58 protein-coding genes and 1 other RNA gene (1 of these 59 running past the window's edge) are annotated in these 57,671 nt (G+C 40.0%); 20 read left to right on the top strand and 39 right to left on the bottom strand.

Annotation, left to right across the window (positions count from 1 at the left end; genetic code table 11):
• Positions 1-385, top strand: partial view of a sensor histidine kinase gene (locus BFP75_RS02805; RefSeq protein ID WP_099543152.1) — the final stretch only. Its footprint begins 1,196 nt before the window's first position; 385 of the gene's 1,581 nt are visible here — the last part of the coding sequence; its start codon lies beyond the left edge, outside the window; the stop codon is at positions 383-385.
• A 5-nt stretch (positions 386-390) separates the two neighbouring features.
• The gene (locus BFP75_RS02800; RefSeq protein WP_099543151.1) at positions 391-1,104 is read left to right on the top strand and encodes a response regulator transcription factor; all 714 of its coding nucleotides are present in this window, start codon (positions 391-393) and stop codon (positions 1,102-1,104) included.
• Between the two features lie 47 nt (positions 1,105-1,151).
• Here the strand turns inward: BFP75_RS02800 and BFP75_RS02795 are convergent, their stop codons facing one another.
• The 7 genes from BFP75_RS02795 to BFP75_RS02765 are packed head-to-tail and all read right to left on the bottom strand — an operon-like array spanning position 1,152 to position 7,407.
• Complete coding sequence (locus tag BFP75_RS02795; RefSeq protein WP_099543150.1) at positions 1,152-1,646, bottom strand: gluconokinase; 495 nt, start codon at positions 1,644-1,646, stop codon at positions 1,152-1,154.
• Positions 1,639-2,562 carry a tRNA (adenosine(37)-N6)-dimethylallyltransferase MiaA gene (miaA, locus tag BFP75_RS02790; RefSeq protein ID WP_099543149.1) on the bottom strand — a complete coding sequence of 308 codons (924 nt, stop codon included), beginning with the start codon at positions 2,560-2,562 and terminating at the stop codon, positions 1,639-1,641. Before miaA ends, BFP75_RS02795 begins: the two co-directional genes overlap by 8 nt.
• Positions 2,555-3,415 carry an ion transporter gene (locus BFP75_RS02785; protein ID WP_240531675.1) on the bottom strand — a complete coding sequence of 287 codons (861 nt, stop codon included), beginning with the start codon at positions 3,413-3,415 and terminating at the stop codon, positions 2,555-2,557. The genes miaA and BFP75_RS02785 overlap by 8 nt, the downstream gene beginning before the upstream one ends.
• 6 nt (positions 3,416-3,421) lie before the next feature.
• Positions 3,422-4,783, bottom strand: coding sequence for an exonuclease domain-containing protein (locus BFP75_RS02780; protein WP_099543148.1), 1,362 nt, complete (start codon positions 4,781-4,783; stop codon positions 3,422-3,424).
• A gap of 45 nt (positions 4,784-4,828) precedes the next feature.
• Positions 4,829-5,488, bottom strand: a complete 660-nt coding sequence (locus BFP75_RS02775) for a YggS family pyridoxal phosphate-dependent enzyme (protein ID WP_099543147.1) — start codon at positions 5,486-5,488, stop codon at positions 4,829-4,831.
• 5 nt (positions 5,489-5,493) lie between these two features.
• Positions 5,494-6,381 (bottom strand): 3-hydroxyacyl-CoA dehydrogenase family protein, encoded by an 888-nt coding sequence (locus tag BFP75_RS02770; RefSeq protein WP_099543146.1) that lies wholly within the window; start codon positions 6,379-6,381, stop codon positions 5,494-5,496.
• 45 nt (positions 6,382-6,426) lie between these two features.
• The gene (locus tag BFP75_RS02765; RefSeq protein ID WP_099543145.1) at positions 6,427-7,407 is read right to left on the bottom strand and encodes a Gfo/Idh/MocA family protein; all 981 of its coding nucleotides are present in this window, start codon (positions 7,405-7,407) and stop codon (positions 6,427-6,429) included.
• Between the two features lie 140 nt (positions 7,408-7,547).
• On the opposite strand from BFP75_RS02765, the gene BFP75_RS02760 reads away from it, so the two are divergent.
• Entirely contained in the window at positions 7,548-8,189 is a 642-nt protein-coding gene (locus tag BFP75_RS02760) for a protein-L-isoaspartate(D-aspartate) O-methyltransferase (RefSeq protein WP_099543163.1), read from the top strand.
• Between the two features lie 4 nt (positions 8,190-8,193).
• On the opposite strand, the gene smpB is transcribed toward BFP75_RS02760, so the two are convergent.
• Positions 8,194-8,655 carry an SsrA-binding protein SmpB gene (gene smpB / locus BFP75_RS02755; protein ID WP_099543144.1) on the bottom strand — a complete coding sequence of 154 codons (462 nt, stop codon included), beginning with the start codon at positions 8,653-8,655 and terminating at the stop codon, positions 8,194-8,196.
• 98 nt (positions 8,656-8,753) lie between these two features.
• Here smpB and BFP75_RS02750 point away from each other — a divergent pair, with 98 nt between their 5' ends.
• The gene (locus BFP75_RS02750) at positions 8,754-9,503 is read left to right on the top strand and encodes a DUF6503 family protein (RefSeq protein WP_099543162.1); all 750 of its coding nucleotides are present in this window, start codon (positions 8,754-8,756) and stop codon (positions 9,501-9,503) included.
• Here the strand turns inward: BFP75_RS02750 and BFP75_RS02745 are convergent.
• Positions 9,481-10,023, bottom strand: coding sequence for a histidine phosphatase family protein (locus BFP75_RS02745; protein WP_099543143.1), 543 nt, complete (start codon positions 10,021-10,023; stop codon positions 9,481-9,483). The two genes, BFP75_RS02750 and BFP75_RS02745, sit on opposite strands and share 23 nt — an antisense overlap.
• Positions 10,024-10,108: 85 nt before the next feature.
• Between BFP75_RS02745 and BFP75_RS02740 the strand changes: the two genes are divergently transcribed.
• Positions 10,109-11,710 (top strand): PorP/SprF family type IX secretion system membrane protein, encoded by a 1,602-nt coding sequence (locus BFP75_RS02740; RefSeq protein ID WP_099543142.1) that lies wholly within the window; start codon positions 10,109-10,111, stop codon positions 11,708-11,710.
• A gap of 56 nt (positions 11,711-11,766) precedes the next feature.
• Here the strand turns inward: BFP75_RS02740 and BFP75_RS02735 are convergent, their stop codons facing one another.
• Complete coding sequence (locus BFP75_RS02735; protein ID WP_099543141.1) at positions 11,767-12,357, bottom strand: TetR/AcrR family transcriptional regulator; 591 nt, start codon at positions 12,355-12,357, stop codon at positions 11,767-11,769.
• A gap of 109 nt (positions 12,358-12,466) precedes the next feature.
• Complete coding sequence (clpB, locus tag BFP75_RS02730; RefSeq protein ID WP_099543140.1) at positions 12,467-15,067, bottom strand: ATP-dependent chaperone ClpB; 2,601 nt, start codon at positions 15,065-15,067, stop codon at positions 12,467-12,469.
• A 158-nt stretch (positions 15,068-15,225) separates the two neighbouring features.
• Between clpB and ytxJ the strand changes: the two genes are divergently transcribed.
• Positions 15,226-15,615 carry a bacillithiol system redox-active protein YtxJ gene (gene ytxJ, locus BFP75_RS02725; protein WP_099543139.1) on the top strand — a complete coding sequence of 130 codons (390 nt, stop codon included), beginning with the start codon at positions 15,226-15,228 and terminating at the stop codon, positions 15,613-15,615.
• Positions 15,616-15,646: 31 nt separating this feature from the next.
• Here the strand turns inward: ytxJ and BFP75_RS02720 are convergent, their stop codons facing one another.
• Positions 15,647-16,831 (bottom strand): hypothetical protein, encoded by a 1,185-nt coding sequence (locus BFP75_RS02720; RefSeq protein WP_099543161.1) that lies wholly within the window; start codon positions 16,829-16,831, stop codon positions 15,647-15,649.
• 256 nt (positions 16,832-17,087) lie between these two features.
• Here BFP75_RS02720 and glyA point away from each other — a divergent pair, with 256 nt between their 5' ends.
• Positions 17,088-18,377, top strand: a complete 1,290-nt coding sequence (glyA, locus tag BFP75_RS02715) for a serine hydroxymethyltransferase (RefSeq protein ID WP_099543138.1) — start codon at positions 17,088-17,090, stop codon at positions 18,375-18,377.
• Here glyA and BFP75_RS02710 read toward each other — a convergent pair.
• The 8 genes from BFP75_RS02710 to BFP75_RS02680 form a co-directional block, all read right to left on the bottom strand.
• A complete protein-coding gene (locus BFP75_RS02710; protein ID WP_099543137.1) occupies positions 18,374-19,036 on the bottom strand; it encodes a hypothetical protein in 663 nt (220 codons plus the stop codon). The genes glyA and BFP75_RS02710 overlap by 4 nt on opposite strands.
• A gap of 150 nt (positions 19,037-19,186) precedes the next feature.
• Positions 19,187-19,855 carry a response regulator transcription factor gene (locus BFP75_RS02705; protein WP_099543136.1) on the bottom strand — a complete coding sequence of 223 codons (669 nt, stop codon included), beginning with the start codon at positions 19,853-19,855 and terminating at the stop codon, positions 19,187-19,189.
• Positions 19,856-19,963: 108 nt separating this feature from the next.
• The gene (locus tag BFP75_RS02700; protein WP_099543135.1) at positions 19,964-22,042 is read right to left on the bottom strand and encodes a tetratricopeptide repeat-containing sensor histidine kinase; all 2,079 of its coding nucleotides are present in this window, start codon (positions 22,040-22,042) and stop codon (positions 19,964-19,966) included.
• A 94-nt stretch (positions 22,043-22,136) separates the two neighbouring features.
• Positions 22,137-22,307 (bottom strand): hypothetical protein, encoded by a 171-nt coding sequence (locus BFP75_RS21690; protein WP_165776526.1) that lies wholly within the window; start codon positions 22,305-22,307, stop codon positions 22,137-22,139.
• 146 nt (positions 22,308-22,453) lie between these two features.
• Complete coding sequence (locus BFP75_RS02695; protein WP_099543134.1) at positions 22,454-23,185, bottom strand: LytR/AlgR family response regulator transcription factor; 732 nt, start codon at positions 23,183-23,185, stop codon at positions 22,454-22,456.
• Between the two features lie 143 nt (positions 23,186-23,328).
• A complete protein-coding gene (locus BFP75_RS02690) occupies positions 23,329-24,870 on the bottom strand; it encodes a hypothetical protein (protein ID WP_099543133.1) in 1,542 nt (513 codons plus the stop codon).
• A gap of 113 nt (positions 24,871-24,983) precedes the next feature.
• Entirely contained in the window at positions 24,984-25,370 is a 387-nt protein-coding gene (locus BFP75_RS02685; RefSeq protein WP_099543132.1) for an acyl-CoA thioesterase, read from the bottom strand.
• 1 nt (position 25,371) lies between these two features.
• Positions 25,372-26,427: a glutaminyl-peptide cyclotransferase gene (locus BFP75_RS02680; protein ID WP_099543131.1), complete on the bottom strand. Its 1,056-nt coding sequence runs from the start codon at positions 26,425-26,427 to the stop codon at positions 25,372-25,374.
• 113 nt (positions 26,428-26,540) lie between these two features.
• On the opposite strand from BFP75_RS02680, the gene ffs reads away from it, so the two are divergent.
• Together ffs and BFP75_RS02670 are read left to right on the top strand one after the other, a co-directional pair.
• Positions 26,541-26,639, top strand: an RNA gene (gene ffs, locus BFP75_RS02675) — signal recognition particle sRNA small type.
• A gap of 187 nt (positions 26,640-26,826) precedes the next feature.
• Positions 26,827-27,636 carry an SDR family oxidoreductase gene (locus BFP75_RS02670; protein WP_099543130.1) on the top strand — a complete coding sequence of 270 codons (810 nt, stop codon included), beginning with the start codon at positions 26,827-26,829 and terminating at the stop codon, positions 27,634-27,636.
• Positions 27,637-27,662: 26 nt separating this feature from the next.
• Here BFP75_RS02670 and BFP75_RS02665 read toward each other — a convergent pair whose 3' ends face one another.
• Positions 27,663-29,048, bottom strand: a complete 1,386-nt coding sequence (locus BFP75_RS02665) for a DUF4369 domain-containing protein (RefSeq protein ID WP_099543160.1) — start codon at positions 29,046-29,048, stop codon at positions 27,663-27,665.
• A 180-nt stretch (positions 29,049-29,228) separates the two neighbouring features.
• Between BFP75_RS02665 and BFP75_RS02660 the strand changes: the two genes are divergently transcribed.
• The gene (locus tag BFP75_RS02660; RefSeq protein WP_099543129.1) at positions 29,229-30,857 is read left to right on the top strand and encodes an ABC-F family ATP-binding cassette domain-containing protein; all 1,629 of its coding nucleotides are present in this window, start codon (positions 29,229-29,231) and stop codon (positions 30,855-30,857) included.
• 26 nt (positions 30,858-30,883) lie between these two features.
• Positions 30,884-32,017, top strand: a complete 1,134-nt coding sequence (locus BFP75_RS02655; RefSeq protein WP_099543128.1) for a hypothetical protein — start codon at positions 30,884-30,886, stop codon at positions 32,015-32,017.
• On the opposite strand, the gene BFP75_RS02650 is transcribed toward BFP75_RS02655, so the two are convergent.
• The gene (locus tag BFP75_RS02650) at positions 32,014-32,739 is read right to left on the bottom strand and encodes a hypothetical protein (protein ID WP_099543127.1); all 726 of its coding nucleotides are present in this window, start codon (positions 32,737-32,739) and stop codon (positions 32,014-32,016) included. The genes BFP75_RS02655 and BFP75_RS02650 overlap by 4 nt on opposite strands.
• A gap of 208 nt (positions 32,740-32,947) precedes the next feature.
• On the opposite strand from BFP75_RS02650, the gene BFP75_RS02645 reads away from it, so the two are divergent.
• Positions 32,948-33,520, top strand: coding sequence for a fasciclin domain-containing protein (locus BFP75_RS02645; RefSeq protein WP_099543126.1), 573 nt, complete (start codon positions 32,948-32,950; stop codon positions 33,518-33,520).
• Between the two features lie 3 nt (positions 33,521-33,523).
• On the opposite strand, the gene pheT is transcribed toward BFP75_RS02645, so the two are convergent.
• On the bottom strand, positions 33,524-35,956 hold the full coding sequence (gene pheT / locus BFP75_RS02640) for a phenylalanine--tRNA ligase subunit beta (protein ID WP_099543125.1): 2,433 nt from the start codon (positions 35,954-35,956) through the stop codon (positions 33,524-33,526).
• A 125-nt stretch (positions 35,957-36,081) separates the two neighbouring features.
• On the opposite strand from pheT, the gene BFP75_RS02635 reads away from it, so the two are divergent.
• Positions 36,082-37,305: a peroxiredoxin family protein gene (locus tag BFP75_RS02635; protein WP_099543124.1), complete on the top strand. Its 1,224-nt coding sequence runs from the start codon at positions 36,082-36,084 to the stop codon at positions 37,303-37,305.
• 13 nt (positions 37,306-37,318) lie between these two features.
• On the opposite strand, the gene leuB is transcribed toward BFP75_RS02635, so the two are convergent.
• Complete coding sequence (gene leuB / locus BFP75_RS02630) at positions 37,319-38,437, bottom strand: 3-isopropylmalate dehydrogenase (protein ID WP_099543123.1); 1,119 nt, start codon at positions 38,435-38,437, stop codon at positions 37,319-37,321.
• 2 nt (positions 38,438-38,439) lie between these two features.
• Positions 38,440-39,612: a 2-isopropylmalate synthase gene (locus BFP75_RS02625; protein ID WP_099543122.1), complete on the bottom strand. Its 1,173-nt coding sequence runs from the start codon at positions 39,610-39,612 to the stop codon at positions 38,440-38,442.
• Positions 39,613-39,758: 146 nt separating this feature from the next.
• On the opposite strand from BFP75_RS02625, the gene BFP75_RS02620 reads away from it, so the two are divergent.
• Positions 39,759-41,303: a hypothetical protein gene (locus BFP75_RS02620; RefSeq protein ID WP_099543121.1), complete on the top strand. Its 1,545-nt coding sequence runs from the start codon at positions 39,759-39,761 to the stop codon at positions 41,301-41,303.
• 6 nt (positions 41,304-41,309) lie between these two features.
• Positions 41,310-42,188, top strand: a complete 879-nt coding sequence (locus BFP75_RS02615; RefSeq protein ID WP_240531674.1) for a DMT family transporter — start codon at positions 41,310-41,312, stop codon at positions 42,186-42,188.
• On the opposite strand, the gene BFP75_RS02610 is transcribed toward BFP75_RS02615, so the two are convergent.
• Genes BFP75_RS02610 through panB form a run of 4 tightly spaced genes read right to left on the bottom strand, consistent with a single transcriptional unit; the run spans position 42,172 to position 44,765 of the window.
• On the bottom strand, positions 42,172-42,693 hold the full coding sequence (locus tag BFP75_RS02610) for a DUF4252 domain-containing protein (RefSeq protein WP_240531673.1): 522 nt from the start codon (positions 42,691-42,693) through the stop codon (positions 42,172-42,174). The genes BFP75_RS02615 and BFP75_RS02610 overlap by 17 nt on opposite strands.
• A 34-nt stretch (positions 42,694-42,727) precedes the next feature.
• Positions 42,728-43,432, bottom strand: coding sequence for an RluA family pseudouridine synthase (locus BFP75_RS02605; protein WP_099543119.1), 705 nt, complete (start codon positions 43,430-43,432; stop codon positions 42,728-42,730).
• Between the two features lie 5 nt (positions 43,433-43,437).
• Positions 43,438-43,941 (bottom strand): signal peptidase II, encoded by a 504-nt coding sequence (gene lspA, locus BFP75_RS02600; protein ID WP_099543118.1) that lies wholly within the window; start codon positions 43,939-43,941, stop codon positions 43,438-43,440.
• A gap of 5 nt (positions 43,942-43,946) precedes the next feature.
• Positions 43,947-44,765 (bottom strand): 3-methyl-2-oxobutanoate hydroxymethyltransferase, encoded by an 819-nt coding sequence (gene panB / locus BFP75_RS02595; RefSeq protein ID WP_099543117.1) that lies wholly within the window; start codon positions 44,763-44,765, stop codon positions 43,947-43,949.
• Between the two features lie 126 nt (positions 44,766-44,891).
• Between panB and BFP75_RS02590 the strand changes: the two genes are divergently transcribed.
• Positions 44,892-45,359 (top strand): nuclear transport factor 2 family protein, encoded by a 468-nt coding sequence (locus BFP75_RS02590; protein WP_123803306.1) that lies wholly within the window; start codon positions 44,892-44,894, stop codon positions 45,357-45,359.
• 21 nt (positions 45,360-45,380) lie between these two features.
• On the opposite strand, the gene BFP75_RS22255 is transcribed toward BFP75_RS02590, so the two are convergent.
• Positions 45,381-45,911: a ThuA domain-containing protein gene (locus tag BFP75_RS22255; RefSeq protein ID WP_240531672.1), complete on the bottom strand. Its 531-nt coding sequence runs from the start codon at positions 45,909-45,911 to the stop codon at positions 45,381-45,383.
• A gap of 18 nt (positions 45,912-45,929) precedes the next feature.
• Complete coding sequence (locus BFP75_RS22250; RefSeq protein ID WP_240531671.1) at positions 45,930-46,430, bottom strand: ThuA domain-containing protein; 501 nt, start codon at positions 46,428-46,430, stop codon at positions 45,930-45,932.
• A 153-nt stretch (positions 46,431-46,583) separates the two neighbouring features.
• Here BFP75_RS22250 and BFP75_RS02580 point away from each other — a divergent pair, with 153 nt between their 5' ends.
• Positions 46,584-47,111, top strand: coding sequence for a hypothetical protein (locus tag BFP75_RS02580; RefSeq protein ID WP_099543116.1), 528 nt, complete (start codon positions 46,584-46,586; stop codon positions 47,109-47,111).
• A 34-nt stretch (positions 47,112-47,145) separates the two neighbouring features.
• Positions 47,146-48,057, top strand: a complete 912-nt coding sequence (locus BFP75_RS02575) for a nucleoside hydrolase (protein WP_099543115.1) — start codon at positions 47,146-47,148, stop codon at positions 48,055-48,057.
• An 11-nt stretch (positions 48,058-48,068) separates the two neighbouring features.
• Here the strand turns inward: BFP75_RS02575 and BFP75_RS02570 are convergent, their stop codons facing one another.
• On the bottom strand, positions 48,069-48,848 hold the full coding sequence (locus BFP75_RS02570; protein WP_099543114.1) for a TIGR03915 family putative DNA repair protein: 780 nt from the start codon (positions 48,846-48,848) through the stop codon (positions 48,069-48,071).
• Positions 48,849-48,860: 12 nt separating this feature from the next.
• Positions 48,861-50,120, bottom strand: a complete 1,260-nt coding sequence (locus tag BFP75_RS02565; protein WP_099543113.1) for a putative DNA modification/repair radical SAM protein — start codon at positions 50,118-50,120, stop codon at positions 48,861-48,863.
• Positions 50,121-50,220: 100 nt separating this feature from the next.
• Between BFP75_RS02565 and BFP75_RS02560 the strand changes: the two genes are divergently transcribed.
• Positions 50,221-50,985, top strand: coding sequence for an XRE family transcriptional regulator (locus BFP75_RS02560; protein WP_099543112.1), 765 nt, complete (start codon positions 50,221-50,223; stop codon positions 50,983-50,985).
• A gap of 3 nt (positions 50,986-50,988) precedes the next feature.
• On the opposite strand, the gene BFP75_RS02555 is transcribed toward BFP75_RS02560, so the two are convergent.
• From BFP75_RS02555 to BFP75_RS02535, 4 genes are all read right to left on the bottom strand, one after another.
• Positions 50,989-51,417 (bottom strand): GNAT family N-acetyltransferase, encoded by a 429-nt coding sequence (locus BFP75_RS02555; protein WP_099543111.1) that lies wholly within the window; start codon positions 51,415-51,417, stop codon positions 50,989-50,991.
• A gap of 226 nt (positions 51,418-51,643) precedes the next feature.
• Positions 51,644-52,351: a hypothetical protein gene (locus BFP75_RS02545; RefSeq protein ID WP_099543109.1), complete on the bottom strand. Its 708-nt coding sequence runs from the start codon at positions 52,349-52,351 to the stop codon at positions 51,644-51,646.
• Positions 52,352-52,579: 228 nt separating this feature from the next.
• A complete protein-coding gene (gene ggt, locus BFP75_RS02540; protein WP_099543108.1) occupies positions 52,580-54,265 on the bottom strand; it encodes a gamma-glutamyltransferase in 1,686 nt (561 codons plus the stop codon).
• A gap of 10 nt (positions 54,266-54,275) precedes the next feature.
• Positions 54,276-54,881, bottom strand: coding sequence for an ACP phosphodiesterase (locus tag BFP75_RS02535; protein WP_099543107.1), 606 nt, complete (start codon positions 54,879-54,881; stop codon positions 54,276-54,278).
• A 93-nt stretch (positions 54,882-54,974) separates the two neighbouring features.
• Between BFP75_RS02535 and glmM the strand changes: the two genes are divergently transcribed.
• On the top strand, positions 54,975-56,363 hold the full coding sequence (gene glmM, locus BFP75_RS02530) for a phosphoglucosamine mutase (protein ID WP_099543106.1): 1,389 nt from the start codon (positions 54,975-54,977) through the stop codon (positions 56,361-56,363).
• On the opposite strand, the gene BFP75_RS02525 is transcribed toward glmM, so the two are convergent.
• Together BFP75_RS02525 and BFP75_RS02520 are read right to left on the bottom strand one after the other, a co-directional pair.
• Positions 56,360-57,349, bottom strand: coding sequence for a sterol desaturase family protein (locus BFP75_RS02525; RefSeq protein ID WP_099543105.1), 990 nt, complete (start codon positions 57,347-57,349; stop codon positions 56,360-56,362). The genes glmM and BFP75_RS02525 overlap by 4 nt on opposite strands.
• 66 nt (positions 57,350-57,415) lie before the next feature.
• The coding region (locus tag BFP75_RS02520) for a transposase (protein WP_165776525.1) at positions 57,416-57,671 on the bottom strand (256 nt) is incomplete at its 5' end.

Here is a 57,671-nt window from a genome sequence, read left to right as displayed (position 1 = left end):
AGGATATATTGAAACACATTTAGATGCACATCGATCGGAAGTTTTGGCCAATGAAATGCATTTTACCAATGTGATAGTCAATATTTTGGACAACGCAATAAAATACTCGATAGATGCCCCAAAGATAGATGTCTACACGGAAGTAGTTAAAAACAACATTGTTATAAAAGTTCAGGACCAAGGTCCTGGGATGAGCAAAGTTGTATTGAAGAGAGTTTTTGAGAAGTTCTATAGAGAACATACAGGAGATATTCACAACGTAAAGGGCCACGGGTTAGGATTGGCCTACGTAAAAAAAATAGTAGATGATCATCAAGGGGAAGTATACGCGGAAAGTGAAAAAGATAAGGGAAGCACTTTCTTCATTAAACTCCCTTTAATTTAAAAATTATGGAAACAATAAATAAAAAGATACTTTTAGTAGAAGATGACCCAAATTTTGGAATTGTCCTTAAGGACTATCTATCCATGAACGATTTCGATGTAACATTGGCGAAGAATGGTATGGAAGGTTTCGAGAAATTTAAAAAGGACAATTTTGATATCTGTATTCTGGATGTCATGATGCCCTATAAGGACGGATTTACCTTGGCGAAAGAAATACGGGAGAAAAATGAAAATGTTCCCATCGTTTTCTTGACCGCTAAGACCATGAAGGAGGATGTACTAAAAGGATATAAGGCCGGTGCGGATGATTATCTAAACAAACCTTTTGATTCTGAGGTGCTATTGATGAAACTAAAGGCGATACTTCAAAGAAAGGCTTCCAGTAGTTTGGCCGATAGTAAGAAGTTTGAATTTGAAATTGGAGGATTTCACCTAAATTCAAAACTGAGGTTCTTAAAATATAAGGATGAAGAATCCATTAAATTATCACCCAAGGAAAATGAGCTTCTACGACTCTTGGCCCTGCATGAAAACGATTTGATGCCCAGGGAGTTGGCCCTCACAAAAATTTGGAGGGATGACAACTATTTCACTTCCCGAAGTATGGATGTTTACATTGCCAAACTTAGAAAATACCTAAAACGGGACGATAGTGTAGAGATTTTGAACATCCATGGCGAAGGCTTTCGTTTGGTGATCAAAACAGAGGGCGAGTAAAACTAATTCACATTTAACATATAAAGCACCTTGTTCGAGGTGCTTTTTTAGTTTTTTAAAAGGGCTATCGCCCGATCAACGATTTCTTCGGGACTAAGTTCAATGGATACCACGAGGGCATTTTCAGGTTCTTCCAAAGTTTTAAATTGGGATTCGAGCAATTCCTTTGGCATAAAATGCCCTTTTCTTAAACTAAGCCGATGCCCAATAAGTTCCAAGGTACCTTTCAAGAACAGAAAAACGGTCGTTTCCTCCATACCTGCCCTCAAGATTTCCCTATACTTGGATTTTAAGGCAGAACATACAATGACAGCACCCTTTTCCTGGTTCTTCTTTCCTAACGCATTCAAAGTTTCCAGCCAACCTGTACGATCGTTGTCATCCAAAGGAATGCCTTTGCTCATTTTGTCTATGTTGGCTTTTGGATGGTAATGGTCGCCATCGTAAAAGGAATACCCCAATTTTACCGCCAATAATTTCCCGATGGTAGATTTTCCACAACCGGAAACGCCCATCACATATATAATCTTTGCTTTATTCATTTTGTAATTCTGCTACTACTTCTTCAATTTGAGCAATTATTTCCTTTTCATGATAGTTGTATGCTATCCAAAGGGTATTAGGGCTTTTCTTAAACCAAGTGGTTTGTCTTTTTGCGAACCTTCGGGTATTTTTTTTAATCTCCGAAACGGCAAAATCCAAGGTCCAATTTCCATCGCAATATTCAAAAAGCTCTTTATAGCCAACAGTTTGTAAGGCATTCAAATTCCGCTGGTCAAGGAGCGATCGTACTTCGGTCAGTAATCCGTCCTTCATCATAATATCGACCCGTTCGTTTATTCTATCATAAATTACTTTTCTATCGGCTTTCAAACCTATGGATAATACCTTAAAATTTCTTTGGCTTTTTGGTTTGTTTAGAAAGCTGGAATACGATTTACCGGCACCAATACAGATTTCCAAGGCCCGGATCAAGCGATGTGGATTTTGAAGATCTACTTTTTCATAATAATCTGGATCTAATTCCTTGAGGTTCGACTGAAGGAATCCAATACCTTTATCCATCAATTCCTTGTTGAGTGTTTCACGGATACCACTATCCACTTTTGGAAAGGAATCCAGTCCTTTTGTAACGGCGTCCACATAGAGGCCACTTCCTCCGACTATAACGACTGTGTCATGGTTTTGAAACAATGCTTCCAATGTGTTGAGCGCCTCTTTTTCAAAATCGCCCACAGAATAGGGTTCGTGGATACTTTTGTGTTGTATGAAATGATGTACAGCACGTGAAAGTTCCCATGTGGATGGTACTGCCGTACCAATCGCCATTTCTTTGAAAAACTGCCTTGAGTCCGCAGAAATAATTTCCGTCTTGAAATGATTTGCCAAAAGGATGGCCAATTTTGTTTTTCCTATGGCCGTGGGTCCGATTATGGAAATAAGGACTTTACTACTCATTTAGCAAACTTCCACAGTTATAGCAATGACTGGCATCGTCCCTGTGACCTTCCTTTGCACACACCGGACAGGCTTGGGTATTCACATGGACGAATTTTTCCAAATGCTCTTCGCCTGTTTTTAAGGCCCTGGAACGTTTCCCATATTCCACGGTGACCATTCCTGTGGGTACAGCTATAACACCATAACCCAAAAGCATTATTATGGTAGCAATGAATTGACCCTGAGGCGTTATTGGGGCAATGTCACCATATCCAACGGTAGTCAGGGTTACGATGGTCCAGTAAATACTCATGGGAATACTGGTGAAACCTGCCTCATCTCCCTCTACAAGATACATCAAAGTACCCAACATGACGGACAGTATCAGCACTGCAAATAAAAATACGGTTATCTTGGCACTACTTGCCTTCAAAGCACTTTTTAATTGCGAGGCTTCCCCTAAGAACTGAACCAGTTTTAAGATCCTAAAAACCCGTAACAACCTAAAAGCGCGCACCGCAAGCAAAACTTGAGAGCCTGCCAAAATATAGGAGAGATACAATGGAATGGTGGATAAAAAATCTATTATCCCATAAAAACTAAAAATATACTTACTAGGTTTCTGAATACAAATTATCCTCGCAATATATTCAATGGTAAAAAGAATGGTTATGATCCACTCAAGGGACAAAAGTGTCAAATGATATTCTGCATCAATACTTTTCACACTTTCCAACATAATCAGTAGCACACTGAAGAGTATAAGAATAATAAGAACAATATCGAACCACTTACCCATTGGGGTATCTGCTTCATAAATTATCTCATGTAGCTTATGTTTCCAATCTGTATTTTTTTGCTCCTTGCTCAATGCTATTTACAACGCAATAGTTTTAATTATTTTTTTCTTTCTAAGATAGGATTCTATAATAAAGTTGGCATTATGGGTGCCGTTCATAGGGGTAATCAAGCTTTCTAATATATGAATATTATTTATTTGATGGTTTAGGTCATAATAACCTACCCCTACCAGAGATCCATTCCTGATAAGTATTACGGAATTTTCTCCCAAAGCACGGCCTTTATCCACCAATAGGACATTCTTATTTTTTAGGCTATATTTTTGCAAGGCCTCCATGACCCGTTCATTATAATTCCCTATTGCTTCCTTTTTTATGCAAGCCCCATTGCAATTGCCCTCCTTATAGTTGGAACAATTTCCCCTTGCCTCGCTTATGCCGTTGACCTTATCACATAGTTGAAATTCACGGGTAATTTTGTACAAATGGTTTTTTGTACTGAATTCCCCGTTAAAATATCCCCACGGATCGGAACACTTGCTTAGGATAGTCGGTTTTAATTCTAAGTATCCATATTCATTTTTTGAAAGACATAATGAATGGGAAAACATTCTTTTTCTAGGGACGGGACTGTATTTGGGCCTGTTTTTTAAAAGTTCCTGATGCTCCTTTAAAAGCGCCACCAGCTCGCTTCCCGTTTTCTCATAGGTGACCTTCCTTGTCTCTTTGGTCAGTTTTCTGGCGCGGTCCCCGGATTTGGTAAACAATTGGTTTACCTTTTTTTTAATATCCGAACTTTTACTTAGGTAAATGACTTCCCCATCCTTGTTATGCATATAAAAAACCCCGGTTTCGTTGGGCATACTTTGCACGATGTCCAGTTGTTTCTCCGAAAGTTCACCATGTCCTTCCTTCCTTATAACATCCTGGATTATGGTTTTTTCAGTATCCTTTGCCAATAAAAGTTTGAACAGTTTTACCGTAGCCAAAGCATCTCCATTGGCCCTATGGCGGTCACTCACCGGTATCCCCAACGACCGTACCAATTTTCCTAAACTGTAGGATTCCGCATCGGGCAAAAGCGCTTTGGATAAATCTACCGTACAAAGGCTTTTTCTTTCAAAATTATAGCCCAATCTTCTGAATTCCGTGCGCAGGATCCTATAGTCGAACTGCGCGTTATGGGCAACAAGTACGGTATCTTGGGTAATTTCGACGATTCTTTTGGCTACCTCATGAAATTTAGGCGCGGTACGGAGCATTTTGTTGTTTATGCCCGTAAGATTTACGACAAAAGGTTGTATTTCCTTTTCGGGATTTACAAGACTGATAAACGAATCAACTACTTGGTGGCCATCGAACTTATGTATCGCAATTTCCGTAATGCCCTCTTCATTGAATTTTCCTCCCGTCGTTTCTATATCAAGTATAGCGTACATAAATTTTTTCTAGATCTAATTTTAAAATGCGGCAAAATCTCGTTTTTAGTTATAATTCCGCTTTCCAAAGATACTACTTCCTATACGCACCATGGTACTGCCTTCCTCAATGGCAATTGTATAGTCACCGCTCATACCCATGGAAAGAACGGAAAGTTGTGGCAAGCTATTCTTAAGGTCTTGGAATAACCCATTCAAGTTCTTGAATTCCCGTCTTATCTGTTCCTGATTATCCGTAAAAGTGGCCATTCCCATTAGTCCTTCTACGGATACATTATCAAGTTTCTTGAACTCCGGATCGTTGATCAGTTCCTTTAGTTCATGGGCATCAAAACCAAATTTAGTATCCTCCTCAGCTATGTGCACCTGTAAAAGGCATGGAATTGCCCGATTGTGTTTCTTTCCCTGCTTATCAATTTCCTTTAACAATTTAAGACTGTCCACACCGTGGATCAGGGCCACAAATGCAGCCATGTACTTTACCTTGTTGCGTTGCAGGTGTCCGATCATATGCCATTCGATATCCTTGGGCATTTCTTCCCATTTTTCGGTCATTTCCTGCACCTTATTTTCCCCGAATACCCTTTGACCATTGTGATAAGCTTCCATAATATCGGACATGGGCTTGGTTTTTGAAACGGCCACCAAGGTTACGTTTTCAGGAATTTCCTTTTTTATGGTTTTGAGATTTTCCGCTATGGACATAAGATTTATTTAAACTGATTAGAAACGGTTTCGGCTTTTTTGCTATCAGCATAATCATAAAATCCCTCCCCGGACTTTACGCCCAATTTTCCCGCCGTAACCATGTTGACAAGAAGCGGGGAGGGGGCGTATTTCGGATTTTTGAAACCATCGTACATCACTTGCAGTATGGATAGACAAACGTCCAAGCCTATAAAATCTGCTAACTGAAGGGGGCCCATAGGGTGGGCCATTCCCAATTTCATGACCGTATCTATTTCCTGGACACCGGCTACACTATGATGTAAGGTCTCGATTGCTTCGTTGATCATGGGCATCAAAATTCTATTGGCTACAAATCCTGGGTAGTCATTGACCTCCGTTGCCGTCTTACCCAATTTTCCTGCGAGTTCTATAATTTTTTTCGTAGTCTCGTCAGACGTACTATATCCGCGAATGATCTCCATGAGTTTCATGATGGGAACGGGGTTCATAAAATGCATCCCGATAACCTTGGAAGGTCTAGAAGTCACCGAAGCGATCTGTGTAATGGAAATGGAAGAGGTATTGGTGGCCAAGATCACTGAAGGTTTACAGAACGCATCCAAATCCTTAAAGATATTCATCTTTATATTCAGGTTTTCGGATGCAGCTTCCACCACTAAGTCAACCTCGCCAACCCCATTTTTTAAATCGGTAAATGTCGTTATGTTATTCAGGGTGGCCTTCTTGTCCTCCTCCTGAATGGTACCTTTGTAAATCATCCTGTCCAGGTTCTTGGAAATATTGGAAACCCCGTTTTTTAGAGCATCTTCATTTAGGTCTATAAGGTTTACCCAGTAACCGCTTTGGGCAAATACATGGGCAATACCGTTTCCCATGGTTCCCGCTCCTATGACCGCAATATTCTTCATATCTAAGAGTATTGAAAAATTAAAAATTATATTGATGGCACTTGTTTAATTTAAAACCGATTTATTTTCAAAAGCCGCTATAATCTGTAAAGCCACTTTCAATGCCTCGGTTCCTTGTTGTAGCGTAACCATAGGTATGCTATCTTCAAGGATGGCATCCGCGAAGGATTCCAATTCGTCCAAAATGGCATTGTTTTCCGTAATGGCAGGGTTTTCAAAATAAATCTGTTTTTTTACACCTTCCGCATTTTGAAGGATCATATCAAAATCACCGGGTATTTCAGGGGCGTCCTTCATCCTTACGACTTCCACTTTTTTCTCCAAAAAATCAACGGAAATGTAGGCGTCCTTCTGGAAGAATCGTGATTTGCGCATATTTTTAAGACTTATCCTACTGGCGGTAAGGTTGGCCACACAGCCATTCTCAAATTCCAACCTTGCATTGGCAATATCCGGTGATTGGCTTAAAACGGATACCCCGCTTGCCTTTATACCGATTACTTTTGATTTTACAACGCTCAAGATGGCATCAATGTCATGTATCATCAAATCCAAAACAACGGGTACATCGGTACCACGTGGATTGAATTCGGCCAATCGGTGCGTCTCAATGAACATCGGCAAGTTAATGGATTCCTTGACAGCGGTAAATGCCGGATTAAAACGCTCTACGTGGCCAACCTGTCCCTTTATCTTATACTTTTGCTCTAGCGCCAATAGGTTTTCGGCTTCTTCCAAGGTATTGGTAATGGGTTTTTCAATAAAGACATGCCTGCCCCGTTCCATGGCCTTTTTGGCACATTCATAGTGGGATAGGGTAGGCGTTACGATATCGACTACGTCAACGGCGTCAATCAAATCATTGATATTGTCAAAATAAGTATATCCAAATTCGGCGGCCACCTTTTTACCGATTATGATATCGGCATCATAAAAACCTATCAGTTCATATTTTTCGGACTGATTGAGCAAGCGTAAATGAATTTTTCCTAAATGACCGGCCCCTAAGACCCCAACTTTGAGCATGCTATTCCTTTTTTATCAAAAATACACATAGTTTATAAGTTTAGGCGGGAATGCAAATTCCAATTTTCACATTTACTTTTTTTACCGGTTTCTTTTCTATAACATTGTTTTATAAATTTGGGAACCAAACCAAGCTAAAATTGAAGGACACATTTAAACACAGAGGCATGCGCAATCAATTGGCAGAGTTGCTGATTGAAAAGGGCATTTCCGATAAAACCGTCTTGGATGCCATTAGGGAGGTACCAAGACATTTTTTTATGGACAGTAGTTTTGAAGGTCACGCGTATCAGGATAAGGCATTTCCCATTGCTGCGGACCAAACCATTTCCCAGCCCTACACTGTTGCTTTTCAAACGGAACTGTTGCAACTGGAACCCAATCTTAGTGTTTTGGAAATAGGGACCGGTAGTGGTTACCAGACTGCGGTTTTGTTAAAGTGCAAGGCAAAGGTCTTCACCATTGAAAGACAGTTGGAACTTTTCAAAAAAACGAATTTATTTTTTAAAAAAATGGGATACAGACCAAAGAAGTTCATTTTTGGAGATGGTTACAAAGGTCTGCCCGAAGAAGCGCCCTTTGACCGAATTATCGTAACCGCGGGAGCGCCTGAAGTTCCAAAGGCCCTAATGTCCCAATTAAAAGTGGGAGGCAGGTTGGTAATACCCATTGGTTTTGAAGAGCAAATAATGACGCTTTTTGAAAGGACTTCTGAGAAGGAATTCAAGAAAACGGAATATGGATCCTTTAGGTTTGTGCCCTTATTGGAGGATAAGAACTAAAACCTTAGGCATTAAAGCTTTTTTTGATTCGGTCTAGATTCCGTTTATTATCCCTATCCTTTATGGTTTCTCTCTTATCATAAAGTTTTTTACCCTTGGCAAGTGCTATTTGCATTTTGGCCAGTCCGCGGTCGTTGATGAACAGGGTCAGCGGAACGATGGTGAGTCCCGTAGTCTTTACCTCTTTGTGTAGTTTTCTTAATTCCCTTTTGTTCAATAAGAGCTTACGTTCCGCTTTTGGTTTATGGTTAAAATGGGAGGCATGCGAATATTCGTCAATTTGCATGTTGATTACAAAAAGTTCATCACGATCGTTAAACTCGCAAAAACTTTCTGAAATAGAAGCCTTTCCATATCTAATGGATTTAATTTCAGTACCGGCAAGCACGAGTCCGGCCGTAAAGGTTTCCAATAGCTCGTATTCAAAACGAGCCCTTTTGTTCTTGATGTTGATGTTCTTCTGCATTGGTTACAAAAATAAACACATTTAAGGGATATAATGATTTAAAGCATTTATTTTGTAATGATTCCCATATACGAACGATTAAGCAAAGAAAGTATTCCATGCAAAGAGTTTATATAATACTTGTTTTCAGTATCCTAGTCGCTTGCGAGCCAAAGGACAAAGCACCAAATGTCCAAGAAATTGTGGACAGAAGCATTGAAGTGAGCGGTGGTAAGAATTATACGGATTCAAATGTTGATTTCGATTTTAGGGATATCCATTATACCTCAAAATCCAAAGGTTCCATCAAGGTTCTGGAACGAATCATTAGTAACGATACCTCGGTTATTGTGGATAGAAAGGAACCATCCGGATTTCGGCGATTCGTAAACGATAGTCTTATAGAACTGGCCGATACCACGGCGAATAAATATGCCAATTCCGTAAATTCCGTTCATTATTTTGCCTACTTGCCTTTTGGCTTAAATGACAGGGCGGTTCAAAAGGAATTCTTGGGAAAAGTAGAAATCAAAGAAAAGACCTATTATAAGGTAAAGGTTACCTTTAGGGAAGAAGGTGGAGGAGATGATTTTGACGACGTCTATGTGTATTGGTTCAACTCTGAGACCTTTAAACCTGATTATTTGGCGTATGAATTCCATGTAAACGGGGGCGGCCAACGCTTTCGGGAAGCATATAATGAACGCTATGTGGGCGATATCCGTTTCGTGGATTATAAAAATTACAAACCAAAAATTGAAAATAGTCCGATTTATAAAATAGATAGTCTATATGTAAACGACGGTCTGGAACTTCTTTCCAATATAGAACTTAAAAACGTACAGGTTAATCGGGACAATTACAATTAAACACCAATCTTGTACTGGTTGCCACCCCGTTAACGATGGTCACAATGAACAGCGTTCCGTTTTCATCATCGGATATTTGAGTATAAGTATCTTTGCCTAACATGAGGTTGACAAATTCTGGGGTAGTATTGCTATGCCCCACAACAAGGACATTTTTATTTAGGTTGTCCTTTTTAAATTGGTCTAGGTCCAAGATTCTAGGATCGTAATATTGAACATCGATATTTTTTTTAACCGAAGTTGGTGCGGCCGTCATGGAGGTTCTGTTGAAATTTGTGGAATAAATGGCATCCAAATCAACCTCGTTTAAAATTTCGGCCCAGTGCATGGCCCTGCCAAGCCCTTTTTGGTTGAGTTCTGGGTCTGGATCATCTGGATCTGTCCTATCCTTTTCCGCATGCCTTATAAAATAAAAAGTTGAAATATCTGGATTGGTACCAGAAATCTCGGTCGGTTTTTCCTCATTACAGGAAAAAAGGAATAGTATAATACAAAATGGGAAAATCTTTAGTAGTTTCATGGTTTAGCGATACTTTTTGCTTTAATACAGAACTAAATTTACTTTAAAATAGTACGTTACACCGCTATTTTTTGTTTTTTTGCATATGAATAAATTTTGTGGGGCACTTCTTATGGTACTTGTAGTTGTTGGTGTAAACGCTCAGAATGTTGAACTTCCCAGCGATTATAGACAGCACAACTTGACTGAATACAATTCCAGTCTTCTCAATCCTGCATTTTCACTGGACAGGAACAACCCTTCCTCCGTTGCCTTTTGGTCCAGGTGGCAATGGCAGACCTTTGACGCGGATCCTACGAGCCTTTTCTTTAATTATTCCCATAGACTGAACGACCTTTCCAGTGTTGGACTGGGATTTTTTCAGCAGAATACAGAAATCTTTATCAATACGGGGATTGTTCTAAACTATGCCTATAATATACAATTGAGCGATCGCGCAAGTCTTGGCGTGGGGATCAATATTTTAGGGTTTCAGCAAAAACTGGCAGATCAGCGTTTTTTCATACCCAATCCCATACAAACAGAAATAACCGATGATTTCATCGTACAGATGGCACCGGGTATCAATTTTAGATTGGACAAATTTAGTTTGGGACTTTCCTCTGAGAACCTAATGGATTACAATATCAGTACAAACGAACGAAATACCAGTTCTGACGGACGCATTTTCTTGGCCTTGGCCAGTTATGATTTTCCAATTGGTATCCTTTCTTCAGATGAGAACTCCGTATTAAGGCCCACGTTGTACTATAAATCCATACCCGGTTTCGATTCCCAATTGGGAATTTCAACATTGTTAAGTACAAATAAGTTTTGGACCCAACTTGGATACAATAGTTTCTACGGAATTTCGGGAGGTGCAGGAGGACGATTTTTTAAACGATTTTCCCTTGGTGCCTTGGTGGAATTTGGTGTATCAAATGATCTTAAGGGTACAGATCCAACATTTGAATTGGTAACCTCTTATAAATTGGGGCCGTTGTCTTCTGAAGAGCGCTATCCACAGGAGGAGCTTATTGTTGAAGAGCCCATGGAACAAGAATTGAGCCGTGCTGAAAAATTGGCGCAACGTGAAGCGGAAAAGGAGCATGAGCGCTTGGCCAAAGTGGAACGTCAAAGACAAAAGGATTCCTTACTGGAAGCATCCAGATTAGAGCAATTGGCCTTGGAAGCCACTAAAAACGCAGCCCAAAGAAAACGGGATTCTTTGGCACAGGCGAGGCAAGGGGAAGCCTTGGCAGAGGTACAGGCTAGGGAACGCCAAAGGAAAATCGATTCTACCAATGCCGCTAATAGGGCCTTAGAGGAAGCCTTGGCATTGGAACAAGAAAGGAAACAAGATTCCTTGGCCCAGGTAAAATTGGCCGAGGTCGAAGCAGCCAGAAAAGAAGTGGTTACCCCTGAAAAAGGGGAGCGATATGAGGAAGTGTCCAAACAAGGTTCTTTGGAACCAGGTTATTATTTGATTGCCAACGTTTTCGGCACAAAACGCTACTTTGATGCCTTTATGGCAGATTTACAGAAGAAGGGACTTAATCCTGGATCATTCTATAGGGAGACGAACAAATATAACTATGTCTTTTTGGAAAGATATGATTCCATTTCCGAGGCAAGGGCGGCACGAGATTCCAATTTTGGAGGAAAGTATGCCGATAAAACTTGGATTTTTAGGGTAGTAGGGGAATAATATAAAAAAGGATGGAAGTATTTTAATCAGGAAGGAAGTATACTATCAATGGAATACTATAACTCCCGCTTCACCAATACTTCCAGATAGGTCATTGTATTCAATAAATACTTCCGGTCCATTGTGATGGTAGACATGGCAACGGCACCCTGAATCATCGTAAACAACTGTTTGGCAAACTGTAGTGGAGATACAGGAATTTTTATTTCACTTTTATTGACGCCATTTTCCAAGACCAAGGCGATTTTCCCCTCAATTTCCTTAATGGTTTCCTTTGCCGCCGCAGCCAGCAACTTATTATTATGTTGTGAATCTACCCCTACATTAAGTACCGGACATCCCCCTAATGGAAGTGTAAAGACATCATATTTCTTATAGAAATCCATGAGACTTTTTAGTTTGTCCATGGTAGACCCAGAAACGTTTAGGGCATCGTCCAAAGCCTGCAACAATAGCTTGCTATTGTGTTCAAAAGCAGATAGTGCCAAGGCTTCCTTATTTTCAAAATTACCGTAAATCGCCCCCTTTGTTAACCCTGTAGCGTCCGTAAGGTCGCTCATACTGGTACCAATATAACCATGTTTGTTGAATACAGGAGCTACCGTTTCAATGATGTAGGCAGTGGTTTTTTCAGCTTTGGTGGACATTTGAGGTTATTTTATACGAAGATAAAAAAACTATACTGTATGGTATATCTTGTCGATAAAAAAAACGCCCTAAAATTTCTTTAGGGCGTCTCATAAAGCAATCGTTCGTTTATACTACCAAATCATTTTGATTTCTGAATACCAGTTCGTCGTCAAAAGCGTCCAAAAGAATGACGCTATCTGATTTAATTTTACCGCTTAATAGTTCCTTAGACATATTGTTCAATACCTCCTTTTGTATGGTACGTTTTACAGGCCTTGCCCCAAACTGTGGTTCATAGCCTCGTTCCGCCAAAAAGTCTATTGCCTCATCGGTCGCATCCAACGTAATGTTCTGTTTATCCAGCATTTTCTTTAAACCAGCTAATTGAAGTTTTACAATTTCCCTGATATCATCTTTGGTAAGTGGGGTGAACATAATGATGTCATCGATTCTGTTCAAGAATTCAGGCCGAATCATTTTATGTAATAATCCCATAACTTCAACCCTTGCCGCCTCCGATGCACTGTGTATATCGGTTGAATTTTCAAACTTCTCTTGAATTATCTGACTACCCATATTACTGGTCATGATTATAATGGTGTTCTTGAAATCGGCAACACGTCCCTTATTATCCGTCAACCTTCCCTCATCCAAAACCTGTAGCAAAATATTAAACGTATCCGGATGCGCCTTTTCAATTTCATCCAGCAAAACAACGGAGTAGGGGCGTCTTCTCACGGCTTCGGTCAGTTGCCCTCCTTCGTCATAACCTACATATCCTGGAGGGGCGCCTACCAATCTACTTACGGAATGCCTTTCCTGGTACTCGCTCATATCTATACGGGTCATGGCATTTTCATCGTCGAACAAGTAGGAAGCCAAGGTTTTTGCCAACTCCGTTTTACCAACACCCGTGGTACCCAGGAACAGAAAGGAGCCTATTGGTTTTTTCATATCCTGCAAACCGGCCCTACTTCTTCTAATAGCATCAGAAACCGCTTGGATGGCTTCATCCTGACCAACGACCCGCTTATGCAACACATTTTCCAGATTCAGTAATTTTTCCCTTTCGCTTTGTAGCATTTTGGTAACGGGTATGCCCGTCCATTTCGCAACGACCTCGGCAATATCCTCGCTGGTTACCTCTTCTTTAATGAGTGTTCCGGCATCTTGTTGCTGAGCCAGTTCGTCCTGTAGTTTTGCAAGGTTCTCTTGGGCATCCTTGATTTTACCGTATCTTATTTCCGCCACTTTACCATAATCCCCGTTTCGCTCGGCTCGTTCCGCTTCCGCCTTGTAGTTTTCGATATCCATTTTAGTTTTTTGGATATTGTCCACTACGGATTTTTCAGTTTCCCATTTGGCAAAAATCTCGTTACGTTCTTCCTTCACATTGGCCAATTCCAAATTTAGGGACTTAAGTTTTGAATGGTCGTTCTCCCTTTTTATCGCCTCAATTTCAATTTCCAACTGCATGATTTTACGATCTAGAACATCTAGTTCCTCTGGTTTTGAATTAATCTCCATTCGTAATTTGGCGGCAGCTTCATCCATTAAGTCTATGGCCTTATCAGGCAAAAACCTATTGGTAATATAGCGTTGGGACAATTCCACGGCAGCGATGACCGCTTCATCCTTAATGCGCACCTTGTGATGGGTCTCGTAACGCTCCTTGATTCCCCTAAGTATGGAAATAGCACTTTCTGTATCGGGCTGATCTACTACAACCTTTTGGAAACGACGTTCCAAGGCTTTGTCCTTTTCAAAGTATTTTTGATACTCATCCAAAGTAGTGGCACCAATGGCCCTAAGTTCGCCCCTCGCCAAAGCGGGTTTTAGAATATTGGCGGCATCCATTGCTCCTTGACCACCACCGGCACCTACCAACGTATGAATCTCGTCAATAAACAATATGATATTACCATCCGCACTGGTCACTTCCTTAATAACTGCCTTTAATCGTTCCTCAAACTCCCCTTTGTATTTGGCACCAGCGATTAGGGCACCCATATCCAAGGAATAAATAACCTTGTCCTTTAGGTTTTCAGGGATATCGCCTTGAACGATTCTGTGGGCCAGACCTTCGGCAATAGCCGTTTTTCCCACTCCAGGTTCACCCACAAGCATGGGGTTGTTCTTGGTTCGTCTGGATAGAATCTGTAGCACCCTTCTAATCTCTTCATCCCTTCCTATAACCGGGTCCAGTTTACCACTATCGGCCAATTCATTAAGGTTTTTGGCATATTTGTTCAAGGAATTATAAGTTTCCTCCGCACTTTGGGAAGTCACATTGGAGCCTTTTCTCAATTCATTGATAGCGGAAACCAAATTTTTCTCGGTTACCCCTTGATCTTTTAGGATTTGGGCGATTTTACTTTTTGATTTGAAAATGGCCAAAATTAAGTGCTCTATGGAAACATATTCATCCCCCATGTTTTTAGCGATTATAGAGGCCTCGTTTACCGATTTACCGGCCTCCCTGGAAAGCATAATGTCTCCACCTTCGACCTTGGGAAAGGAATTGAGTTCCTTTTCTAAAATCTGCTTAATAAGGTTGGTGTTGAGCCCCAATTTTTTGAATATAAATGGAACCACATTTTCTTCTACCTCTGTAATGGCTTTAAATAAATGTTCGTTCTCTATTTGTTGATGCCCCAATGATTGGGCAATTACCTGAGCCTGTTGTACAGCCTCCTGTGATTTTATGGTGAAATTATTAAAGTTCATATGGATTACTTTTATTTTGAATATTACTTTTGTAAGGAAAAGGGCAACAATCCTACCAATTGAATCAACAAGACAAAATGTCCTGTAATTTCAATATTTTTAAGACATAAAGTCAGTAGTGGATTAATATGTATAGCGTCATTTAAAGTTAGTGGAGTATGGGATTATTTGGCAATTTTTTTGGTAAAAATGAAAATTCTGATAATGGTAAGGATATACCCTGGATTTCCCTTGAGCATAAAGATCAGCTAGAGGTATTGACCGAAAATTCAAAAACAAGGCCACAGGCCATATTCAAGCATTCCACCACATGTGGCGTGAGTAGAATGGTTTTAAATATGTTCAATTCTTCCTATGGTCTAGAACCTTCCCAAATGGATTTTTACTTTTTGGATTTACATGCGAACCGCGAGGTATCCAACAAAGTTGCAGAAACATTTCAAGTGATGCACCAGTCGCCCCAGCTTTTGATTGTTAAAAATGGGGTAGTGGTAGCCCATGATTCCCATGGAGGCATATCGGAAATAAAATTGGAGCAGTATATATAAAAAAACTCCGCATATTTGCGGAGTTTATCTTTTAGTTAAATCGTTGTCTGGTAAGAATTGATTTTAAATTGTTCTTTAAATCCTCTCCCGCGTCGTAGACCATTTGCTCATTCGTTGGAAAGGGTACCCTTGCAGCTTGCAAGAAAGGTAATAAGTCATTATCCAACGCACGTTTGTCCCCGTTATAATTGGCGAATATGTGCTCAAAAACGAATTCACTGGCCAAGGGATATTGATTAATTTGCTGTTGCTTTCTCAAATCCGTAAAATTAACCACTCCCACTACCTGAGCGCTCTTGAACTGGGTGAATTGATAAAAATCACATCGCACGGTTTTAAACTTGTCCACTTTTATTTTGTTACCCAGGCTATCCTTAACAATATTTCCGTTCTGGTCTTCTACGTACTCATAGCCATCCTTGATCTGTTTTTCTTTTATAATCTGTTTTTCATTTACCTGTTCTGGAGAAATGTTGATATCTTGAAAGGAAACCTCCATTAAATAATCATAGTCGATGTTCGCCAACCTGTTGGTATGGTATTCTGTCCATAGATTGTTCAATCCATAGGTATTAAGGTTCAACAACTCGTCTTCCAATCGTTTTGGTATTACTTTATCCGTATTGTTTACCATCTCTACCACCACATAGTCCAATCCTTTTTGATAGGCCTCGTCCATTTTGATTTTGGTATCCCGATAATTTGGATTGATTTCCTCCAAATATTTCAAATCATCATAGGCATTCCTATATTCATTTTTATATCGAGCATTTTGTAAAAGGCCCACTGCATTATTATATAGGAATTCCGATAAATTTTCCTTTGCGGCAATAATATCAGAATCATAATTATTGAAATTGAACCTTGCATCCCTTCCCTCTTCCATTATGTATAAGGGTAATAAGGGTCTGATTCTTTGCTGGATTTCCTTCAATGTTACATACGATTCATAAATAGTTTCATAATTTGCGGAATTACCGTCCTTTTTTAGAAACTTAATATTTTGAAGTTCTCTCTCCGTATTTTTTTGGTAGGCTTCCTCCAAGAGAACGATAAAGGCCTGATTGCTTTTTTTGGTTTTGTTTTCCGCAATGTTTACGATCGCCTTGTTTATGGCCGCATTATAATTCCCTGAATTCAATGCCTCTTGGGTTCTTTTAACGCCACTACAGGAGTATATGAACACAAGGATACCAAGAAGTAGAAATTTTTTCATAACTAGAATTTTAAGGTTTCCATTTGAGCTATTCCAATAGCTATGCCAGAAATATTCCTTTACATAACGGAAAAGGATGAAGAATAGTGTAAATAGGATAAAATACACTTTTGTCCCATATTTGTGTTTTAAAAATGACAAAAGCGCGACAGTTATTAACGCTTGTTTAATAAAATTATCTTGAGACCCGTAATTTTATAGTACTAGGAATTGGGGCAAATTGTACTTTTGCAAAAGAATTAAATTTATCACATACATGGAAAGGGATACTCGAATTTTTGACCTCATAGAAGCGGAGAGAAAGCGTCAGACGAACGGAATAGAATTGATAGCTTCCGAGAATTTTGTAAGTCCGCAGGTGATGGAAGCTGCCGGTTCCGTTCTAACGAACAAATATGCCGAAGGTTATCCAGGGAAGCGTTATTATGGAGGGTGCGAGGTAGTCGACGAAGTAGAACAATTGGCCATTGACCGTGCCAAAGCGCTTTTTGGAGCGGAGTATGCCAATGTACAACCACATTCAGGTTCCCAGGCGAATGCATCCGTGTACCACGCTTGCCTAGAGGCTGGCGACACCATTTTGGGATTTGACCTGTCCCACGGTGGCCATCTTACCCATGGGTCACCTGTAAATTTTTCAGGTAAATTATACAATCCTGTTTTTTATGGGGTAGATGAAAAAACGGGAATGCTTGACTATGATAAAATTCAGGAAATAGCTACAAAGGAGCGACCAAAACTTATAATAGCGGGGGCTTCTGCCTATTCTCGGGATATGGATTTCAAAAGGTTTCGGGAAATTGCGGATAGTGTAAACGCCTTGTTGTTGGCCGACATTTCGCATCCCGCCGGTTTGATTGCCAAAGGATTGCTAAATGATCCTATTCCTCATTGCCATATTGTGACCACCACCACCCATAAAACCCTAAGAGGACCAAGGGGCGGTTTGATCTTGATGGGGAAGGATTTTGACAATCCCTTCGGAATCAAACTTAAAAACGGTAGTTTAAGAAAAATGTCCGCCTTGTTGGATTTAGCCGTTTTCCCCGGAAATCAGGGAGGTCCCTTGGAGCATATTATTGCTGCGAAGGCGGTAGCTTTTGGGGAAGCACTTACGGAAGAATTTGGAATTTACATGCAACAGGTCAAGAAGAATGCTGATGCCATGGCCAAGGCCTTTGTGGCCAAGGGCTATAATATCATTTCTGGAGGAACGGACAACCACATGATGTTGATCGATCTACGAAATAAGGGTATAACAGGGAAAGATGCCGAAAAAGCACTAGTTCTGGCCGATATTACGGCGAACAAGAACATGGTTCCATTTGATGACAAATCACCTTTTGTTACTTCTGGCATTCGATTTGGTACCGCTGCGATTACGACAAGGGGGTTATTGGAAGAGGATATGAAGACGGTGGTGGAGTTTATTGATAAAGTATTGACGAATCCTGAAGATTCTCAAGTAATTGCCAATGTAAAGAATAGTGTTAACGCCATGATGGGAGACAGGGCCATATTTAATGAGATGACCGTTAGAGCCTAGTTGTTTTCGTCAAACAAATTGTAATCGAGATTTGCAGGGATAAATTTATTCTTCTGGACATCAAAAATCAATCCGTCTACTTCGGATTCCATATAAATTCCCCAATATTCCTTATAAGCAGAGGCATTTGGGGATTTTTGCCTTTCAAGAAAAGTATGTGCATTGCAAAGATTATCTTCGAAAACAGGAACGAAGATTTCTTCGGGCTGTTCGGTCAATCCCTTGGTAATTGAAACATATTGCCTTGCAATTTCAGTCATGATATTATTGAATTGCTCTGGTATACTATTCCTGTAAATGTTTTTGATAATGATATTGGTATCGTTTAAATACAGGGTGATTTCATGAATATCTATTTCCAATGCCCTGTTTTGAGTTGTCAATAGACCAAAACTTTTTGTAAGCGTGGAACCATTGATGTCCTCTGAACCCCAAAGTCCCTTATTAAAATGCCCTAGAACATCTATAAGGTTTAAAGGACAGTCGAGCTCCAAAACCAAATCCATTTTTTTGTTACCATGCTTGGCATTTTTGATAGTAACTTCGGAAAAGTAACCCAACTCAAGGGATTTCTTAAAATCATCTAAGCCAAAAATCTTCTCTTCTGACTTTGTGTTTATTAGTTCGATGGTTTGGTAATTGTGAAATTTGAAAAGCATTCCTTACAATTGTTTTATTATAAAGATAGCCTTAATGGGAATTCGCAAGACCTAGGAAAACCTTAGAATTTTGGAGGATATTATTATATTTTAAAAACAGAATTTACAAAATACTGATTTTTAAATAGTTGTAATGATAAAATTTCTGGCTTAAAGGAAACCTCTCTTCTTTGCTTCTTGAATAAGTGCTAGGTCATTGCCATTTTTTACACCAAAAATAGCCTTTAACTGACGTTTTCTTGCCTCTACGGTGGTATTGGCCGAAGCTATAAGGGGTGCAATGTCTCGCGTATTGGTTCCCAAGGACAAATAATACAAAATCTTTTGGTCCTGTTCATCGATTTCTATATTGCTGGCCATTCTCCTGCGAACGGCACCCAAGGCACTGGCGGTATAATAGGGAGGCTTTTTTACTACGGTATCCACCATCGTTCTAAGGGACATTTCGTCAATTTCCGACTTTACCATATAACCGTCCGGGTTTACGGCCTTAAAAATATTGTTGATACGGTAACTGTCACTGAAAGAGGACATAAAAACAATCTTTGAGTCGGGAACAATTTCCCTGGCCAATTTCCCTAAATCCACGCCAGATCTTGGATCTTTGGATTCGGCGGGAAATAGTTGGATATCCAATAGGATAATATCAAAAGCTAAACTTCGCGCCGAATATTCAATTTTTTCCTTTCCCTTATCATAGCTTTTCGCTATTTCCACTTTTACTGAAAAATCCTCAAAATCAGCATCTTCAAGGATATATTTATATCCCAAGGTTGTCATTTCATGATCATCCACCGCTAATATCCTAACCGTCTTCATTTGCTTGTTGTTTATATTATTACTTAGATAGGATGGCCTTTGATTTTACTGTAAGGCAAAAATATACATTATGTACCAAATCCTAACCTTCTTATCCGGGAGTTTGGCTTACACACGCTCCAAGGCAGTATTGGTGTTGGAATCCATAAAATGCAACGGAATTTCCAAGGTTATGGTAGTTCCTCCTTGAGGTTCTGATTCCATTTGCCAAGTCCCGTTCAGTTTTTCTACCCGTGAACTTATATTTCGCATGCCAATTCCCTTTCGTTCTTTTTCCATATCAAATCCCTTTCCATCATCTCCCATTGCCACCCTAAAGGTATTATCAAATCTCTGAAAATCAACAAAGAAATTCTTCCCGTGCGAATGTTTTATCGCATTTTGAAGACATTCCTGTATCATACGATACAGATTGATCTTGATTTCACCTTTAAGTGCATCATAATCCTCATCCTCGTCATAATTGAATGTAGTGATAATTTTGGAATTTTCTTTGGCAGAACCCAACAAATCTTCCACGGAATTGATAAAGTTGTTAATTTTCTGATAGGCACTATGGCTAAGTTCATGGGATATGGACCTTACTTCCTCTTCCACATTTTTTAGTGCCCTTATGGCCTCCATTCTAGCCTCTATGGCCTCCTGCCCCGTTTTTTTGTTGAGACCTGTCAATACCATTCTAGCCCCCAACATTTTTCCCAGAACACCGTCATGGAGCTCTTCTGAAATCCTTTTTTGCTCCATCCTTTTCACCTCGTCCACTTTTTGTTTTTGGGTAAGCATAAGGTTGAATATCTCTTGGTTGTTGGCTTGTTGCTGTTGGGCAAATATAAGTTTTTGGTTTTTGGCCCTTTGGTTTATAATGGTATAGACCGATATTCCCAAAAGGAAAAATCCCAATGCCACGCCTGACCAAATTTGTTTCTGCTTGGCCAGAATAGCGGTCTCCCCCTCCAATTGTTCATTTTGGGCGATAAATTCATCCGTCTCAAAACGAATACGGGCAAACTTATTGCGTGCCTGGCGTTCTTCCTGTTGTAAACTATCGCTTAAGGTAAAATATTTTTGTGCGTAATCTGGGGCATTGGCATAATCTATACGGGTGAGCAGTGCATAGGTATCCAAAACCCTTTCGTTACTGGAGCTTTCCAATGCTGCTTTCAAGGCTGTTTTTGCATGGACAATTGCTTTGATTGTATCCTTGGCATATAAATGATATTGAGATAACGTCGTATATGCCGAGGCCAAGCTACGAGAATCCCTGAGGCTATCAAGCTTTTTGATGGATGTTTTAATCAGTTTTGCCGAACCTAGCGTATCTCCCAACTTTATTTTCGTCAGGGCCAGGTTGTTCAAAGTTTTTGCATAGAGATTTGGGTCTTTTACCTCTAAACTATCAGAATCAATGAGATTATAAAAGATTTCATACGCTTTTTGATAATTACCCATATCGTGATAAATAACTCCATTATTATTTGTGTTCGTCCAAATTTCCAAATTATTTTTACCTACTTTTTCAAGATAGAACAAGGCCTCATCATAGTAATTCAGAGACTGTTCATAATCCTTTAAGGCTTGAGAAATAATCGCCAACGTATTGTAGCAATTATACAACTCCCTATATTTTTCAAGAGGCTTTAACCTAGCAATAGCTGCTACCACGTTGGCTTCACTTCCAATATAATCTTTTATTTCTTGCTGCTGTTTACCCATATTGTACAGCATTCTGGCAGATAAATATTGATTTCCTAATGACTCAAATATTTTTTGAGCTTCAGAATAACTGTAATACGAACTATCCTTAATAGAATTACGGCTGTAATAAAATCCACGATCCCAATAAGCATTAGCCAAAGCAACCGAATCATTTAAAATTTGTGCAAAACGAGTCGTTTCCGAATTTATTTTTTTAAAAAGTTCACTATTTTGTGAACTTGAACTGTAGTAAGATAAGTTAGTGAAATATTTGATTTTTATGGAGTCATTCTTTAACTTCTTAGTAAGTAAAAAGGCCTTATCCAAAAGGTTTCCCCTAATTTCTTGTGGTATATTTTCAGAATTACTAAGAGAAACTATACTATCGATTTTTCGTTTAAGGTAGTCTACATCTACAACTTGCTCTTGTTTCTGCGCTTCTAGTTTTATTGAAAAGCAGACAATCAGAATTAGGCTTAAGAAATTTTTCAATACAGCTTATTTAATCTTGTAACTATTTACCTACAAGATAAAAAAAAGCCTCGAACTAACTATTTCGAGGCTCCTAATTTTTATAAGAAATATACTAGTTTTTAGGAGGATCTCTTCTATCATCTTGAGAATGACAATTATCACAGGCAGAAAGGGTGGTAGCATCATCTAAATTCCCAATCACATTATTGGCGTTATCTATTAAACTGTTTGATAATCCTAATGCCATGATGGCTACTGCGGCAATACTAACTATTTTTTTCATTTTCGTAAGGTTTTAAATTTATGGTGTTTCCTTTTTTATTACGTTACCAAAGTAATAGACTTAAAAGAAATTAAAACCCTGATTTTCCAGTAGTTAGTGGATTGCCCTATTCTGTGAGTAATTGAACAGGTTTTGGGAGAATTTGGTCAATTTAGGGAGGATACACTGTTTTTGGAAAGGATTTTCTTCAGTTGATCCATTCTATCCTTGTAGGATCTGGAGAAGGGCAGGTTTTTCTCACCTTCTTTTAAGGCACAGATATTTTTGCCAAAATTGATTCTTGATACATAGTCCGTGTTGACGATGTAGCTTTGGTGGATGCGGATAAAGTTTTGGGGCAGATTGTTTTCAAAGGTTTTTAAGGTCTTGAATGCGTTCACGACCGTTCCGTCCCTCATAAAAAATTCCGTGGTATTATTGTCGGCCTGTAGGTAAAGAATATCCGCTGTGTTCAAATATTGAAAATCATTGTAGGACTTTAGGCAGATAGTAGTAGGTTCCTTGACCTTTGGATTTCTTTTCCTTAGTTTTAACAGGGACTTTCTAATATCGAACTCATTAAATGGCAATAACCAGTAATCAAAAAATCCATTTTTAATTGCATCGTAGGCATATTTCTTGGATTTAGAAATACCTATGACCATAGGGACTTCCAAAAGATACTGATGCATTTCTACCACCATTTGGAATAGTGGTTGTGCCTTTTGGTCCAAATTAATAAAAACCAAATCTGGAGTGTATTTAAGAATATAGTTCAGTCCGTCATCAGGATTTTTAGCCAATCCCGAACACGAAAAGTCACCATATGCTTCCAAAAACGTATTTAACTGTAAGTTGGAAACAGCATCAGAATCGATAATTACGTACGAATATTCCAAAATCCATAGAGTTCTGCCGCAATTTACTAATACGCTAAAAGTCTTTGAACTAGGAAAACCTTATAAAAATGGAGGTTATTGTGTTATTTTTTTCTAATTGATTGATTTTGAAAGATATTTCTGAAAATAATATAAGATATATACTACTCCAACCTAAACGTGGCTTGGTAAACGCCCAAATCCGGAGCGGAAATCCTTTCCCTATCCAGTAAATCAAAAGGTACTTGTTGGGCAAATGGAATACTACCTTTATTGATTGCATCGGAATCAAGCCCAATCCTAAAATCATTTTGCTTCGGATCAAAAAAATCAGGGTCACCGTTTAATAAAATGTTTTCGAAAGCCGGCCCATCGAAATCATATAAATCATTACTTGAGGATTCCGACCCAGACGTACTGTATTTGATAAGGCAATTCTGAAAACTATAGTTAAAAATGTTGTTTTGGTTCGATGAAAGCATGAGTTCGGACATGGAGTTTCCGTCGATAATACAATTTTTAAAATCTGCCTTTACCAAGTCGGCGCCCTCGCCAACTCCAAATTTCCCAAAATTGCTCAAATGTAGTGCCCTCCCCATTCTAAAGCCATTGGTCCAATAATTGGCTATGGTTGCATGTGTAAACGCATACCTGCCACCTAGTTCGCCATAGAAGGATGAGTTTCCTGAGCTTCCCAAAAGAAGATTTTGTCCATGTATAGTGGCCGACCTGGCCCATAAATTATGCATGGCACTATTATGTATCTGACTGTTGGCAATCTCCAAAGTGGTAGTTTCCGCTTCCATGTCCCCTTCAACATAAAGGCCTATTTCCGCATTTTTGATGGTGAGGTAGTTTATAATATTACCGGTACTTCCCCTAGCAATGAAAATGGCTCCCCACTGTCCCGGGATATTGGAAAAACTTGGTTCAAGTCTATCGCCTTCGAATATGACCTCACCTTCCAATGCTTCTTGGTCGTTGCTATAGTTTCCGTTTACCTGCAGGGAGGCATTGGGTTTCACCAAGAGTCCGGAATTACGATGAAAATGAACCCTGGCACCGGCATCTATAGTTAGTTGTGCATTCTGTGGTACAGAGGCATAACCATATATCACGTAGGGTCTCTGGTTGTTAAAATGGAGTTGGTCGCCCTTTAAATCGAAACCTTCCACAAATACCTCGGAACCATCCTCTCTGGTATACAATAAGACATTTTCCATTTTTCCGTTGGCATCCTTGGATGGGTACAGAAAAACGGCATCCTTGACCAAGGTAACAAGTTCCACCTCCTGTAAATAAATGTTATCATCGAATTGAATGGCGTCCGTATAGAGTAATTGGGATGGTTCATCCGGTAATAGCGTTATATTGGTTTCAACAAAAATGAATAAACTGTCTTCTGCATATAAGGGAATATCCTCAAAAGTATTGCCTGCCTTACCATCGACATTCAACCGATAGTAACTACTTTCACCATTTCTAAGCCGAATAGATGGTATTAGCACATCGTCCTTGGTAGTATTGTAAACCTTAAGGGAATAGGTACTGCTTCCAATACTGCTGAAAACCGTATCCAAGTAAACGGTGTCCTTTGAAAAGGAAAGGTGGCCTGCACTGTTGGCAAATTCAAAATCCTTTCTACACGAGCTTCCCCAAAGCACCAAGATGATTAAAATGGATAAAAGGGAAAATTTTAATTTCATGCAATCAAATTATGTCAACTGGTTGATGTGTAACCTTTCTGCTATAAATGGGTCTATTCACTTACATTTAAAGACTACTTTAATGATTTGATATCCAATACTTTAACAAAGATTTAAGAAAACAACTGCTGAATATCCTCTGAAATCCGCATAGGCCTTTTTGTATCCTTATTTAAAAGACACCATTCAGTACTTGAACGTACAAGAAGCGTATTTGTTATTTCATGGAACATTTCCACAATTCGCGTAGAAATAGCGCCCTTACTTTTTTCAATATAGGTAGAAATATGAATAGGATCTTTAAGAAAGGCAGGTGACTTATATTCAATGGTGTGTTTTAAAACTACCCAAATTACTTGTTCTTGAATCTCGATAGGAGCCTTTTTTCTCCAATGCTCCTTGGAAATATCCTGTATCCATTGCATGTATCGTACATTGTTTACATGATTAAGGTCATCCAAATCCTCTAAGGTAACCTCGATTTGTTTGGTATAGGGCATTTTATTTTTTTTGAATTTGGACCTCGAAAATTTTGTCCCAATCCTTTCCAGTTACAAAAAAGGTCTTACGTACAGGATGATAGGCAATGCCGTTGAGTACATTTTCGGTATCTACCCAGTTTTCGGTTTTGGTCACTTTTTCACTTAGACCACCAAAATTGATAACGCCCTCAATGGCCCCACTTTTAGCGTTGATAATCATAACACCTGGTTTTTGGTATACATTGGCATAAATTTTACCATCTACATATTCCAATTCATTAGTATCCGCAAAGAGCGATTTGTTGGTGGCAATTTCTATATGGTCTTCTTCTACCAAGGTATCCGGGTTTAAAATCCAAATTTTGTCCGTTCCGTCACTTTTATAGAGTTTTTCACCATCGTTCGCAAGTCCCCAACCTTCCTTACTTTTACCATATTGAAAGTTATCCAGTTTTTTCATGTTTTTTAGGTCGTAAATAAAGCCCATTCCGCTTCGCCACGTAAGTTGGTATATTTTATCCCCTAAAATTGTGATGCCCTCCCCAAAATAGGTTTCGTCCAAATCGATTTGTTGATACACCTTGCCAGTTCTGTAATCGAATTTCCTCAAAAAAGAACGACCGTTTTTTCCAGTACCTTCATATAAGGTGTCCTTATGAAACTCCAATCCTTGTGTATATGCATTTGGGTCATGGGGATATTCGTTTAGAATGGTATAGGTATAAATATCCGGGGCTTGGGAAGCCAATACCTTTATATTTTTTGTTACCTCAACGGTATTTCCCTCATAGGTAATGCTTGCCTTCAATACTTTGTTGCCCAACTTGGGAATTGAAAAATCCAATTGATCGTCCATTAGTACTAGCTCGTGGCCATCAATACTATATGTCACACTTTCAATTTCCTTGTTTTTGATGTTTTTCAAGGAAACACCCAATTTATCATTTTGGTTTACTTGTTTGGCATTATCGGCTAGTTCAATGCTAAAAAGGGAAGAGGGCTTTTGGTTGCCGCTTCCGCAAGAAAAAAATAACATAAGAACCACAAGGGCCAAGGGAATTCTAAAAATCTTCATTTGAGATAACATGCTAAAAATTTGATAGCTAATTTAGGTAGTCGGCAAGTTAATCCATAAAATTTAGAATCTAAAAAGGATTGCCAAACATTTAAAAGGTTGTATATTTGCCCCGGCAAGTCCTACACGACCAGCTCCTGTAGAATCCCCCAGGGTGGGAACGCAGCAAGGGTATACGGTCGTAGCGGTGCGATGTAGGTAGCTTGCCTTTTTTTGTACCCAATAGTTACTGCACTTAGGCCATTATCTTGATGCATTCGAAAGAAGTCGGTTTTAATTTCAAAGCAAGTTTCGGAGAATTCAAATACCATTTATCGCATCGGGAGAATTCGAATGCCATTCCAAATATATACGTCCTTAGATTTTTAAAATACGATTCCCATCGCTTACTTTTGGAACATGAATTCAAAGATCGTACTTATCACAGGAGGCTCATCCGGAATTGGAAAGTCCATAGGAAACTTTTTAACTAAACATGGGTTTAAGGTCTACGGCACAACTAGGGATTTGAAAAAATATCCGAATTTTGAGGGGTTCGAATTATTGGAAATGGATGTTAGAAACCCAGAATCCGTGAACAATGCCATAGATGAATTATTAAATAAAGTGGGCAGATTGGATGTTCTGATCAATAATGCCGGAGTTGGAATTACCGGACCTTTGGAGGAAACCCCCAATAATGAAATAATGAATGCCCATGAAACCAATTTCATGGGGCCACTCAATTTGATCAAGGCTTCGTTGCCTCAGATGCGCAAACAAAAATCAGGTTTGATCATCAATATTACCTCCATAGCTGGTTATATGGGATTGCCCTATCGGGGTATTTACTCCGCTACCAAAGGGGCACTTGAATTAATAACAGAAAGCCTTAGGATGGAAACCAAAGATTTTGGAATCGAATGCACCTGCTTGGCTCCTGGAGATTTTGCCACCAATATCGCCGCAGGCCGGTATCATGCACCTGTAGCGAACGATTCTCCGTATAGGGAATCTTATGAAAAGACATTAAACACCATTGATGAAGATGTGGACAAAGGAGGAGATCCTGAAGAAGTAGCAAAAAAGGTTTTGCAAATAATAAATACCAAAAAGCCAAAAGTACACTATAAGGTGGGGGCATTTATGCAAAAAGTATCCACAACTTTGAAAAGTATCCTTCCGGATACCTGGTTCGAGAAGCTACTCATGAATCACAGCAAAAAGTAAGCAGGTAAAATAAGGATGAATTTATTTTAATGATTGTTCCAATATATATTGGAGAAGGCATCTACTATTAATGCATCATTTGTAATGACACATTTGTTCATAGGGTAGAGAATGAACGTTTCTGTGAGTTTGTGATAATCATCCGTTCTAAATTGACTATGGGCGTCAAATTCAAATTTATTGACTATCGTCTTCCAATTATCGGGTTCGGTTTTAAAATTTATGCCAATGTATTCGTATTCCGGTTTTTCACTTTTTAATTCCCTTACCCGACTAAAAATGCTTTCATAGTGATTTTTACCCGTACCGGACCAAAAATAAAAGACTACCTTTTTGTTTTTACTAAGGGAGGGGAGCGAAATCAAGGAATCAGACATGGATATCACTTCAATATTTGGTACTGGACTATTGGGCTGAATTTTGCTGATACCCTCATATAAACGCTGAATTTCCTCTATATGCCTATTGTTTCCCGATATTCTTTGAAATTCATTTATAAATACCCTATTACTATCCACATCGTGTTCACGTAAAAGATAATTAAAGGCAACATTTCTAAAAAGGTTATCCCTAAGTTCCTTTTCACCAACCAAGCTATCAATCAAAGCCAACTTGTGTTGGTTAAAATGCAACTGGTTGTGGGCAATACCGTTCTGCTTGCCACAAGAATTGGAACAGGTCATGTAAGAAAGATTGCCAAGGTGGGATTTCATAAAATTATAATAGGGTCTCAGATAAATCAGGTTTTTATTATTGTAGTCAATTCCATCTCTGTATGCATAAAAAGATTTCGGAAATTCATGTAGTTCTTGTTCCTTTAAGGTTCCCCTGTGCTTAAAAGGATAGACTTCTTTAAATCTATAAAACGTATAATTAATACTGGCCTTGGCAATTTCAAAGGCAGTATCCGTTAGTTTGGCTTCCTTATTTAATTCTTCGAGTTCCTCAAGTTTTTCCTTTCTAAGATTTTCAACTTTTTCCGAGAAATCATCAATTTCCAATTGAAAAAGATCGGAATACATCAATTGTTCCACCTCTTCATCCTCAAGGAAGATTTCCAATAAAAAATTGTTCAACTCTTCATTGGTTCCCGAGAAAACCAAGGATTCATCAAAATAAAGGGTATTCAGTCGGATCCAGACACTGTCGCCTTTTTCCAAATACACATATTGTTGTTCTCGGTTATGGTTGAAATGATAAAGACCATCATCAACATTATCCAATTTGAAGGAAAATCGATTGTTTTCATCCAATTTGGCGGAATCCAATGCGTTACTGCCTTTATACAATACTACGTATTCACTGGAAGGATTTACAATTTCCCCGGCAAAAAACACACCTTTATCTTTATTTACGGGGGAATTACAAGCTACTAGAGCTAAAGACAGTGCAATAGGTAAAAGTTTATCCATACACAAAATGGGCAACATTTAAGTTCAAAAATAAGGATACGGCACTTCGTTATTTGTTAATAGCTAGTTAAAAATTAATGGTTTAGGTTATATGGAACATAATCTTGGATGATGTTCAATGTTTGTTGGTTTTCGCCTATTAAATTCAGTATTTTTGCACGGATTTTTAAAATGAGCGCTATGTTATCAGTATCCAATCTATCAGTACAATTTGGCAAAAGGGTTTTGTTTGATGAAGTAAATGTGACCTTTACGGAAGGCAACTGCTATGGGATAATTGGGGCCAACGGGGCAGGGAAATCTACCTTTTTAAAAATATTATCGGGACAGATGGACCCTACATCCGGCCATGTACATCTGGAGCCTGGTAAAAGAATGTCCATTTTGGAGCAGGACCATAATGCTTCAGACGAATACACCGTTCTGGAAACCGTGGTCAAAGGCAATAAGCCACTCTACGATATAAAAAAAGAAATTGATGCGTTGTATGCCGATTACAATGATGAAAATGCCGATAGGATAGGGGAGTTGCAAGTGCAATTCGAAGAAATGAATGGGTGGAATGCAGATAGTGACGCGGCCGCCCTGTTGTCCAACTTGGGCATTGGTGAGGAGCTGCACTATACTTTGATGTCAGATTTGGATTCCAAACTAAAGGTAAGGGTCCTTTTGGCCCAAGCACTTTTTGGTTCCCCGGATGTATTGATAATGGATGAGCCTACCAACGATTTGGATTACGAAACCATCAATTGGCTGGAGAACTTTTTGGCCGATTATGAAAATACGGTCATCGTAGTTTCGCATGACCGCCACTTCCTGGATACGGTATGTACGCACATTGGGGATATTGATTTTGGTAAATTGAACCTGTATTCAGGTAACTACACCTTCTGGTATGAAAGTAGCCAACTTGCTGCAAGACAAAGGGCGCAACAAAATAAGAAGGCAGAGGAGAAGGCAAAGGAATTGCAAGAATTTATTATGCGTTTCAGTGCGAACGTTGCAAAGAGCAAACAGGCAACTTCAAGAAAGAAAATGCTATCCAAACTTAAAGTTGATGATATTAAACCATCAAGTAGAAGATACCCTGCAATTATTTTTGAGAGGGAACGTGAGGCCGGTGACCAGATACTGAATGTCGAACGGCTAAAATCCACCACAGAGGAAGGTGAACTGTTGTTTGACAATATAAACATCAATCTGGCAAAAGGAGACAAAATAGCCGTTATTTCAAGGGATTCCAGGGCAACCACTGCCTTTTACGAAATCATCAACGGAAATAAAAAAGCGGATGACGGTAATTACAATTGGGGAGTCACTACCACGCAATCTTATTTACCCGCGGACAATTCCAGTTTTTTTACCCAAGATATAAACCTCGTGGATTGGTTAAGACAATGGGCAAAGACCGAGGAAGAGCGTGAAGAGGTCTACATTAGGGGCTTTTTGGGCAAAATGCTGTTCAGCGGCGAAGAGGCCCTAAAAAAGTGTACCGTACTTTCCGGGGGTGAAAAAGTTAGGTGTATGTTAAGTAGGATGATGATGTTACGTGCCAATGTACTTATGTTGGACGAACCTACGAACCATTTAGATCTGGAAAGTATCACGGCATTCAATAATTCCCTAAAGAATTTTAAGGGGACGGTACTCTTTACTACCCATGATCACGAGTTTGCGCAGACCGTGGCCAATAGGATCATAGAATTGACACCCAAAGGCAACATTGACAGATATTCCACGTTTGATGAATATATGTCCGATAAAGCATTAAAGGAACAGAGGGGCAAGATGTATGCTGTTCCTGCGTAAGGAAGTATAACCCAAATCCATACATCATGAAGACCTACACCTACAAGGTCGGCATATTGCTGATGGCTTTCTTGGCCGCATGCAGTAAATCCGACACGGATACCCAAGAGAATGAGACCCCTGTATCTATTGAAGCAGATTATACACTTTTGATGGATCAAAACGGGGTTTTGACCACCCAAAGTCTCCAGACCTCAGAGAATGGAATGGTTGCAAAATCCAATGATTTAGATTTCCCTCCATTTCCTACTACGAATATTTCGTATGCCGATGGAAATTCATTTAGTTTTTTTGAAGTCACATCGGACTGTAAGGGACGGATTTTAAGGTTCGACTTTGATAGCGGTACGTATGAATTGATAGAAACCTTTTTGAATCCAAATGCATGTGACTTAAATATTACGGCCATCGCAAACGATAATACCCATGTTTTCCTAAGCTTTATTAAAAGTGAAGTGGGCAAAGCCGATTCCCATTATATTAGGATCATCAATATAACCGATGTTGAAAGTCCTATGGATGTAGAATTAAACCTAAAACCTATTTCTGTTGTTCCAAGTAACGGTAGACTATTTGTGCTTACACATGATGAAGAAATAACGGATGAAAATGGGATAAGTGTTATTGATATTGATGGGCAATCAATAATTTATGAGAAACTTATAGGATTTAATGCAAAGAAAATTTTTAAGAATCCAGAGGGTAATATCGTCATAAGCTACCCGGAACTTCACACCACGTTAAACAGTATGTCTTTTGAGGAAGTTTACACCCAATATGGAGAAACGCTCCGTCCAAGTCTCTATTCAGCCACCTATACCATTTTTGACTCCAGAGGAAAAATGTACTATATATTGGGTACAGAGGACGAATCAAATGTTGAAATTCCCGCTGTGTACGATTTTCAATCCAATTTGGCTACGTTGTACTATTTCGAAAACTTTTTATCCGAGACGGAATTGAAATCGGAACTAAATATACAATCCGCAACGGCCATAGGGTATGACGAAGAGAACCGATTCATTCTAGTAGGGTACAAGAAACGTGACAGCGATTCTGGAGGGATATTACGATTGACCCCATCACCAGATTTTGCATATATAGATGCTGTAGAAATGGATGGTATCCCAATAGCGATTATAGTTCCAAAACCGAACTAAGCGTTGTAATATTTGCTGTTCCAAATAGCAGGATTAAAATTTTTGCCCAAGGCAAAGCCATAGAATATGGTAACTGCTACTATACTTTTGAAAATAAAGAAAAATAGAATACCAAATTGTGCTATGGAACTCGATTTTGAAAATAGTCCGTTGGGAATTAGCAATGTTGTCAAATAGCTTAGCAAAACGATTACAAAAATAAGGTTACCTACATTCTTAAAAGGCCACATCATTAGTTTCCTTAACGGATGTAAATCCTTGCCCCATTTGTGAATCAAATAATAATATCCGTTGCCCATAGGGGCGAACAAAATTGGGTCGTCCTTATCTTCCAACTTAAAAAGCTTGGAGGGTGCAATAATTTTAAACCCTTTTAATTCGATATCATGCTTCTTCTCCAGATCTACAATTTTGGAGAAGGCCTCTGCAGGAATTTCGCTCTTAAAGTATTTGGTATCCAAAAATCTAAGCCGGTAATCGATACAGACCTTTTTAATTTGATCTACATGAAAAATTCGTTCAGAATCCAGTTTGTCAAAATCAAATATATTTACCCTGGAGTTTCTGGATGACTCCGCAAGATTTTTATCGATTCTAGAATAATTTTTATCGAGCTCGGCAAAAATATTTCGTACTTCTTCAAGCACATTCTCACCATTTGTTAGGTGTCTTTCCTTTTCCAAGTGTAACTTTTCCAGGAGATTTGTTTTTTTAAATAGCATATTTTCTTTTTTAGCAACTCTTTCAAAGTTAGACAATAAATAAATTTTATGGAAAACTTGTAAATTTAGTTATTTGTTAAATATTTGTTAAATATAATATTTGTCATATTTTATATAGGATTCAATTAACGTCAAGATTGTATCTTGTCAGGGAATGATGACCATTCATCGATTAACGACATTTGCCCCAAACCAAAGAACCTTGAATATGAAAAATTGGACATCCCCCGTGTCTTTCGCCGTACTGCTCTTTACACTTTTCTGCACCGCTCAAAAGTCCCAATCAGAATCGCATGACAACTTGATATCCAGTGTAAGTCCAAAACTAAATTCCATATTACATAGTACGGAAAAGACGGAAAGCCACAGCATGCTGCTATCTATATTAAAAGCTTCTGATTTGGATTGCCTTTTGGACTATGATGGCCAATTTACGGTCTTGGCACCCTCCAATGCGGCCTTTGAGAAACTATCTGAAGTTACGAATGAATGGCTGATAAATCCCGATAATAAAGAGAAGTTAAAGGCCATTATGTCCTATCATATTATTGCGGGAAATATCTCTGCCAGCAAAATGTTAAGGGCTATGTGCCGTGGTAATGGGGAAGCTTCCTTTACTACCATTTTGGGCGAAAAAATTACCGCTACCATGAACGGCATCGATATCGTACTTACAGACCCTAAAGGGAATCAGGCAAAAATTGTAAATGCCGATTCAGAGCAGCTCAATGGGGTAATACATGAAATAGACAGTGTATTTTTCCCTCTCAGCTTGTTTTAACCGCTATCTAAGTTCTGCCTGCAATTCCTTTTCGTAGCTACTTTGGAGTTTCGACATAATTTTGTCGATTTGCGTGTCCGTCAAGGTACCATTACTATCTTTTAGTGTAAAGCTTACGGCGTATGATTTTTTACCCTCCGGTAGGTTCTTGCCCTGGTACACATCGAATAAATTTATGTGCGTCAATAATTTTCGCTCCGTCCTAAAACCTAGATCATAGACTTCCTTGAAGGTGATGGCATTGTCCAACAATAGGGCGAAATCCCTTTTAACTTCAGGGTATTTGGAAATTTCCTTGAAAATAATCCCGTTTTTGTTCAAACTGTTTAAAATAACGTCCCATTTAAAATCGGCATAGAAAACCTGTTGTTTAATGTCAAAGTGTTTGGCGATATCCTTTTTTACAATTCCAAAGGAGACCAATACATCCCCTCCATTTTTTTTATAGGATATACCTTCCGAAAATAATAGGGATTCATCCGGTACACTAGTAATGCCAAAAATTCCCAAACGTTCCAATATGGTATCCACCATGGATTTTAATTGAAAGAAATCCGTGCCTTTGGAGGGTTCTGTCCAAGTATTCTCGTTGGCTTCCCCGCTCAACAAGACGCCAAGGTATTTTTCTTCAATACGGTTGTCATTTTCTTCATAATAGGTTTTACCAAACTCGAACAACTTCAAGTTCTGGCGTTTCCTATTTATATTGAAACAAGCCGATTCCAAAGCAGTAAATAGGGATGATTTTCTTAAAACCGAAAGTTCCCCACTTAATGGGTTCAGAATGGTAACATGTTTTTTGGTCTTTATTTCCCCTTCCAAAAGCTTGTCGAAGGTTGGGGAGGTCAAACTATTGGTAAGTGTTTCAAAATACCCCTTGGATGCCAACAAGTCACCAATGATCTGTTGGATTTTATAATCTTCAAAGGGACTTGTGGATGCTACCGATGCATTTAACTTTTCACTGTAGTTAATATTGTTATAGCCATAGACTCGTAGAATTTCTTCAATAACATCTACTTGTCGTTGTACATCTACCCGATAGGAAGGAACCGTAAGTCCCATACCGGCCTCCGTGACATTCCTTACCTTAATATCCAAAGAGGTCAAAATCGACTTTATGGTATCCTGTGGTATATTTTGGCCAATTAACTTATTAATTTTTTCGAAAACCAGAAAAACTTCAAAATCCTTATGCTTCTTGGGATAAAGATCCACAATGTCAGAGGTGATATCGCCACCCGATATTTCCTTGATCAACAACGCGGCACGCTTAAGACTATACTCCACATTTTCGATGTCAATACCTCTTTCGAACCTAAAGGAAGCATCAGTATTAAGTCCGTGCCTTTTAGCAGTTTTTCTAATGGATACCGGATTAAAATAGGCACTTTCCAAAAATATTGCGGTGGTGTGTTCCGTGACACCGGAATGTATTCCACCAAAAACCCCTGCAATACACATGGGCTTTTCGGCATCGCAAATCATAAGGTCCTCCTCGTGCAATTCCCTCTCAACACCATCTAGAGTTGTGAATTTTGTTCCCTTTGGCAAGGTTTTCACCTCTATTTTCCCTCCTTTGATTTTATTGGCATCAAAAGCATGTAAGGGTTGACCCAATTCGTGTAATACATAGTTGGTAGCGTCCACTACATTGTTCTTGGGCGTTAGACCAATGGCCCTTATCCTATTTTTAAGCCAATCTGGTGAGGGTTGCACAATAATATTGCTGATGGTGACACCACAATATCTAGGTGCCAAGCTATTGTTCTTTACATCAACATCAATTCTTAGAGATCTGTTGGAAACATTAAAATGGCTTACGGGAGGTGTAATCAATTCCTTGTTGATTTCTTTTTGCTTCAACCCTGCCTTAAGATCTCTTGCCACCCCAAAATGACTCATGGCATCTGCCCTGTTTGGCGTAAGCCCTATCTCAAAAACCTCATCCCGCTCTACGTTGAACAACTCAGATACAAGAGTGCCCGGTTTTAAGCTGTCGTCCAAAACCATTATACCATCATGACTCTCACCAAGTCCCAATTCGTCCTCGGCACAAATCATTCCATGGCTTTCTTCGTCCCGAATCTTCCCTTTCTTTATCTTCCAAGCTTCTCCTTCCTTGGTATAGAGCGTAGTACCAATAGTAGCTACGGGCACTTTTTGTCCCTTTGCTACATTGGGGGCTCCACACACGATTTGTACTGGAGATCCGTTACCCAAATCGACCGTGGTAACCTTTAGCCGGTCTGCATTGGGATGTTGTTCACAGCTAAGTACATGTCCAACAACAACACCTTTCAGTCCTCCCTTCACGGATTCAAAAGGTTCAATACCCTCAACTTCCAGTCCTAAATCGGTTAAAAGCTCTCCCGTTTTTTGGGAGCTCCAATCTATATTGATAAACTGTTTAAGCCAGTTGTAAGAAATTTTCATCAGTCTATTTTAAGCAGCCAAAGATAAAACAATGCCCCAAGACATTCAACAGCGGTCTGTTTGTTTTCTCCTTTATTTTAAAATGAAAATTTTAAGTTGTTAATTCGTATAAGAATCCAGAAATTATGAGAAAAGCCTTTATTCCCATTTTAATGTTGCTGTTTTTTGCTTGTGCACCAAAAGACAAAACGACCCAGCCCAAAGAAGGTATCTGGCAAGCCAGACTGACGGTGAAGGATAATCAAATATTGCCGTTTAATTTTGAATTGAAAAGGATCGGAGGTGACACGCACCACATAAAAATATTAAACGGGGAGGAAACTATATTGGTAGATGAAATTACCATTCAAGGAGACTCCATACTGATCAAGGCACCAGTATTTGAGGGGTACATTACCGCCAAGCTGACCAATGAATCGATGCAAGGCGTATTTGTGATAGAGAGTTTGGAAAGAATGGTTCCCTTTGAAGCCGATTTTGGCCTTGAACAACGATTTTCCAATGTAGAGACTAGCCTTACAAATGTTAGCGGTATTTGGGAAACCGAATTCAGTCCAGGAACCGAGGATAGTTATATGGGTAAGGGGATTTTCACCCAAAAGGATGGAATCGTTTCAGGAACCTTTAGAACGACCACAGGGGACTATCGATATTTGGAAGGGGTCATGGATAAGGATTCCTTAAAGATATCCGCCTTTGATGGAGCGCACGCCTTCCTGTTCCAGGCAAAGGTTACTGACAGTTCCATGAACGGAACCTTTTATTCCGGAAATCATTTCAAGGAACCCTTTGTTGCCATGCGAAACGAACTTTATGAACTACCGAGTCCTGATTCCCTGACGTTTATAAAAGAGGGATATGATAAATTCGACTTCTCTTTTCCAAACTTAGTGGGAGAAATGGTATCCCTATCCGATCCTTCCTTCCAAAATAAGGTCGTCATTGTCCAACTCATGGGTTCTTGGTGCCCAAACTGTTTGGATGAGTCCAAATTCCTTGTGGACTATTTGGAAAATCATAAAAATGAAGATTTGGCAATTATCGCACTCGCCTTTGAACAGGCGAAAACGAAAGAACGCGCTTTGCAAAGTATTCAGCGGCTTAAGGATAGAATTGGCATATCCTACCCAATCTTATTGGCACAATACGGAAGCTATGATAAAGAAAAGGCCCAGCAGAAATTGCCTATGTTGAACCACGTACTATCATATCCAACAACCATTTTCGTGGATAAAAAAGGGGGGGTGCGAAAAATACACACGGGATTCAATGGTCCCGCAACGGGGAACAAATACGAGGAATTCAAAAAGGAATTCAACAGCTTTCTACAAGAATTATTGACCGAATAAATCAGGTTTTGAATTAAATGATGGTAGACTTGCCCAAGTCAATATTCTCATCGTTCATGTTGAAGTTATCTTCCATTTCCATAATATTGTCCGCAATAAAGTCCCCCACATAATTGGTGCCGTATTTACTGCTTCCCATAATATCTGGGGTAACGATTTTTTTAGAGAAGGATTTTAATACCGCGGCTACCAATGCATCGGCCTCTTCATTGAGCTTAAAGTGCTGTAACAACATACCTGCACTTAGAATGGCTGCTACAGGATTCGCTATGTTCTTATCCTTGGCATCTGGATAGGAGCCATGAATAGGTTCGAACATGGCATGTTCGGCCCCCACGGAAGCAGAGGGAAGTAAGCCAATGGAACCTGCAAGGACACTTCCTTGATCGGATAAAATATCCCCAAACATATTGTCCGTAAGTATTACGTCAAACTGTGAGGGATTGAGAATCATTTGGACTGCCGCGTTGTCGATAAAAAGTGTTTCCAGTTCAATTTCAGGATAACTCTTTGCAATGGAAGTGACCACCCTTCTCCACAAACGGGAAGTTTCAAGTACGTTGGCCTTATCTACCAAAGTAACCTTCTTTCGTCTATTTTTGGCCGCTTTAAACGCTAAATGGGTTATTCTACTGATTTCATCCTCGGAATAAGAACAGGTATCAGTAGCGATATTGGTACCTGAATCCATTGATTTGTTTCCATAGTAAATCCCTCCGGACAATTCCCTGTAGATGACAAGGTCCGTATCTTTAATCAGCTTTTTGTTCAAAGGGGATTGCTTTATTAACGCGGGAAATACTTTCACCGGTCTAATATTCGCAAAAAGATCTAATTCCTTTCGAATCTTCAATAGCCCTTGTTCTGGCCAAATTTTAGATTCTGGATTGCCATCATATTTTGGCATACCTATGGCTCCAAACAAGATGGCATCTGAATGCTTGCAGAGCTTTAAGGTGTCCTTCGGGAGAGGTGTGCCCTTTTTATCAATGGCTTCAGCACCTATAAGCGCTTTTTTAAATTTGAAGCTATGGCCAAAAGTTTCTTCAACGGAGCGTAGACACTTAAGGGATTGGGCTACGACTTCCGGGCCAATACCATCGCCTCCCAGTACAGCTATTTCCAAATGCATGCTTACGGTATACTTTGAAGGTTTACGTTGCTTGCCTCGATAATTTCATGGATATCGGCATCAAGAATTTCCTTTTTCCTATCCGCAAAATTTAGGAATTGGTCATATACCTTATCCAATTGGGTTTTGGTCAGTTCGTAACCTACAAGCTTAGCACGATAGGCTAGGGCGGCCCTGCCACTTCTAGCGGTCAGAACAATGGAAGATTCCGTAACACCAACCTCCGCAGGGTCAATAATTTCATAGGTTTCCCTGTTTTTTATAACGCCGTCTTGGTGAATTCCTGAGCTATGGGCAAAGGCGTTGGCTCCAACAATGGCCTTATTGGGTTGGACCACCATTCCCATTTTGTTTGAAACCATTTTACTGGTATCATAAAGCAATTGGCTATTGATGGTGGTGTCCAAGTTTAGGCTTGGGTGCTGCCTCATGATCATAACGACCTCCTCCAAAGAAGTGTTTCCTGCACGTTCCCCAATTCCATTGATAGTACACTCAATTTGTCGGGCGCCATTGATTACCCCAGCTATGGAATTGGCGGTGGCCAAACCAAGATCGTTGTGGCAATGGCAGGAAAGAATGGCTTTATCTATACCTTTTACGTTTTCCTTTAAATATTTCATTTTGGCACCATATTCCTCCGGAAGGCAATATCCCGTGGTATCTGGAATATTTAGCACTGTAGCCCCGGCCTTAATAACCGCTTCGCAGACCCTTGCCAAGAATTCATTGTCCGTTCTCCCGGCATCCTCGGCATAAAACTCCACATCCTCCACAAATTTCTTTGCATAGCTAACGGCCTCGACCGCTCTTTCAATTATGGCATCCCTATTGGAATTAAATTTATGTTTTATGTGGGAATCCGAAGTGCCTATTCCCGTATGTATCCTTGGTTTTTTAGCATATTTAAGGGCTTCCGCGGCAACTTCAATATCTTTTTTGACCGCCCTGGTAAGACCACAGACCGTAGCGTTCTTGACTAATTTTGCAATACTTTCTACAGATTTGAAATCACCCGGACTAGAAATTGGAAACCCTGCCTCTATTATATTTACACCAAGTTCATCCAACCTTTCAGCTATCACTAACTTTTGCTCCATGTCCAATTTGCAACCTGGAACCTGCTCTCCATCCCTAAGTGTAGTATCAAAAATTTGTACTATATCTTTGCTCATTATATTTATGTAGTTTTAGCAAGTTAAACGAATATATAACGCCGATAACGAAAAAAGCAAATTTTGTTATGACATTTACAACGTTAATATACTTTTCGATAATATCAAGATATTGATTTACAATAATTTAAACATATATTATTACGATGACAAATGCTCATAAAGATGCGTTGTTCGTTTTGGTAAAATCGCTTTCAAAATCGGAAAAGCGACAATTTAAACTTTATGTAGGCCGTTTGGGTGTAAATACCGACGCAAAATTTTTGGCACTTTTCAATCTACTTGACAAAATTAAGCGTTATGATGAAAAAGTAATACTTTCCAGTGGAATAGTTAAAAAGGCACAGCTTTCCAATCTGAAAGCCCATTTGTATAAGCAAATTCTTGTAAGCCTTCGGCTTAATCCCGTCAACCAAAACATTAGGGTTCAAATACGGGAACAATTGGATTTTGCTACCATTCTATATCAGAAGGGATTGTACAAACAAAGTCTTAAAATTCTGGACAAAGCAAAATCCACTGCCATAGAAAATGAGGAGAAGAACATCGCATATGAAATTGTAGAATTTGAAAAAATCATCGAGACGCAGTACATTACCCGTAGTATTCCGGATCGAGCGGATGAACTTGCCATTCAAGCAAAGGATTTATCGGGCCAAAACGTTATTACCAGTAAGCTTTCCAACTTATCCTTACAGTTATACAGCATGATGCTAAAGGTTGGCTATGTGCGTAGTGATGAGGACCTCCAAAAAGTAAAGCAATATTTTTCAAAACATTTACCCAAAGTCGATGTTGAAACCTTTGGTTTTAGGGAGAAATTGTGGTTATACAAGGCACATTTATGGTATAGTTTTTTGACCCAGGATTTCCTTTCATCCTACAAATACGCAAGCAAGTGGGTGGATCTTTTCTATGATTACAAGGAAATGATCTATTTAAACCCAGTTTTCTTTCTAAAAGGAAACCATTACTTGCTAGAATCCTTGTTCTATGTAAAGTATAGTTCCCAATTTAAGGAAACGCTACAAAAAATGGAAGTAGTTTTACAAGAGAAGGATTTTCCTCAGAACGACAACATCAACTCCTTGGCCTTTCTTTACCTAAATGCCAATAAGCTGAATCTTCATTTTCTCGAAGGTACTTTTGAAAAGGGAATGTACCTGGTAAAAATTATAGAATATGGCATTACCAAGCACAGGGATAGAATAGATGCCCACCATGTGATGGTTTTGTACTACAAGATTGCATGCCTGTATTTTGGAATTGGGGACAATAAAACATGTATTGTATACCTTAAAAAAATCATCAACAACAAAAACCTAAAGATGCGCGAAGACCTTATGTGCTTTGCCAGGGTGTTGAGTTTAGTGGCACATTATGAGGCCGGCATGGATTATCATCTGGAAGTCCAATTAAAAAGTACCTACAAGTTTTTACTTAAGATGAACGATATGCATGCCGTTCAAAAGGAGATGATCAAGTTTTTAAGGAACCTAGGTAATATTTACCCCAATGAACTAAGGGGCGAGTTCGAAAAATTACATACGGAACTTAAAAAGTATGAGGACCATCCCTACGAAAAGCGGGCATTCCTTTATTTGGATATTATTTCTTGGTTGGAAAGTCATCTGGAAAACAAACCTGTTTCCGAAATCATTCGGGAAAAAGCCCTAAAACAGACAAGGTAAGCCCAGATGAACCGTTCACATGTTTCCCATTTATTGGAAATCAATCTGGCAATGCTTTTTATTGCCACTTCGGGACCTTTGGGAAGGTTTGTGGATTTACCCGTTCCGCTCATTACTGGGATACGGGGAATTATTGCCTTTGTCTTCCTGTACCTATTTTGTAGATGGCGAAACATACCGTTAAGACTTAAAACTGGGGACATACCCTTAATACTCGTGACTGGAGTACTAATGGCCTCCCATTGGCTTTTTTATTTTTATGCGCTTCAATGGTCAAATGTTGCCATAGGCATGTTGTCATTATTTACCTATCCTGTCATTACTGCCTTTTTGGAGCCGATTTTGTTGAAATCCAGACTACAAAAAATGCACCTACTTCTTGGTGGGCTGGTACTGTTGGGCATTTACTTTCTTAGCCCCAATTTTTATTTGGGGGATTCGCATACCCTAGCCATACTTATGGGGTTGATTTCAGCTTTTTCCTATGCGCTTAGAAATATCATCTTAAAATTAAAGGTTGAAAAATACCTGGGAACTACCCTTATGGTGTATCAAACGGGGACGATTGCCATATTGATGGCACCTGCCTTGTTCTTCACTTCCCCTTCTTTGATAATAGGGCATTGGGAAGGACTTTTGGCCTTGGGAGTGCTTACTACGGCCATTGGCCATAGTCTATTTCTAATGACCTTCAAACATTTTAGCATCACCACTGTAAGCATACTTAGTAGTGTCCAGCCCGTATATGGGATTATCCTGGGAGCGCTGTTTTTGGACGAAATTCCCAAAAGCACAACGTTGTTGGGGGGCGCCTTGATTTTGAGTTCCGTTGTTATCGAAAGTTTTCGGGCCTCCAAAAAGCAAGAGGTCAATTCTCTGGATTGATACCAGGGGCAAATTCTTTGATCACATTATTTCCCAGTGTTTCAAATTCATTGTTCTGCGCCATTTCCCTAACCTTTACCGGGTCGAAATCCCCATTGAAATAAAGAAAGGAGCCCGTTTCCGCATTGTTATTATAAATGAGGATTTCCTTGACACTGTTTCTTTTTTCTCGAATGGATACCACATTACGTTTTAAATCGTCGTTTTTTCTATAAACCTCAATAAAGGAATTACCGGTAATCCCGTTCATTTGCTGATTTAAAAATTGGGTTCTAGCGGGGGTTGCGCTGGGAAACTTCATATATCTCAAATCCCTCGTGTTTCCAATAAGGAACTGCATTTCTGGGGAAATACCACTTATCAATTTCAACATAAATTGGGGTACCCTTACCGCCGTTACTTGGGCATCGTTTTTATGGGCATTATAAAACGTGTCTATGGAATTGTAGGTACCACAATTATAGAATAGTGCAAAGCAGAATAGAATACTGATTTTCTTGTACATGGTTATGGTGTTTAGAAAATCGAATGTACAAAAATTATGAACAGGCATCCCAAATTGGATCTGTAGGCAAAGGAGCTAAAATAGTTAAAGGTTCGTTTTTTACGGGATGCACAATTTCAAGCCTACGTGCATGTAAATGAATGCTTGCGTCTTTATTACTTCGGGGAAAGCCATATTTCAAATCCCCTTTTATGGGACAGCCAATGTATGCTAACTGTGATCGAATTTGATGGTGTCTACCGGTCTTTAAATCAATTTCTAATAGAATATAATTATTCAGAGCCTTGAGTACCCTGTAATCTAGGATTGCCTTTTTGCTATCGGGTATCTCCTTTTCATACGCGTAAGACTTGTTTTGCTTCGGATTCCTTTTGAGCCAGTGTATTAAAGTATCCGCCTTTTTCGGGGGTACTTCCTTTACTATAGCCCAATAGGTCTTTTTTGCCATTTTATCAGAAAAGAGTTTGTTCAACCTTGGGAGTGCTTTTGATGTTTTTGCAAATACCACCAATCCCGATGTAGGCCTATCCAACCGGTGTACGACCCCTAAATAAACATTGCCGGGTTTATTATATTTCTCCTTCAGGTATTCCTTTACCACTTCGCTCAGGGCCTTATCTCCTGTTTTATCGCCCTGTACAATATCTCCAGGTCTTTTGTTGATGATGATAAGGTGATTGTCCTCAAATAAAACTAGTAGGTTTTTGGGGGTTGATAATACCTTTTCTGAAGAGCCCATACGCCTTAAATGGTAATTCTTTTTCCAAAAAGACCCAAAAATAGGATAAGAAGAACCCCTGTAGTTACGGCCACATCGGCCATGTTGAAAATGCCTGTTTTAAAAAAGCCCAACCTAATTTGGAAGAAATCCGTTACCGACCCCAGGGCAATCCTATCAATCAGGTTTCCAATACCTCCTCCAATTACAAAGGCAAAAGCCAAGGTCATCCATTTGTTGGTGTGGATTTTAGTCAGCATCCTGTACAATAAGATCAGAAGCACGATTAACGGGAGTGCTTGAAACAAAATACGTTTTAGGGTGGGAGGGAAGTTCGCCCCAAATCCCAACATGGCCCCGGTATTCTCCACATTGGTAAGGATAAAATGATCCTGGATCAAAGGTATATAATCCTGATAGGAAACATTTTCTCGTACCACCTTTTTGGAGACTTGGTCGCAACCAATATTGAGAAGGACCAAAACGATAATTAAAAACCGACTTAAAAGTACTTTTCTACTTGGTTTCATTAAAATCAGTATTGTTCGTCGTCGTTTGGAAAATCCATGCTTTTTACATCCTGCACATAATTAGAAATGGCATTGCCCATTTCCTCGTAAAGGTTCATATAACGTCTTAAAAACCTAGGATTAAACTCGTGGGTCATACCTAAAAGGTCATGTACGACCAACACTTGTCCATCGGCATATTTACCGCCACCAATACCAATGGTGGGGATGGTCAATTGTTCCGAAACTTTTTTGGTCAGGTTGGCCGGAATTTTTTCCAATACAATACTAAAACAGCCCAATTTTTCCAACATGGCGGCATCCTCCATCAACTTTTGGGCCTCTTCTTCTTCTTTGGCCCTTACCGTGTACGTTCCAAATTTATAAATGGACTGCGGTGTAAGTCCTAAATGGCCCATGACAGGGATTCCTGCTGCTAAAATACGTTTTACCGATTCCTTTATTTCCAAGCCGCCTTCCACTTTTACGGCATGGGCACCACTTTCCTTCATGATTCTTATGGCAGACCGCAACGCTTCTTTTGGATCACTTTGATAACTGCCAAAAGGCAGGTCTACAACCACCAAGGCCCTTTCTACAGCCCGGATTACCGATGAGGCATGATATATCATTTGGTCCAAGGTAATGGGCAAGGTAGTTTCATGGCCCGCCATGACATTGCTGGCGGAATCACCCACCAAAATGACGTCGACCTTGGCCGCATCCACTATTTTTGCCATGGAGTAGTCGTAGGCCGTAAGCATGGATATTTTTTCCCCATAGCTTTTCATTTCGATCAGCGATTTTACCGTTATCCTTTTATATTCCTTTTTTGCAATAGACATATAATTTTATTTAGTCCCAGCAAAAGTAGTGAGTTTTGCCGAGATTAAACTTTTGGAAGATTTTCAAAAAAACCGAAGGATTTTTAAATATATCCCTATTTTTAGATTTCAATAAACCTGTCCATCTTGAAAAGCACTATAACAACTTTTTTGATTTTTACTTCGCTATTTTCTTTGGCACAATCCTCCGAATCCGATGCGGTGAAAGCGACTGTAGATAAATTCTTTGTCGCCTTCCATGCCCAGGATTCTGTAGGATTGAAAAACTTGGTTACTCCTGATATTGTGTTGCAGACCATTGGCACAGGAAAGAATGGTGAAACCATTCTTAGGAGGGAAAATTACAGCGACCTGATTAAGTCCATAATAAGCATTCCGGATTCCGTTGCGTTCAACGAAAAACTATTGGATTATTCCATTCAAGTAGACGGGGCCATGGCAAATGCGTGGACGCCTTACGAATTCTGGGTTAATGACAACTTCAGCCATTGCGGGGTCAATTCCTTTCAGATGGTGAAACTTGATGGTGCTTGGAAGATTATTTATTTGATAGATACCCGAAGAAGGGAAGGCTGTGAAGGTCAGACCAACTAATTCATCCTACATCCTTTTTAATCAATCCATCCATTTTCTGGCGGATATACCTTTTTCAGTCGGAAAATCGGATGGTATGTCTTGAGTCACTTTACCCGTTGCGGCCCATTCCGATCCCCGTTGGAAGGTGGTTATAAAACCCACACATTCCATGGAATAGTCAAAATGTCCCAAGGTGGTATGGAAAATCCTTCCTTTGCCATAATCAATGGCCATTAACATGGGTACATTTTGGCCTAAACCTTTGACGTTAGGATTCCAAGGTGGTGCATTTCCTTCAACATCCGCAAAAGCGGTGGCAAGAATGGTCGCGTTTTCAAAAGGGCCGCGCATGCGTTCATACAATTCATCCTGGGTATGCATCCACGTGGTTGGAAGGCCTTTCATAATAGGATGTTCCGGTGCACGCGTCGTAAGGGGAAATTCGTATTCCGGACCGTGGGAACCGCAGACCCCTTCGGTTTCATCATGCACGATTTCACCAGCTTCATTGTAGTACACATATGGCCCAAATTGCTCATCGCGCCCGCCCCAAGCGCCTAGGGCAATCATTTTATTAAATTCGTCCCATTAGCCCCAGGCATTATTGGCGGCATGGACAATGACAAACCCACCCCCATTGGCAATGTAGTTTTCAAAATTGGTTCTTGTAGCCTTTGGCCATAAGGGGGATTCCGCTCCCAAATTGGAGATAACTACGTCATATTGGGTAAAATCAAAGATAAAGTCGGATGTTTTAATAGGCTGATGTGAAACTACGTATTTGGTGGAATCCAAGGGGTATTTTTCAATATACGACGTATAAGGTTCAGGGCGCGTTTCATTGTACTTTATACCCAACCAAACGGAATCCATTCTGTGGATATCCACCTCAAAAAGTTGGGTTTCCTCCAGATAGTCCTTCATCATCATGGTAGTTTTAGGCCACACATAGTGGTTGTTTTGCCCATCCAAAATCAACGCCTTTAACTTGGTTGGTGCCTTTTCTGGGCTATCCATACTTTTTTTCGCTTCTTCCTTACAAGAGATGGCCAAAATTCCGATAATCATAAACTGTATTAATCGTTTCATTTTAAAAGTGCTAGGTCCGACATAAATGTACTGGAAGTTCACCATATTCACAACAAAGGGCATAAATCAAGTAGCCATGCCATTCTTCGGTTGATTTTACTTGTTGAAAATTGACATAGGTACTAACTTAGCTGCTAAAACAAAAGAATTAGTATGCAGTTATTAGGAATTGGATCACGTATAAAACATAGTGAATTTGGACTTGGTGTGGTAACCAATGTTTCATCAAAGCACTACTGGGTAACTTTTTTGGACACGGGTTTGGAGACTATCGACATCAATGATGGGTTTGAAGTTATCGAAGCCTTGGAAAACGACGTGGATACGGTAAGTTTTTTGGAAGTAGAAACGTCGTTGATGTCAATTTTAAGGAGATGGAGCGATGTAACGGAACAGGTGGCCATTGCCGATAAATGGAAAGGTGGCAACCTTGTAATGGAACCCGGGGATTCCAGTTTGACCAATAAGGAAATCCCCATAGACACCTTTTTTCATAAAATAGTCATGGTACGGGACCGAATAAGGGTCATGGAACAAAAAATCAATTCGAGCAAGAATCTGGACGACCAGGAAAAAGTAGATTTACAACAATATATTACCAGAATATACGGTAGTTTAACCACATTCAATGTCCTGTTCAAAAATAAGAGCGACCAATTTGTAGGGGAGCGTTCCTCGTAGTAAGCATGAAATAAATGATAAAATCGGTATCCTTATGAATTTTAAAAGACATTTTCTTGTTTCACTATTCTTTATAGGGATTTTTTGCTTAAAAGGCTTTTCACAAAGCAAACCTAGGGTGATTTTGGAAGGGGATACTGCGAATGAAGTAGACGATGCATATGCGCTGAGTATCATTTTGATGGACGACAGTATTGATATTCTGGCGTTGAATGCCACGCAGTGGCAAGCTTCCCAATGGTCCACAACAAATAGTATGGAAGACAGTCACCGTTTGAACCAAACTCTATTGGGGGTAATGGGATTGAACACCAAGACCAATAGGGGAGGTGCCTCCCGTATGTACGATTGGGGTGACCGTGCCCAACATTCTGCGGCAGCCTATGAAATAATCAAACAGGCACGAGCCCAAGAAGACGGTGAAAAACTGAATGTAATTGCGCTTGGGGCCTTGACCAATGTGGCCTCCGCTATTTTCATTGAACCAGAAATAGCTGATAAAATCCGATTGTATTGGTTAGGAAGTTCCTATGATTTTGAAAAGGGGGTGTTAAGGAGGGACGATTTCAACTGTGCCATGGACCCCTATGCCCTTACACATTTATTGTTTTCGACTGTAGAGATGCACATAATCCCCGTAAGTGTAGCAAATAAAATGACCTTTGAGTATGAAGAGACCCGAGCAAAATTGGAAAACCATTTTCTTGGGGTTTTTCTATTAAAGGTTTGGGACGACCATATAGACGGCGGTAGAACACAAAGAACTATCTGGGACCTGACCATTGTGAATGCCTTTTTGCACCCAGAGTGGATGGAGGAAGTTGAAATCACCACTTCAAAGGACAATGGGAACCGAAAAGTATTCTATTACAAGGATTTTGATGCCGACAAAATGCGAACGGATTTCTTTCAAAAAATTAAATTCTATGAACGGCCTTCCAAATAATCCTTATAGAATCAAACAGCCTCCTTCTTTTCGCTAAGGTATTTCCAGTATCGCTTGGGTATGTGTTGGGTATGTAGTTTTTTGTTGATACGGGATTTGATATTGGTACTTTTAAAATAGTTGTTCCACAAATCCTGATAATCATACTCCTCGTTCGTCATTGCCGCACTTTTTTGGATACTGTTGCCAATACCGTTGGAAAGGTCCATCGTAATGATTTCCACTCCATGCAGGTCGTAATAAAGACCATAGTTGCGCTTTAGGTCGTAAATGATCCAAGACTGGTCGGCATAGCGGTTTTTAAAATGTCTCGATATCAAGGGCAATACATCATAATCAGGTTCTATGTTCGCAAAATAGATACCGTCCTTGGTCAATTGAAAACGTACAAAGGCCTCCATACGGTGCTTTTCCCTTTGTACCTTTTGGGCCGTTTGACTGATTTTAAGGATGCAGGCATCGGAGAAATCGGACGCAACTTGTTTGGAACCCATAATTTTTCGGATGTATTGATAGAGTAGGGGCTCCAGGTTTTTCTCCCCGCTTAAAAAGGAAAAGTAAATGTTCTTGATGGCACTGTTACTTCGATTTTTAATCCCGTTCCAAACCCTTTTGGCAATATCGATATTGGTAAAAATGGTCTCCGTTTCAGAGAAGAGCCCGTTCTGTACCAAACGTTCCTTTTGAATATCGGCAAAAGGCAATTTTTGTTCGAAACCTGCAAATACGGCGGTCAGAAAACCGTTAAAGCTACCGTCATAGATAAAAGTCTTTGTTGTGGATGTTGTCATGAGGTTACCATTTTAGTTGAAAAGTGATAATTGATTGGAATACTGAGGTCTAAATTTTCCGTAGGATGTACTTATGATCAATCCTTTAATACGCTGCGCATCCAAATCCTTGCGTTCCCAATATCTTGAGTCGCAAAGAATAAAATACTTCGCCCTATTGAGCGCTACGCCCATTTTTTTTAGATGGTCCCAATCCAGCTTCCTGAATTTACGGGCCTTCATGATTTTATGGACAGAAGTCATTCCCACTCCCGGAATACGGGCCAAAACGGACATGTCCGCCTTGTTGACATCTACTGGAAAGTGTTGCAGGTTGCGCAAGGCCCAGCTCAATTTTGGGTCAACATCCATATCCAGATTGGGATGCTCTGCATTGAGCAGTTCCTGCACGGAAAAGCCATAAAACCGCAATAGCCAATCGGTCTGGTACAACCTGTTTTCCCTGAGCATGGGCACTTGTGTACCAATGGAAGGAAGACGACTATCATTGCTTACGGGCACATACCCGGAATAATAGACCCTTTTCATATGAAAATTCTTGTAAAAATGGGTGGCTGAGTACATCACATCCTTATCAGATTCTCCCGTAGCGCCCACAATCATTTGGGTGCTTTGGCCTGCAGGAGCATATTTTGGCGTGTTTTTAAGTACTTTTTTTTCCAAATTATAACGAATAATTTCATTCTTGACCTTGCGCATCGGTTTGGCAAAATCCTCGTGCTTTTTATCAGGTGCCAACAATTTAAGGCCGGATATTGTGGGGATTTCAATGTTAACCGATAATCGGTCCGCATACAATCCGGCCTCATACATGAGTTCATCACTCGCCCCGGGAATCGACTTTAAGTGGATATATCCATTAAAATTCTCCTCCAAACGTAGTTTCTTGGCTACGGCGATCAAGCGTTCCATGGTATAATCCGGGTCCTTGAAAATTCCAGAGCTTAAAAAAAGGCCTTCTATATAATTTCTTCTATAAAAATTGATAGTAAGGTCTACGACTTCCTGGATCTTAAAGGCCGCCCTCTGGATATCGTTGCTTTTACGGGTCACGCAATAGGCACAATCATAGATGCAATGGTTAGTCAATAGGATTTTTAATAGGGATATACACCTACCATCCTCCGAATAGCTATGGCAGATTCCATTGCTGGCATTGCCCAGTCCCTTGTTCGTGTTTCTTCGGTCACTTCCGCTACTGGAGCAGGAAACATCATACTTGGCGGCATCCGCAAGAATATTCAACTTTTCTTTTATCCGATTAAAATCCATAGCATTTTTGTAATTATTCCAAAAATATGGAAATAATCCTAATCATGGAAATAATCCATATTTTATTTTGGAAATAATCCATAATGACTATATTTGATATATGGAAAACGAATTGACACTCAAGAGATTTATAGATATACGAAGGGAACTAGGGTATACACAAGCCGAGTTTGCGGAGCTTCTAGGCATAAAAAACACCACGGCCGATATTGAAAGGGGTAGGACCAAACTATCCGGGAAAGTGGTCTCTGAGCTTCTGAAACAGTTTAAGATTAACCCCTTGTGGTTATTTGGGGAAAGTGACAACCAGTATTTGGAAACTTCCCAAATCAGTGTCATTCCTAAAGTGGTTACCGTAGACAGCGCCGACCGGGACAATATGGTGTTGGTCAATGCCAAGGCGGCGGCGGGGTATCCACAGAATATTTCCGATACCAGCTGGTACCAGCAATTACCAGCGTTTGATTTGCCCATTCCAGAGTTTAGGAACGCAACCTATCGTGGTTTTCAAGTGGAAGGTGACAGTATGTTGCCCAATCTAAGTCCGGGCGAGTGGGTGTTGGCGAGGGCCGTAGAACATATTGACCATGTAAGCGCCAATAAAATATATGTTGTGGTCTTGCAGGATTCCGTTATGGTCAAGAAAATTGAAAAAAGACCAAATTCAAACAATATTACTTTGGTTTCCTTGAACGAAACCTATCCACCGTATGACATTAAGCCTTTTTTGATTCAAGAAATCTGGGAGGTGAGCAGTAAAATTACCTTTAACGTGGATGCCACCACAGATACCGGTCTTTTAAGGCAGTTACAGGAATCCATGCAGGAACTTAAAAGTCAATTGCAGCACGTTAAAAAGGTGTAAGTCCTAATTGTATTTTTTAATATAGAGCCCACTGTTCTTTAAGGTAAACCCCAAGCTTTTGTACAGACCGATGGCGGCCGTCCTGTGATGACCACTAAATAGAAGCACATCATCAAGCTCTCTTTTTTCAGCTTGTGTGAGTAATAACTCCATAAGTTTTCGTCCGATTCCTTTTCCCTGATGGGTTTCGGAAACGACAACATCCTCAATCATACCTTTATACCCCGATACCACCTTGTAATTCGCCATCATCGCAATTCCAATAAGTTCCCCATCCTGAAAACAGACCGCAACATCTATATAATCATCATCCTTAAGGATCCTCTCCAAGGAAAGCTGTTTTAATTCGGCATTCAGCTGTAGGTATAACTTGGACAGTTGATTTTGTATGTCTTTGGTTAAATCTTTTTTAGCTAAGAGTTTTATTTCCATTGTTTTGGCTATTGGTTGTTGGTTGTTCCCTTCGACTTGCTTCGACTCCGCTCAGCACAGGCCGCTCAGGGTAAGGGTTGTTGGTTGATGGTCGTTGGTATTTGGGTTTTAGCTTTTGGCTTTTGTCTTATGGTAAAATCTACATTTTCACTTTTCATTTTTCACTTTGCACTCTGCACTCTTAACTCTGCACTCAACCCATCTTGAACTTGATACTTGAACTTTCTTACCGATTATACCCTCTAACATCACCCATTGAAAGTTCCAAAGGTCCCATTTCATGGGATTTGGGAAGGAAGGCGCCGCTTTCGGTGACCAACCACTCGTCCCACGTGGCCTCCACACCGCCAATGGGAATGATTTTCACCCACATTTTAAAACTTTTTGGAAAGCCACTAGGTTGCAACACCCATAAATAGGAGTCCCCGGGGGTAGTGCCACCCCTACCAAAAGTAACCAAGAGACCATCCGAACCATCTTCCAAAGTAACGATTTCCCGTTGTGTTCCCGCATCAAAAATCTTGTATGGTGCAACCAACCAAAATGAGTCGTTATTGAACAAGGCGATGGCTTCTTCCACTACCTCCCCATTTTCATTGGCGTTCAGCCGATTTCCATTTCTGTATCCAATACTGGAATCGGTGTTGATCAAATCCAATTCCACCCTGTAGGCATCCCATTGTACCTCTGCCTTTCGTAATTGCCGGTCCCATTTGTACAGGTGGGACCCGTTTCTAAAGGACCATTCAATAAACCGCGTGTTTTGATACTGTTCGTAATTCAAAGAGGTGAGCATCTTTTGAGCCAAGGCATCCGCCTCCGGACCAGAACGACCCTCTGGCAATGGCTCGTTGTATATGGCATAAAGAACTCCAAAGGCGATTACAAGTATCAAAACGATAATCCCCAGAATTCTTAATAATTTTTTAATCATGATTTTTTGTTTTTCGCTGTTGGATAGTTATTAGTTTTTCGTTGTTGGTTGTTCGTAAATCTTACTATATCACTATCCAACTATTTCACTGAAATTAAAGTTTAAGGTTGCAGGTTTTATGTTTTTCTCAATTCTAAAATCTAATATCTAACCTCTAAATTATTACTTTTCACTTTGTACTCTTAACTAAATCCATCTTGAACTTGACACTTGATCTTGTATTTGAACCTAATAACCTACCGCAGCGTCATCACCGCGTCTATCCGCGCCACCTTCCAGTTTGCCATCGGGCAATACCTTTATGGCATCAACCTTACCTATAATCGGCGTTCGGTCTTCGTTTATAATATAACCCTTCGATTTCATTTCTTCCTTTAAAGCCTCTGAAAATCCCTCCGGTTCAAAGATGACCATATCCGGCAACCATTGATGGTGAAAACGTGGGGCGTTTACAGCGTCCTGCATGCTCATATCGAACTCATAGGCGTTTAGGATCGTTTGGGCCACGGCCGTAATAATTGTGGAACCACCAGGTGTACCTACTACCATCCACAGTTTACCATCCTTTTCCACAATCGTTGGAGTCATACTACTCAACATTCGTTTTTCCGGTGCAATGCTATTGGCCTCGGCCCCTATAAGACCAAACATATTGGGAACCCCGGGTTTGGAACTAAAATCATCCATTTCGTTGTTGAGGAAAAAGCCCAGCTCATCCGAATACAGTTTGGAACCATAGGCCCCATTTAAGGTTGTGGTTACGGAGACGGCATTACCTTCTGCATCTATGATAGAGTAGTGCGTCGTTTCCATACTTTCCACAATTTCCACATTGCCCCGTTCTACTTCCGAAGATTTGGTTGCCCGGTCAAAAGAAAAATTCTGCATGCGTTCCCGTATGTAGGAATCGGATAATAAAACATCCAATGGAATATCCACAAAGTCCGGATCGCCCAAATAATAATTCCGATCCGCATAGGCCCTGCGGGAGGCTTCCGTGAACAGTTGCACAGTCTTGACCGAATTATGGCCAAAATCACGCACCTCGAACGGTTCGATCATTTTAAAAATTTGGTTCATGGTAACCCCTCCGCTACTAGGTGGGCTCATGGAAACTATCCGAAGGTCCTTATACTTGAAAACAATGGGTTGTCTCCATACCGCTTCATATTTTTCCAAGTCTTCCTCGGTAATAAAACCTCCTTTTCTTTGGATAAAGGCCGCCAGTTTTTGGGCGGTTTCCCCTTTGTAAAAGCCGTCCCTCCCGTTTTTTGCAATTCTGCGCATGGTATTGGCCAAGGCCGGGTATTGTATAATATCGCCTTCCTTAAATACTTGGGCAAATTTGGTGCTATCACCATTTACCTCGATGAATTTGTCCCGTTGGCTCGCCAATCGCTTCTCTTGGTTTGCAGTCACTGGAACCCCCTTTTCCGCGAGTGCGATAACAGGTTCGAATATCTCCTCCAGAGGCAACGAACCAAACTTCTTGTGTACCTCTATAATTCCGGCAACGGTACCAGGCACCCCGACGGCAGTAGCGCCCACGGTACTCATATTGGGGATGACATTTCCCAAGGAATCCAAATACATATCCTTGTGGCCTGCAAGTGGCGCTTTTTCCCTGTAATCCAATCCGCCAACATCACCATTAGCCTTACGATATACCATAAATCCGCCACCACCTAAATTTCCTGCAAAAGGGTACGCGACCACCAAGGCCATTTCTGTGGCGACCATGGCATCGAAAGCATTACCGCCCTTCTTCAGAATTTCCACCCCTATTTTAGAGGCCTCTTCCCGCGCGGAAACCACCATGGCTTTTTCGGTGACCAATCCCGTTGGCACTACTGGGGCCTTTTTACAGTGAACGAAGACTATAGAAGCGAATACAAGTAAGAAATATTTTTTCATGTGTTCTGGTTTAAAGCTGGTTTTTATCAGGTTTTAAGGAGTTGTATTTCTGTTTGGAAAAGATAACCAATTCCTCAAAAAATTGAGTAAACTCTTCTTCAAAATCATCATAGTGTTCTTCCAGATCCAGAATGGCAAAATTCATCTTGGATTTATTTTGGGTCCTTCGGTTCATGCCTGTAAGTACTTTGGCAATTCCTTCCATGTTGGAGTAATTGAGCAACCAATTGTCGGCAATCATATAAGGCATCATATGTTTTGTGCTATCGGGGAGGAAATGATAGTATTCTTCCAAGGAATCATAAAAATTGTCTACGAACAATTCAAGGGGCACATCAGAATACACGGACCAATTCTTCGCCAAAAAATGGTCGTAAAATATATCCACGATGACACGGCTGTAATGGCTATAATTCTTGTGGAGCCGTTTGCTGCTCATTTTGGGGATTTTGTGGGCATCCGTAAAAGTATCTATTGCCCTGTGCAACAAAATACCTTGTTGAATTCGATGGGGTAGGTGTTTGTATTTGTTTCCCCGTATGCCATCCGCAATAAAATTGCCAATGGTAATATCGGTATCGTCAAATGAAAGGTAAATATGTGCTAAAAAGTTCAATGGGCCGATATTTTTCTATAAAAGTCGAATTTACGAATTGAAGAACTTTCAAATAACCCTAACCCTTTATATTTGCAAAAACTTACTTCAAATATGACACTAATCAAATCTATTTCAGGAATACGAGGCACCATAGGAGGAAAACCGGGAGATAACCTAACACCCATTGATGCTGTAAAATTTGCGGCATCCTACGGCATTTGGTTAAAAGACTACTCCAAAAAGGAGCAATTGAAAGTGGTGATTGGTCGCGATGCCCGTCTTTCTGGGGAAATGATACAGAATTTGGTCGTTTCAACCCTTGTGGGACTTGGCATCGATGTCATTGACCTAGATCTTTCCACAACCCCTACGGTTGAAATCGCCGTGCCCTTGGAACATGCGGATGGCGGTATTATCCTAACGGCAAGCCATAATCCAAAACAATGGAACGCCCTTAAATTATTGAACGAACGGGGCGAATTTTTGGATGCCGCACAAGGTGCCAAAATTTTGGAAATTGCCGAACGGGAAGATTTTGATTTCTCCGAAGTGGACCATTTGGGCGAAATCGTTAAAAACGATAGCTATATTGATATTCATATAGACGAGGTCCTAAATCTGTCCTTGGTGGATGCCGATGTGATTAGAAAGGCTAAATTCAAGGTGGTGGTAGACGGTGTCAATTCCACGGGAGGCATTGCCATTCCCAAACTGTTACATGAATTGGGGGTTGAAGTGGTTAAATTGTATTGTGACCCAACCGGCCATTTTCCCCATAATCCAGAGCCTTTAAAAGAGCATTTAGGCGATATCTGTAAAAAGGTCGTGGAGGAAAAAGCGGATTTTGGTATCGTTGTAGACCCGGATGTAGACCGATTGGCCTTTATCAGCAATGACGGGGAGATGTTTGGGGAAGAGTATACCTTGGTTGCCTGTGCCGACTATGTTTTGGGCAAAACCAAAGGAAATACGGTTTCAAACCTGTCCTCCTCAAGAGCCTTACGGGATATTACGGAAAAGCATGGAGGCACCTACGAGGCGGCGGCCGTGGGTGAAGTCAATGTCGTGACCAAAATGAAGGGCAACAAGGCCATTATAGGTGGTGAAGGAAACGGTGGTATCATTTATCCCGAGAGTCATTATGGACGCGATGCCTTGGTAGGTACGGCTTTATTTCTAATGTTGATGGCCGAAAAAGGTGGAACAGTCGCAGAATTGAGGGCCAGCTACCCCAGTTATTTTATGAGCAAAAAGAAAATTGAACTTACGCCAGGACTTGATGTAGATGGAATCTTACGTGCGATGGCCGACAAATATAAAAATGAAGAAATTTCCACAATTGATGGTGTAAAAATCGACTTTCCTGAAAATTGGGTACACTTGAGAAAATCGAATACCGAACCCATCATCAGAATTTATACCGAAGCGAAAAGTCAGACTGAAGCGGATTTACTGGCAGAACGCATTATTGGTGAAATCAAGGAAATCGCTGGTATTTAGGCCGACTTATTCGCCAAATAATTCGCACGGACAATTTTTGAGGTATTATGTTCCCCTGTATGGCTCCATCCAGGGGGCATAAAAATGTAGGCCAATTTGTTCCTTATTCCAGGTGCATGAAAAACGTCCCTGGCCAATGCAATGATTTCCCCAAAATATACATCTATAAAATTACCGCTTTTTACTTTTCGGGTAATGCCATACTCAGGCTTGGTATCAGATTGTTCTTCTTGATAGGTGCCAAAAACCCGGTCCCAGATATTCAAAAGGTTACAAAAATTGGTATCCATATATAGCGGGTTTCGGGCATGGTGTACCCTATGGTGGGAGGGTGTTAGCATAATTTTGTTCAAAAATCCGAATCGGGCATCCTTTATCATATTTTCACCTACATGGATAAAGGCGCCATAGGTGCCATCAATGAACATGATCAAAAATAACATGGCGGGCTCCACTCCTAAAAGTAAACACACGGTCGTTCGAATAACATCGGCATAGGGTGCTTGAAGGAAAAAATGGGCATAGGTGACGGAGAGGTTCATATCTTCGGGAACATGGTGGGTGGCGTGAAGACACCAAAACAATCGGACCTTATGTCCTAAATAATGATAGATAAAATGTCCGAACTCCCATACGATATAGGCATAGATAAACCAATACCAAGTAGGGCCCGTATTGATCAAGGCATAGGGCTCAAACCAACCAATACAAAGGGTCACCATCGCGATTGCGATAAACCTACCGACGAATCGGTTAAAAACATAAATAAGGAAATTGACCTTATATACCTTGGTCTGAGGCTTTTTATAAACAAGGCCCAGAATAAATTCCAACAATACTAATAATGGGATAATTGGGAAAATCAGACTTTGTATGCCCTCAAATGTTCTAAAAGAACTATAATCACCTGATTTAATGATTTCCCAAGCCTGGGAAATTCCTAGAAAACCAATGATTTCGTTGTACAAGGTATCCAAGAAGTCCATATTGCTATAGTATTTCGTCTAAAATATCAATAAATAGTAAATTACAAATTGATTGTCCGTTTAGTATCATAATCCTGTAATATTGGCAATCACCAGCCTATCGAATAGTCTTTCCTCGAAATATCTCCTATTGAGTTTGTAAACGAACTCGTTGAGATAGAGCTGAAGATATTTCCCTTTGATCTTATGGTAATTGCCCAAGAGGTTCCTTTTGGCATTGCTTATGGTTATGTGTACCCATTTCAAGGTTTCCTTTGTGGTTTCTTTATTGGATTTTTCGGTGATATGGAGTTCCACAAAATCTGATATATCAACGTACGAT

It is taken from the genome of Maribacter sp. 4G9, assembly GCF_002742265.1.
Taxonomy (GTDB): Bacteria; Bacteroidota; Bacteroidia; order Flavobacteriales; family Flavobacteriaceae; genus Maribacter.
This window is presented reverse-complemented; position numbering and strand designations above follow the sequence as displayed.

Bases quoted from the DNA above. Each gene is read 5' to 3' on its own strand.
- BFP75_RS02800 (WP_099543151.1), top strand. From the start codon at position 391: ATGGAAACAATAAATAAAAAGATACTTTTAGTAGAAGATGACCCAAAT.
- BFP75_RS02795 (WP_099543150.1), bottom strand. From the start codon at position 1,646: ATGAATAAAGCAAAGATTATATATGTGATGGGCGTTTCCGGTTGTGGA.
- miaA (WP_099543149.1), bottom strand. From the start codon at position 2,562: ATGAGTAGTAAAGTCCTTATTTCCATAATCGGACCCACGGCCATAGGA.
- BFP75_RS02780 (WP_099543148.1), bottom strand. From the start codon at position 4,783: ATGTACGCTATACTTGATATAGAAACGACGGGAGGAAAATTCAATGAA.
- BFP75_RS02775 (WP_099543147.1), bottom strand. From the start codon at position 5,488: ATGTCCATAGCGGAAAATCTCAAAACCATAAAAAAGGAAATTCCTGAA.
- BFP75_RS02770 (WP_099543146.1), bottom strand. From the start codon at position 6,381: ATGAAGAATATTGCGGTCATAGGAGCGGGAACCATGGGAAACGGTATT.
- BFP75_RS02765 (WP_099543145.1), bottom strand. From the start codon at position 7,407: ATGCTCAAAGTTGGGGTCTTAGGGGCCGGTCATTTAGGAAAAATTCAT.
- smpB (WP_099543144.1), bottom strand. From the start codon at position 8,655: ATGCAGAAGAACATCAACATCAAGAACAAAAGGGCTCGTTTTGAATAC.
- BFP75_RS02750 (WP_099543162.1), top strand. From the start codon at position 8,754: ATGCAAAGAGTTTATATAATACTTGTTTTCAGTATCCTAGTCGCTTGC.
- BFP75_RS02745 (WP_099543143.1), bottom strand. From the start codon at position 10,023: ATGAAACTACTAAAGATTTTCCCATTTTGTATTATACTATTCCTTTTT.
- BFP75_RS02740 (WP_099543142.1), top strand. From the start codon at position 10,109: ATGAATAAATTTTGTGGGGCACTTCTTATGGTACTTGTAGTTGTTGGT.
- BFP75_RS02735 (WP_099543141.1), bottom strand. From the start codon at position 12,357: ATGTCCACCAAAGCTGAAAAAACCACTGCCTACATCATTGAAACGGTA.
- clpB (WP_099543140.1), bottom strand. From the start codon at position 15,067: ATGAACTTTAATAATTTCACCATAAAATCACAGGAGGCTGTACAACAG.
- ytxJ (WP_099543139.1), top strand. From the start codon at position 15,226: ATGGGATTATTTGGCAATTTTTTTGGTAAAAATGAAAATTCTGATAAT.
- BFP75_RS02720 (WP_099543161.1), bottom strand. From the start codon at position 16,831: ATGAAAAAATTTCTACTTCTTGGTATCCTTGTGTTCATATACTCCTGT.
- glyA (WP_099543138.1), top strand. From the start codon at position 17,088: ATGGAAAGGGATACTCGAATTTTTGACCTCATAGAAGCGGAGAGAAAG.
- BFP75_RS02710 (WP_099543137.1), bottom strand. From the start codon at position 19,036: ATGCTTTTCAAATTTCACAATTACCAAACCATCGAACTAATAAACACA.
- BFP75_RS02705 (WP_099543136.1), bottom strand. From the start codon at position 19,855: ATGAAGACGGTTAGGATATTAGCGGTGGATGATCATGAAATGACAACC.
- BFP75_RS21690 (WP_165776526.1), bottom strand. From the start codon at position 22,307: ATGAAAAAAATAGTTAGTATTGCCGCAGTAGCCATCATGGCATTAGGA.
- BFP75_RS02690 (WP_099543133.1), bottom strand. From the start codon at position 24,870: ATGAAATTAAAATTTTCCCTTTTATCCATTTTAATCATCTTGGTGCTT.
- BFP75_RS02685 (WP_099543132.1), bottom strand. From the start codon at position 25,370: ATGCCCTATACCAAACAAATCGAGGTTACCTTAGAGGATTTGGATGAC.
- BFP75_RS02680 (WP_099543131.1), bottom strand. From the start codon at position 26,427: ATGAAGATTTTTAGAATTCCCTTGGCCCTTGTGGTTCTTATGTTATTT.
- BFP75_RS02670 (WP_099543130.1), top strand. From the start codon at position 26,827: ATGAATTCAAAGATCGTACTTATCACAGGAGGCTCATCCGGAATTGGA.
- BFP75_RS02665 (WP_099543160.1), bottom strand. From the start codon at position 29,048: ATGGATAAACTTTTACCTATTGCACTGTCTTTAGCTCTAGTAGCTTGT.
- BFP75_RS02660 (WP_099543129.1), top strand. From the start codon at position 29,229: ATGTTATCAGTATCCAATCTATCAGTACAATTTGGCAAAAGGGTTTTG.
- BFP75_RS02655 (WP_099543128.1), top strand. From the start codon at position 30,884: ATGAAGACCTACACCTACAAGGTCGGCATATTGCTGATGGCTTTCTTG.
- BFP75_RS02650 (WP_099543127.1), bottom strand. From the start codon at position 32,739: ATGCTATTTAAAAAAACAAATCTCCTGGAAAAGTTACACTTGGAAAAG.
- BFP75_RS02645 (WP_099543126.1), top strand. From the start codon at position 32,948: ATGAAAAATTGGACATCCCCCGTGTCTTTCGCCGTACTGCTCTTTACA.
- pheT (WP_099543125.1), bottom strand. From the start codon at position 35,956: ATGAAAATTTCTTACAACTGGCTTAAACAGTTTATCAATATAGATTGG.
- BFP75_RS02635 (WP_099543124.1), top strand. From the start codon at position 36,082: ATGAGAAAAGCCTTTATTCCCATTTTAATGTTGCTGTTTTTTGCTTGT.
- leuB (WP_099543123.1), bottom strand. From the start codon at position 38,437: ATGCATTTGGAAATAGCTGTACTGGGAGGCGATGGTATTGGCCCGGAA.
- BFP75_RS02625 (WP_099543122.1), bottom strand. From the start codon at position 39,612: ATGAGCAAAGATATAGTACAAATTTTTGATACTACACTTAGGGATGGA.
- BFP75_RS02620 (WP_099543121.1), top strand. From the start codon at position 39,759: ATGACAAATGCTCATAAAGATGCGTTGTTCGTTTTGGTAAAATCGCTT.
- BFP75_RS02615 (WP_240531674.1), top strand. From the start codon at position 41,310: ATGAACCGTTCACATGTTTCCCATTTATTGGAAATCAATCTGGCAATG.
- BFP75_RS02610 (WP_240531673.1), bottom strand. From the start codon at position 42,693: ATGTACAAGAAAATCAGTATTCTATTCTGCTTTGCACTATTCTATAAT.
- BFP75_RS02605 (WP_099543119.1), bottom strand. From the start codon at position 43,432: ATGGGCTCTTCAGAAAAGGTATTATCAACCCCCAAAAACCTACTAGTT.
- lspA (WP_099543118.1), bottom strand. From the start codon at position 43,941: ATGAAACCAAGTAGAAAAGTACTTTTAAGTCGGTTTTTAATTATCGTT.
- panB (WP_099543117.1), bottom strand. From the start codon at position 44,765: ATGTCTATTGCAAAAAAGGAATATAAAAGGATAACGGTAAAATCGCTG.
- BFP75_RS22255 (WP_240531672.1), bottom strand. From the start codon at position 45,911: ATGATTGCCCTAGGCGCTTGGGGCGGGCGCGATGAGCAATTTGGGCCA.
- BFP75_RS22250 (WP_240531671.1), bottom strand. From the start codon at position 46,430: ATGAAACGATTAATACAGTTTATGATTATCGGAATTTTGGCCATCTCT.
- BFP75_RS02580 (WP_099543116.1), top strand. From the start codon at position 46,584: ATGCAGTTATTAGGAATTGGATCACGTATAAAACATAGTGAATTTGGA.
- BFP75_RS02575 (WP_099543115.1), top strand. From the start codon at position 47,146: ATGAATTTTAAAAGACATTTTCTTGTTTCACTATTCTTTATAGGGATT.
- BFP75_RS02570 (WP_099543114.1), bottom strand. From the start codon at position 48,848: ATGACAACATCCACAACAAAGACTTTTATCTATGACGGTAGCTTTAAC.
- BFP75_RS02565 (WP_099543113.1), bottom strand. From the start codon at position 50,120: ATGGATTTTAATCGGATAAAAGAAAAGTTGAATATTCTTGCGGATGCC.
- BFP75_RS02560 (WP_099543112.1), top strand. From the start codon at position 50,221: ATGGAAAACGAATTGACACTCAAGAGATTTATAGATATACGAAGGGAA.
- BFP75_RS02555 (WP_099543111.1), bottom strand. From the start codon at position 51,417: ATGGAAATAAAACTCTTAGCTAAAAAAGATTTAACCAAAGACATACAA.
- BFP75_RS02545 (WP_099543109.1), bottom strand. From the start codon at position 52,351: ATGATTAAAAAATTATTAAGAATTCTGGGGATTATCGTTTTGATACTT.
- ggt (WP_099543108.1), bottom strand. From the start codon at position 54,265: ATGAAAAAATATTTCTTACTTGTATTCGCTTCTATAGTCTTCGTTCAC.
- glmM (WP_099543106.1), top strand. From the start codon at position 54,975: ATGACACTAATCAAATCTATTTCAGGAATACGAGGCACCATAGGAGGA.
- BFP75_RS02525 (WP_099543105.1), bottom strand. From the start codon at position 57,349: ATGGACTTCTTGGATACCTTGTACAACGAAATCATTGGTTTTCTAGGA.